Here is a 56,072-nt window from a genome sequence, read left to right as displayed (position 1 = left end):
GCTGCTACCGGCTGGGGGCAGACATGCGGACCGGGCGATGTCGTCCGGACCGCGCTACCGGGAGGGCGGAAGTCCTTTCGCAAGACCTTCAAGAGGACTGAAACATGACGTGCAAATTATCGCTGGCAACGCTCGCCGAGGCGGCAAAGACCGCGGCCATTCCGGCTTACGACCGGGCGTCGCTGAAAGCCGGCATCGTGCACTTCGGCGTCGGTAATTTCCATCGCGCCCATCAGGCGATCTATCTCGACGATCTCTTCAATGCCGGTAGCGACCATAACTGGGCCATCATCGGGGCCGGCGTTCTGCCTTCCGATGCTGCTATGCGCGACAAGCTCGCTGCTCAGGATTTCCTGACGACCGTCGTCGAGCAGGACAACAACAGGACGGCCGCACGCGTGACCGGGCCGATGATCGATATCCTGCCGGTCGGTGAACCCGCTGTTATCATCGCCAAGCTCGCCGATCCAACTATTCGCATCGTCTCGATGACGATCACCGAAGGCGGCTATTTCATCGATGCCTCGGGCAAGTTCAATCCGGCGCACCCGGCGATTGCCGCTGATGGCCAGAACCCGGCGACGCCGAAGACGGTCTTCGGTCTGATCGTTGCCGGCCTGAAGGTGCGCAAGGACAAGGGCATCGAGCCCTTCACCGTCATGTCCTGCGATAACATTCCCCACAACGGCGTCGTGACTGCCAACGCCGTCGTCGGCACGGCGAAGCTTTCCGATCCAGCCTTTGCCGACTGGATCAAGGCCAATGTCTCCTTCCCGAACGGTATGGTGGACCGTATCACGCCGGCGACCAGCCAACGCGAGATCGATTTTCTCAAGGACAATTTCGATATCGAGGATAACTGGCCGGTCTATTGCGAAGAGTTCAAGCAGTGGGTGCTGGAAGACAAGTTTCCGATGGGCCGCCCGGCGCTCGAAAAGGTGGGCGTCACCTTCGTGCCAGATGTCACGCCTTATGAGCACATGAAGATCCGCATCCTCAACGGCGGCCATGCGGCGATTGCCTATCCTGCCGCGCTGATGGACATTCATTTCGTGCATGAGGCGATGGAAAACGACCTGATCCGCGCCTTCCTTGCCAAGCTCGAGAATGACGAAATCATTCCGATCATACCGCCGGTACCGGATACGTCGCTGCAGGATTATTTCAAGCTGATCGAGCGTCGCTTCCTCAATCCCAAGATCGCCGATACGATCCCGCGGCTGGCGCAGGACGGCTCCAACCGTCAGCCGAAATTCATCCTGCCGTCGACCCTCGACAATCTGCGCCAGGGCAAGGATGTCGTAGGCCTCGCGCTCGTCTCGGCGCTCTGGTGCCGTTACTTCGCCGGCACGAGCGACAGCGGCAAGGAGATCGTCTTCAACGATGCCAGCGCCGAGCGCCTGCATGAGGCGGCGGTAAAGGCAAAGGATGATCCGGCAGCCTTCCTCGCCTTCGACGATATTTTCGGCGAAGCAGCGAAATCAGACGTTTTCCGCAAACGTTTCGCCCATGCGCTCAAAACCTTGTGGGAAAAGGGCACGAAGGAAACCCTCCAGCTCTATCTCGACGGCAAGCTCGCGGTGTAAGGAATCTCGATGGCGGCGTTTCTGCCGCCATCCCGGCCTTGCGGACAAGGCAGGACCGTTGCGTCCGAACTGAACTCAGGTTGGGTCTTCCATGGCTGATGCTGAACCACGGCTGATCATCTTCGATTGCGACGGCGTGCTCGTCGATAGCGAGCCGATTTCGATCAGCGTTCTCGTCAAGGCGATGGCCGATCTCGGGGTGACGATCACCGAGGATGAAGCCTATGAGCGCTTCCTCGGCCGCAGCCTCGCAACCCTCATCGACATATTGGAAACTGAGTTCAACGTGCATGCGGGCGAGGAATTCCTCGAAGGCATCCGCATCAATCTTTATGCCCGCTTCCGCACGGAACTGAAACCTATTCCCGGTATCGGTGATGCGATCGATGCGCTCGGCGTTCCCTGCTGCGTTGCCTCGTCCAGCCAGGTCGAGCGGATCAGACTTTCGCTTTCGGTTACCGGGCTCCTGCCCAAACTGCCGAATATCTTCAGCGCCAGCATGGTCAAACGCGGCAAGCCGGCTCCCGATCTCTTCCTTTACGCAGCCAGCAAGATGCAAGTCGAGCCGCGCGACTGCATCGTCATCGAGGATAGTCCGGCGGGCATTGCCGCAGCAAAAGCAGCGGGCATGACGGTCTTTGCCTTTACCGGCGGCTCGCATGCCAACTTCGCCGGATATCGGGAAGAACTCGACCGTCTTTCGCCCGAAGCGGTGTTTGACGCCATGCCGGAATTGATACACCTTGTCCGCAAACAAAAGCCGGACGGGACTCAGCATTGATGCGTGATCATTTGGTTGCGGTGGATATCGGCACGGGCAGCGCACGCGCCGGTGTCTTTGACACGCGTGGCCACCTGCTTGCCAAGGCCGAACATCCGATCATCATGAATCGACCGCGCGAGAACCATGCCGAGCATGATTCCGAGGATATCTGGGCGGCCATCTGCATTGCGGTGCGCGCAGCGATGGGTCGGTCCGGTATTGAGGCGGCTGCTGTTGGCGCGATCGGCTTTGATGCCACCTGTTCGCTTGTGGTGCGCGATACCGAAGGCAGACAGATCAGCGTTTCCACCGGCGGCGAGACACGTTTCGACACGATCGTCTGGCTCGATCACCGGGCGCTGAAGGAAGCTGATTTCTGTACGGCGACGAAGCATGAGGTGCTGGAACATTCCGGCAATGTCATGTCGCCGGAAATGGAAATGCCGAAGCTGATGTGGCTCAAGAATAAGCTGCCGGCGACCTGGGCGAAGGCCGGCTATTTCTTTGATCTCGCCGACTTCCTGACCTGGAAGGCGACCGGTTCGCTGGCCCGCTCCCGCTGCACGCTGACAGCCAAGTGGAACTATCTTGCCCATAAGGAAAAAGGCTGGCGGCAGGATTTTCTGCAGCGGATCGGTCTTGAGGATCTACTGGCGCGTGGCCATCTGCCGGATGAGACGGTGGCAGTCGGCGAGAGCATCGATAAGCTGACGCCCCAGGCTGCCGAAGCCTTGGGCCTGACCACCGATTGCCATGTCTCGGCCGGAATGATCGATGCCTATGCCGGTGCGCTCGGCACGCTCAGCGGCCATGCAGGCGATCCGGCGAAACTCGAACATCAGCTTGCGCTGATTGCCGGGACGTCGAGCTGCATCGTCGCTTTTTCCCCCGAGCGAAAGCCGAGCCAGGGAATGTGGGGACCTTACTACGAGGCGGTGTTTCCGCAATCATGGCTCGTCGAGGCCGGCCAATCGGCAGCCGGTGCGCTGCTCGATCATATCGTGCGCATGCATGCGGCCGGTGGTGAGCCGACCGCGGCGCTGCATCAACGGATTGTTGCCCGCATCGCTGAACTTAGAATCCAGGAAGGTGACGCCTTCGGCGCGCGCATTTTCGTCCTTCCTGATTTTCATGGCAACCGGTCGCCACTTGCCGATCCGCATGCTGTCGGCGTCGTCAGCGGGCTGACGCTCGATACGTCCTTCGACGGGCTCTGCGCGCTCTATTGGCGGACCGCGGTCGGGATTGCACTCGGCATCCGCCACATCCTCGAAAAGATGAAAGATCACGGCTACGTGCCGGATACGCTGCATGTGGCCGGCGGGCATGTGAAGAACCCCGTTCTGATGGAGCTCTATTCGGATGTGACGGGCTGCAAGGTCATCGTGCCTGACATGAACGAAGCGGTACTGCTCGGTACAGCGATCGCTGCATCAGTTGCCTGCGGCTTACACAGGGATTTGGCGGCGGCGGGCAAGGCGATGTATCCGGGCGGGACGGAGCGGCTTCCCGACAGGAACAAGCAGGCGGTTTACGACCGCGATTATCGCCGCTTCCTTGCCATGTATCGTCATCGGGCAGAGCTGGAAGCCTTGGGATAGTTCAGCGGTTTGCCGCTTCGCCAAGGATAGTCGCAAATTCCACCATCCGTCGGCGGCGCTGGCTCGCCTCCTCGCCGGCGCCCAAAATGACCGCCTCGGACAGACAGTCGAGCAAGGCGATCAGCGGCGGCAGGTTATCCATGTCAGGCGCGCGGGCAGGCGGCAACGCAAGAACGACGTTCGACTGTTCAGGAAGCCAGTCCGCATGCTGAGCGGAGATCAGGATCACTTTGTAGCCGTAGCGCCGGGCAGTCCGCGCAAGCAGCCGTGACCTGGCGAAGCGCCGGCAATCGATGATGATGAGCACCGCGTCGTCGACGAAGGAACGGGCGAAAAGCTCTGCGAAGCGGTTACCGGCGCCGTCGATCGCACGCACGCCGTCGCGGGCCTGGGTCAGCCGCTGGCAGAAATGATTGGAGAAGCCGGCAAGTCTGGCATGGGTGGCGACGTAGACCTCTCTGGCGGCACCGATCATCGCGACGGCTTCGCCCCAATGCGGCTGCGCGGTCAGATGGTAGATGTGATGCAGCGCCTGTATCTGTTCGGCCACGAGAACGGCGAGTGCCTTGCCCTCCGATGCATCCGTCTGCAACTCCGTCATCGAGCTCTGGAACTGGACAGGAGAGGTCGTTGCCGTTTCGCGGATCTCCACCTTGACGCTGTCCAGCCCCTGATAGCCGAGCGCGCGGAGGAAACGGCCGACCGTCATCGGCGAAAGATCAAGTCGGTCGGCAACCGACGCAGCCGTTTCGAACGGCAGGTCGTTCAGGTGTTCCGTGAAATATTTCGCGATGCGTCGTTCGGCGGGCGTGCCGGACTTCACGTATTGCCTAAGCTTCTCTACAAAGTCTTCCACGTCGCAGCCTCCCCCATATCCTCAGAGGCTTTCCGTGGATTCAGGAGCCGAATCCCTGTTCTTAATATTGTCCGGAAGCTCTTCTTAGGCCCACACGTATATCGAACATTGCGAACTATATATTAGCAGATAATTTTCGACAAGTTTTCTATTCATGCATGTAATTTTCAACTGACTTGCCGGCAGGACGCAGGTTTCCTACATGACGCTGCGTAACGGAGACGCCAGAGAATGATCCTTGACGCTGCTCGCCTTTCGCTTGCCAACCTGTTTGCGCCTGAGACCCGGTCAGTTTTCTGGAAAGTTCTGGGATTGACGGTGCTGGTGCTGACCGGCTTGTGGTTTGCGCTGCGCGGCCTGTTCATCACTTTTTTATTTCCGTGGGTGGCCGGGTTCTTTCCCGAGATGCCTGATTGGGCCGGCTGGCTCAGCTTTGTTTTCCTGATCGCTGCCGGTATCGGCCTTGCGCTCGGACTGGCGCTGCTGCTTTCGCCTGTTACGGCGCTGATTGCCGGCCTCTTTCTCGACGATGTCGCCGAGGTGATCGAGAAACGGGATTATCCCAAGGACGCGTCAGGCAAGGCCATGCCACTTGGCCCGGCGATGGCAAGCTCGCTCAAATTCCTCGGCGTCGTCATCATCGGAAATATCATCGCGCTTTTCCTGCTCTTCATTCCTGGCGTCAATCTCGTGGCTTTCTTCCTCGTGAACGGCTACCTGCTTGGGCGAGAGTTCTTCGAGTTTGCCGCCATGCGCTTCCGTTCACCGCCTGAGGCGCGGCTGTTTCGCACCAAACATGGTTCGACCGTTTTCCTCGGTGGTCTGGTAATCGCGCTTTTTCTGGCGATCCCGATCGTCAACCTGCTCACGCCGCTCTTTGCTGCGGGCATGATGGTGCATCTGCATAAGCTGGTTTCGGCGCGCGATCCTGATTTTCGCGCCTAGTTTCACGCAATTGCGGGTGCAAAACGCTGACCAGTCTTGCTGGAATTGCTTCAAGCGGAAAGTGCAGCTGCATCGTACATTGCCGCATATTCGGCGCTTGGCGGGATCGGCTTGATGATATCGATCAGCACGCCGTTGGGATCGGCGGTGATGAAATGCCGCTGACCGAAATCCTCGTCGCGGATCTCGCGCAGGATCGGTAGGCCTGCCTGCGTGCAGGCCGCATAGATCGTATCCACATCCTCGACTTCGAAATTCAGGAGGAGGCCGGAAATCTTGCCGCGGCTGGCGGCCGGAATGGTTTCGTGGCTGCCGTCGAGTACGGTGAGGGTCACATGTTCATCCTCCATCGATTGCAGGTGGACGTACCAATCGCTTTCGAAGAGCGGCTGGAAATGGAAATGGTGGCAATAGAAAGCCGCCGTGCCGGCAACGTCACCCGTCATGATGACGGGATAAAAGCTCGTCGATTTCATTTTTTTCTCCTCCAGATTTTACATACAGTTTGTATGTTTTTGTATTTAACATACAAGCAGATTGTATGTAAATAGGATGCATGAGCCGTAGCAATCGTGAGAGAACCGAGCAGACCAGGCAGACCCTGATGGACGCCGCGCGCCGACTTTTCATCGAGAAGGGATATGCGGAGACGGCGACGCCGGACATCGTCGCAGCGGCGGGTATGACGCGCGGTGCGCTCTACCATCACTTCGAAGACAAGAAGGCGCTCTTCCGGGCGGTGATCGAAAGGGAGGCGGCTGATGTCGCCGAAGAGATCGAAAGGCGGGCTAAGCCGGAAACGGAACCACGTGCGGCGCTGCTTGCAGGTGCGGCAGCCTATTTCGATGCGATGGCAGTGGCAGGCCGGACGCGGCTGCTTCTGTTCGAGGCGCCGGCGGTCATTGGCCTGCCGGCAGCCACGCAGATCGACGCCGAGAATGCAGAAGCCGCATTGCGGGACGGGCTCGAAACCCTGCTCCCGCAGGCCGGTGCTCTACTCGCACCATTGACGGCTCTGCTGTCAGCCGCCTTCGACCGGGCCGTGATCGCCATCGAAGCGGGCGGCAGGCGTGAAGATTATGAGAGGGCGATTGCTGCCCTACTCGACGGCCTCGCCGATCACCTGCGGCGGTAGCTCCACCAGCGGTGCCGGGATATCGCTGCTCTTCTCAGGCGACTTGCAGATATCGGCAATCACGCAGTGTTCGCATTCCGGGCGCCGGGCCTTGCAGGTGTAGCGGCCATGCAGGATGAGCCAGTGATGGGCATGATAGAGGTAGTGCTTCGGAACAACCTTCATCAGCCGCTCTTCCACCTCGTCGGGCGTCTTTCCGGGTGCGAGCCTGATGCGATTGGCGATGCGGAAGATGTGTGTGTCCACCGCCATCGTTGCCTGGCCGAAGGCCATCGATAGTACGACGTTGGCGGTCTTGCGGCCGACGCCCGGCAGGCGAACCAACTCTTCGCGTGTCTCCGGCACCTTGCCGCCGAACTCATCGACCAGCATCTGCGAGAGTGCAATGACGTTCCTCGCCTTGTTGCGATAAAGGCCGATCGTCTTGATGTACTCGCGGACTTTCTCCTCGCCGAGATCGAGCATTTTCTGCGGCGTATCCGCGATCTTGAAGAGTGCGCGGGTCGCCTTGTTGACGCCGGCATCTGTCGCCTGAGCGGAGAGGGCCACCGCCACAACGAGCGTGAAGGGATTGCTGTGTTCCAGTTCACCGCGCGGCTCCGGCCGCTGGACGGAGAAACGGCGGAAGATCTCGGCGCGCTCGGCCAGCGAATAGGCCGTCTTGACCGACACCGCCGGCTTGCGGCGGGCGATCACATTCGGGTTTTGCGACGGTTTGGTAATGGATTTGAGTTTCGGATTCGCCATGGAAAATCTATACTCGGCGGCCATGATGGAAAGCAACGCCGACAGCCGCAACGAGCAGCCTGTTTTCGCAGCCGAACTCTTTCCCTACCGTTCGCTCGGTCGGAAAGGTTTCAAGGTGCTGCTCGGCATTTCCGGTGCCATCTGCTTGATATACGGCATGTTCTTCATCGTCACCGGCGCCTGGCCGATCGGCTTCTTCTTCGGGCTGGATTTCCTGCTGCTATACGGTGCCTTCTGGCTGAACTACCGGTCCGGCAGGGTGCGGGAAGAGGTAACGGTTTCGCGCATGGATGTTGCGGTGCGCAAGTTCTCCCCCTCGGGCCGCATGATCGAGCACCACTTCAATCCGTTCTGGACGCGCTTTCTCGTGCGCCGACATCAGGAGATCGGCATTCTCTCCATGCATATTTTCGGGGAGGGCAAACGTACCGATATCGGCTCCTTCCTCAATCCCGACGATCGCGAAAGCTTCGCGAAGGCCTTTAAGGCCGCCCTGGCAACAGTAAAGCAGCGTATTTGAGATACCGCGCAAGAAACGGGTGGTTTGGCTGCCCGCCCTTGATTATCTCCTTTATAAAGGAGAAAAACGATGAACATGATCGCGAAGCTCGATACAGATATCACCCCCGATGGCCCTGATTACGATACCGTCCGTCAGGTCATCGAATTCATCAGCGAGGAATATCGCGACCAACCGTCGCTGGAAGCGATTGCCGCACGGCTGAATCAGTCGCCGACGCAACTCCAGAAGACCTTTACCCGTTGGGCCGGCCTCTCTCCCAAGGCCTTCCTGCAGGCTGTCACGCTAGACCATGCCAAGCGGTTGCTGCGCACGGAAGAGATGCCGCTGCTCGAAACTTCCATCGAGGTCGGCCTGTCCGGTCCCAGCCGCCTGCACGACCTGTTCGTGACCCATGAGGCAATGTCTCCGGGCGAATGGAAGGCGAAAGGCGGCGGGCTGATGATCCGTTACGGGTTCCATAATTGCCCCTTCGGCACGGCTCTCGTCATGGTGACGGACCGCGGCCTTGCGGGCCTCGCCTTCAGCGATTCCGGCGATGAGACGGCCTGTCTTGAAGATATGACCTGCCGCTGGCCGAATGCGGAATATGTGGAGGACCGTCAAGCGACGATGCCCTATGCCGAACGTATCTTCCAGCCGGGACGTTGGACGTCGGACCAGCCGTTGCGGGTTGTCCTGATCGGAACGGATTTCCAGGTCAGCGTCTGGCAAAGCCTTCTGAAAATCCCCTTCGGCAAAGCCGTGACCTACAGCGATATTGCCAAGGACATCGGCCGGCCGACTGCGATGCGCGCTGTTGGTGCGGCAGTCGGAGCCAACCCGATTTCCTTCGTCGTGCCCTGCCACCGCGCGCTCGGCAAGAACGGAGCATTAACCGGTTACCATTGGGGGCTGACCCGCAAACGGGCCATGCTTGGCTGGGAATCGGCGCACGCCTGAGCGGTTTGGATCAGTCGAAGCCGTCAGGCGGCTTCGGCGAGTTCCAGCAATGCCTTTGCCGCGCTCTCGTCGGTGATCAGCGTATTGCAGCCGATGCGCTTGATCGTTGCGCGGATCGCGACGGCACGATGCGCGCCGCCGGAGGACAATACGATGTGTTTCGCTTCCTTCAGCGTATCGAGATCCACCGACATCACCCGCTGATTGATCGAGTGATCGACGGAATTGCCGTCCTTGTCCAGAAAGTTGAACATGGTGTCGCAAACGCAGCCAGCGTCGATCAGCTGCTGCAGTTCGGCCTTCGATATCCACCCCTCGGACAGAGACGTCGAATGCGGGCCGATATCGCCGCAGCTGACGATCGCCAGATCGAGGTTTTCCGCCAGTCGATAGATCGTATCGAGACCGCATTTTTCGACGAGGTTGCGCTTGGTTTCCGTCGAATCGACGAGCAACGGGGCGAGGAACATGTAGCATTCGGCGCCGAGCTGGTTTGCCAGTCGCCAGGTGTAGTCGATCGGGTTTGTCTGGTGGACGGCGACGATGCCGCCGAGCAAGGAGACGATCTTGCAATTGTCGCGTCGTGGCGGCCGGAAGCTTGCGAGAGAAGCCGTCATGGTGCGGCCCCAGCCGACGCCGATCGTGTAATCGTCCGGAATGGCTTCCGACAGGAACTGGCCGAGCGCCAGACCGACATTCTTTGCCAGCGAGTTCACATCGCAATTGGCTGGCTCCGGCACGACGATCGCTTCGTCCAACCCATAGGCTCTCTCGAGCTTCACTGAAAGCTCGATGCAGTCGCCGATCGAATCGTTGATCCAGATCTGCACTTCGCTGCGCTTCATCGCCTCGTCGAGAAGGCGGATGACGGTGGTGCGGCTGATGCCGAGTTGTTCGGCAACGTCTTTCTGGGTCAGGCCCTCATTGTAATAAAGCCATGCGGCCCGCAGCCTGAGAGACGAGGCTTCGGAATAGGCAGTATGCGTGCCGCGTTTCAGCTTGACCACATCTCCTCCCACACCGATTTCGCCCTAGATCTTTGCCATCGATGGCATAAGATTGCGACATCGGCTTTGTTCCGGCGATAATGCCGGGTGTGACACTTATGTCAATTGAAATGCACAAATGTCCTTGACTTTTCGTTGCGAGAGCGGCGATAGTCATGGCCGATAACATCGTTCTTGTCCGTCCGAGGAGGACAATGTGCGGGCATGCGGAAAGTCACGATCGGCCTTTCAGCCGCAAGCGGCATCGCTTGTGATGCGCTTGTCGTTTTCCTGCGCTTGGAACATCGCCGCTGGGAACACCGCCAATGTCTCTCATGTTTATGACTCATCCGTGACGGACGAGCGTCTTTTCGCCTGCAAAATGCACCTGATCTTAGATCACCTCTTTGCCGGGCGGAACTCGCGCCGGTTCGCAGCCCAAGTTCAAAAAGGATTTTGACCATGACATCCAAGCTTGACCAACTCCGCGAGATCACAACCGTCGTCGCCGACACCGGCGATATCCAGGCTGTGGCCCGTCTGAAGCCGGTCGATTGCACGACCAATCCGTCCATCGTTCTCAAGGCGCTCGGCACCGACATGTTCGCCGACGACATGAAGGAAGCGATTGCCTGGGGCAAGAAGCTCGGCGGCGATCCCGATGCTGCGGCGGCAGCCGTTGCCGATCGCCTTGCCATCTCCGTAGGTGCTGCACTCGTCAAGCTCGTTCCCGGCCGTGTTTCGACCGAAGTCGACGCCGATCTGTCCTTCGATACCGAAGCTTCGCTGAAGAAGGCACGCAGCATCATCGCGGCCTACAAGGAGCGCGGCATCGAGAAGGATCGCATCCTCATCAAGCTCGCTTCCACCTGGGAAGGCATTCGCGCAGCGGAAGTCCTGCAGAAGGAAGGTATCGACTGCAATCTGACGCTGCTCTTCTCGAAGGCCCAGGCGATTGCTTGCGCCGATGCCGGCGTATTCCTGATCTCGCCATTCGTCGGCCGTATCCTCGACTGGTACAAGAAGTCGACCGGCAAGGATTTCACTGCCGAGGAAGATCCGGGCGTCCTGTCCGTTCGTGAAATCTACAACTATTACAAGGCAAACGGCATCAAGACGGTTGTCATGGGTGCATCCTTCCGCAACACGGGCGAAATCGAAGCGCTGGCCGGTTGCGATCGTCTGACAATTGCTCCGAACCTGCTCGATGAGCTGTCCAACGACCAGGGCAAGCTCGAGCGCAAGCTGTCGCCGGAACCGGTCAAGCCGGCTCCGAAGATCTCGGTCGATGAAAAGACCTTCCGCTGGATGATGAACGAAGATGCCATGGCGACTGAAAAGCTCGCTGAAGGTATCAGGGCATTCGCAAAGGATCTCGGCACGCTGCGCAGCCAGGTCCGCAAGGAACTGCAGCTCGCTGCCGCCTGAGGCCGCCCAAGCCATTGTTTGACGAAAGGCGCGGGTGCCGCTGGCATCCGCGCCTTTTTCATGTTGATATCAAGGGCATAGAGGCGGGAGGATCACGGTGGCTGACGAGGATGACGGAAATTCGCTGATCTCGCTTGGCTACAAGCATGCAAGCTTCATTCTTGCGGTGCTCGGCGGTTTCATCGTCTTTCTGCTGCTGACGTCGCGAGAGGTCAGCGCCAGCAATATCCTGTTCGGCTGGAACGCCTCAGCGATCATTTTCATCGGACTTAGCTGGCGAAAAATGCTGCGGGCCACCGTCGAGAGCATCCGCAAAAGATCCGCGGATCTCGATTTTTCCGACACGTTCCTGCTTTTCCTGTCGATTGCGGCTGCTCTTGCAAGCATTGCCGGGATTGGGATCGAGCTTCATTCGATCAAGGATGCGCCCGCCAATATCGCGCTCTGGCGCGCGGCTGCGGCAATCCTGACCATCATGATCTCCTGGTTTTTCCTGCACACGCTCTTCACGATTCATTATGCCCACTATTTTTATGGCGGACCGGACAAGGGTGACGGGCTAAAATTCCCTGACGGCATAGAGGAGCCCGCCTATTGGGACTTCCTCTATTTCTCCTTCACGATCGGCGTGGCGGCGCAGACGGCCGATGTTGCTGTAACCTCGACGTCAATGCGCAAGCTCACCCTGCTGCATGCGCTTCTGTCCTTCCTGTTCAACACCACCATTCTGGCACTTGCGATCAATGTCGGGGCAAGCCTGCTTTAAAGCCTTGCCGCAGAACGGAAGAAGCTCTCGAACTCGGCGAGATCGCCCGAAGCGACATCCGAGATCGCCCAGAACATCAGTCCGCCATCCGACCATTGCGCCATGTTGTAGCCGTCATGCTCGGTCGTCGTCCGGGCCCCGGAAGCCGCAGGCCAGATGAACAGGTTGATGATATGGCCGTGGCGCCTATAGACGAGGGCGGCGACAGTGCGGCCACCGACATAATCGACGCGCCCGCCGACCAGCGGGAAGCCGTCCTTGGCGAGATCGCTGACAGGCGGCGAAAAGTCGATCTTGCCGTTGAACCAAGGCTTTACCGTATGTTGATCCGAGGTCAGGACGTCGGTCAGATGATCAGCCATCATGGAGCGGACATGACTTGCCATGATCTCATCCTGCAGAAGCAGGGTCTGCGACGGTGCGTTGACGAACAGGAAGCCGCTCGCCGCCAACACCGCCAGAGATGGCACGAAGCTCCAATGCCGGATGAAGTCCAAGGTACGGCGCCAGAGAGGCGGCTGGTGTTGCGTCGGCAGGCCGGAAGTTGTCGCGGCCTGTTCGAAGGACAGCATGGACAGCACTTGCGAACGCAGGGCCTCAGGCGGTTTCCACCGCACGCCATCCTGATCAACGATCTTCCTCACTGCACCGACCCTTTCTATCTCCGCCCGGCAGTTTTCGCAGGTTCCGAGATGATCCTCGAACTGTGCTGCGTGGACGGAATCAAGTTCGCCATCGATAAAAGCGTGCAGCATGATGTGCCATTCGGGGCAACCTTTCGATTGGGTTTCGCTCATCCTGCCGTCTCGCTCTTGTTGCCTGCATCCCAGGTGTCGGCAAATTCGCGCCGGGCTCTCGCAAGGCGCGACATGGCGGTGCCGATCGGCGCGTCGATGATGTCAGCGATCTGCCGGTAGGAGAGATCTTCGAGCTCGCGCAGAACAAGAATCTCCCGCATCGTTTCCGGAAGCCTGCTGATGACGGCGCGCACACGCTGCTGCTCGCTGCGCCGGATCATCGCCGTCTCGGGAGAGTCCTCTTCAGATGCAATCTGATAGCCTTCATCCTCGTCAGGATCGGTGCTGCCGTTATCGTCCAGATGGCGCTCGAAATGTGCCTTGCGGCGATCCTGCTGGCGCCAGACGTGGCAGCAATTCCTGACGATAGCAAAAAGCCAGGAACGCGGATCGCCACCGCGATAGGTCTCGAAATTGCGATAGGCGCGCAGGAATGCTTCCTGGACGATATCCCTGGAGGCTTCGGCGTCACGGCTGAGGAAGCGGGCAAAATTATAGGCCGCATCCAGGTGCGGAACCATCACATGCTGAAAGCGCTGCATGAATTCATGCTGCGCGGCCTTGTCGGCCGTCGAAGCGACCCGTTCGCTGACGGATTTCTCCGAGACCATGAGGTGGAACAGCCGCGCGGCGCCGGCGAAAAGCGTCGCCAGCGCCGATGTTCGAATGCGTGCCCGCGGCACTTGCCTGACGAGCAGCATCCAGTCGTTCGATCCGACGGGATAGGTGATCTGAACGTTTGTCATCATCCTCCCTGCCTCAATAGCAGCCGATTGGGACGTGAGACCCGTGGTCACAATAGTCCCTTGCAGTCTAGACCGCTCGGCGCGCGATTTTATTCCAGATAATGCCGATTTATTTGCAAGCAGCCGGGGCGAAAGACGCATTTCGAGAAAATAATCACACATTTCCAATGGTTTGCCGAAAATCGTATTCGAGCTGGGAATAACAGCGCGCTGTCGGCGATCTAGTTCGTCAGCGAGGGCATTCGAGTAATCGCAGTCTTCGCCGTTCGAAAATGCCATCAACAAGAGGAGGCATATTCATGTTCACCATGTCACGTCGCGCCGTGCTGGGATCGGCTGCTGCTGCGGCTGCATTCGGCCTGTCATCGAAGCTCGAATTCGTAATGCCGGCATTTGCCGCGACACCGCTGGAGCCGACGGTTGGTTTCTACAAGTACAAGGTCGGCGATATCGAGGTGACGGCGATCTATGACGGCATCTGGAAGAAGCCGCATGATCCAACCTTCATCAAGAACGCCTCGATTGAGGACACCAAGGAAGCGCTTTCCAAGGCGGGGCTTACGACCGAATTCATGCCGATCCCGCTGACGGTGGTCGTCCTGAAGGTCGGCAATCGCCTGATCATGATGGATGCCGGTTCCGGTGTCGGTCAGTGGCAGGAGAATGCCACGCACCTGCCGGCGAATATGGCAGCGGCCGGTATCGACTACACGAAGATCGATACGGTCATGATCTCGCATTTCCATCCGGACCATGTCTGGGGGCTGATGGAAAAGGGAACGAACAATCCTGTCTTCCCGAATGCCGAACTCATCGTCAACGCCGTCGAATATAACTGGTGGACGGAGCCCGGCCGTGTCGAGAAGCTTGCAGAGGGGCGCAAGCCGGCCGGCAAGCGCATCGCCGCCGTCTTCCCGAAATGGAAGAATTGGAAGCTGGTGGATGACGGAGCCGAGGTTGCACCGGGCATAAGGTTGCTTTCATCACCAGGCCATACACCCGGCCATTCAACCTACCTCGTCACCTCGGGCAACAAGCAACTGCTCATCTCCGCCGATATCATGTACGTGCCGGCGCTGCTCGCCCCGCATCCCGAATGGCAGGGCAGCTATGACCAGGATGGGCCGACGGCCATCGACACGCGCCGCCGCCTCATCGATCGCGTGATCGCCGACAATATCGCGATCTGCGGCTCGCATTTCCCATTTCCCGGCTCGGGCACCTTCGTCAAGGACGGAAGCGCCTATGCATTCACTCCCACAATCCAGGCCTGAAAGGCTGACAGGAGCTTACAATGATGAAATATGCCATTCTCGGATTTATCTGGTTCTGCGCCATTTCCGCCGGTGTTTCCGCGGTCACCGCATTTCCAGCCTTCGCCGTCGACAACATGGAATCGATTGACGCACCCGACCTCACGTCGGTGCGCGCCAAGATCGACGCCAAGGACTATGCCGGTGCGCTCGCGGAGCTTCGCGATCTTGCCGAAGATAATCAGCAGGCAGATGTTTATAATCTGATGGGTTTCACCCTGCGCAAGACCGGCGATTACCGGATGTCGCTGACCTATTATACCAAGGCGCTGGAGCTTCAGCCCGATCATAAGGCGGCACGTGAATATCTCGGCGAACTCTATGTCGAGACCGGCGACGTGGCCAAGGCCGAGGAGCAGGTATCCGTGCTCAAGCAGCTTTGCCCTGCAGGCTGCGAGGAGCTTAAAGACCTGCAGACAGCGATTGCTGCGAAGGGCAGCAACTGACCGGTCAAGAACGGCAAGAGCAGGCGGCACTACCGCCTGCTTTCTTTCAAGAGGAGAGTATGATGGAAAACGCTGCAGGCTGGTCTCGGCTGGCCGATCTCATTCTTCTTCTGGGCAGGCTTCTGCTATCCCTGATTTTCCTGCATGAGGGATCGTCACTCGCGACAAATATGACCGCAACGCTCGCTACATTTGCTGAGCTCGGCCTGCCTCCAGTGGTGACATTTGGCGTCATCGCCCTGCAGATCGGCGCCGGCCTTTCCATTGCTGCCGGTTTGCTCACCCGGCTCGGCGCGGCGGCGCTGGGGCTGTTCTGCCTTGCGACGGCCTTTCTGTTTCACACCAACTTCGCCAGCCAGAACGAGCTGCTGCATTTCGAGAAGGATCTGGCAATCGCTGGCGGCATGTTCGTCCTGGCGGTCTCCGGCGCGGGATGGCTGTCGATCGACAATCTGGTGAAACGGCAGACGAAGGGGTTGCATCCCTGGCTTAGAGCGGTGCTCTAGCGAACTTGCGGCCGTCGGCACCGCCCTCGGGCCAGCCGCTAGAAGATCGCCTGTCCGGCCATCAAGGCCAGGATAAGGAAAATCAGGAAGACGACGAGGAATATGCCGAAGAGTACGCGGGCGATCGTCGCGGTCGCCGCGGAAATACCGGAGAAGCCGAAAAAGCCGGCGATGATCGAAATTACCAGAAATATCAGAGCCCATTTTAACATGGCTATCTTCCTCTGCGATTGCTGGAAGAAGACGCGCTAAAGCTGATTTTGTTCCAGATCGTTAAAATGGAACGCCGTTCCTTAAAGTCGTACTGCTTTGGCCGGTAACAGCTTTTCGAAGGCGTTTGACTGTTTCAAGGGACGTCATCGATATCGAGGCGGCACAGAACTGCTTGCGCTCTGTGGCCAGGCGTAAAACCGACCTAGATTTTCAGGCTTGAGAGCAGTGAGATGAGCTGGGACTGGCGTTGCGTGCCAGTTTTGGCGAGAACCTTTTTCACGTAGCCGCGCGTCGTCTCATAGGTCAGTCCGGATATTTCGGCGATCTGGCGCGGCGACGAACCTTCCATGAGCAGTCGGGCGACCGTCGTTTCCTGAGGGGTAAGTGCGAATAGCTGTCGCAGCAGATCTCGGCTTGGGCTGGCGCGCTCGGAAAGATCCGTGATGATGGCGACGGCGGCGGAATGCGAGAAGAGCTCGGCCGGCACTCCGTTCAGCCGTTGGGCGCGGATCACCAGCGGCGCCTTTCCCGAACGCGAAAACAGGACGGGTGTGGAAACCACCGGATTGGCGAAAGACTCTTTCGAAAGAACCGCCTGCAGGTGGCGGCGCAGGAGCCCGGTTTCTTCCTGGCTGATAGCAACGAGTTCCCGATCCAGAATACGGATGTTTCCGTCGATCAGTTTCTCCGCCTGCTGGTTCAGTCGGGTGATGCGCCCAGCCCGGTCGAAGAAGATGACCGCGGTGCCGGTCAGCTCGAAGGCCCCGCTCATGCTATCGATCTTGGCGACATCGAGAGCGCGGATGATTTCGGCTGCGGCGGTCAGTCTCGACTGCATTTTTATGAGCAATCGCTCGTCGTCTCGATCGAAAGGCTGGTCTTCAATCCGGCGCTGCAGATTGAGGCTCAGCATCGCATCGCCCGCGGTGAAGCCCACCATGGCGGAATAGCGAAAGCCGAAGCGGGCCAGGAATTCGGTATAGAAGCTGTGGTGCTTGAATTCTTCCTCGCTGGCGATGTCGTGTTCGATAATGACGCCCTTGGTCATCGCAACCGCAAGGCCACGCTCACGAAAATCGCGTTTGTACCATTCTTCGGAAAAATAGACCTGGAAAGCGTCCAGCAAATTCGGCGTGCTCAGGAAGCCGAAGGGGAATTTCCCTCGGACCGGCATGATATGCGTTCCTACCGAACCAGTGGCCTGACTGATCTGCTCCAGAGTGCGCTCCCAGCTCGCAGGCACCAGTGCGGATTCCAGCAATCCGTCCAGGGCTGCTTCGAGGTCGGAGATATCGATGCGCGTCGCCATGAATAAGTAATGCCCAACCGATTTCTTTGATTCGATGAAGAATCACACTTATCGCGGAGCGCCCTATGGAGTGAGCGCGCAATTCCGCGTTTAGAAACAGTATCTGCAGTTGTATTATGACAAAGTGACAAAAGTCACTGACGGCGACAGTGACTTTTGAAAGAGATCAAGACGCTTTTGTTCAACTATCCGTGATTGATCATCACATGGCGGACAGCCGTATAGTCTTCCAGGGCGTAGACAGACATGTCCTTGCCATAGCCTGATTGTTTCAGGCCGCCATGCGGCATTTCGTTGACCAACATGAAATGCGTGTTGATCCAGGTGCAGCCATACTGAAGGCGGGCAGCGGTCTTCATGCCGCGGCCGATATCTTTCGTCCAGACGGAAGAGGCGAGGCCGTAATCGCTATCGTTTGCCCAGGTCACTGCGTCTTCGACGTCGGTAAAGCGGGTGACCGAGACGACAGGGCCGAAGACTTCGCGGCGGACGATCTCATCTTCCTGTGTTGCGCCCGCGACGACCGTGGGCGTGAAGAAGAAGCCCTTGTCGCCCGAAACCTTGCCGCCGGTGGTGATTTCCATGTGCTTGTGTTCGGCAGCGCGGGTGACGAAGCTCTCGACGCGATCACGCTGGCGCTTGGAAATCAGCGGACCGATTTCGTTCTCTGTGTCGTCGGCCTGGTTGAAGCGGATGCTCGAGACGGCGGAGGTCAGATCGGCGACGAAATTGTCGTAGACCTTCGCGTCAGCATAGATGCGGCAGGCGGCCGTACAATCCTGGCCGGCGTTGTAGTAGCCAAAGGTGCGGATGCCGGCGACGACGGCGTCGATATCGGCATCGTCGAAGACGATGACCGGCGCCTTGCCGCCAAGCTCCAGATGGGTGCGCTTGACTGTCTTGGCGGCGGCCTGCAGCACCTTCTTGCCGGTCGCAACGTCCCCGGTGATCGATATCATGTTGATTTTCGGATGGTTGATCAGCGCGTTGCCGACGCTCTCACCGCGTCCAAGGATGACATTAACCACGCCTTGGGGAAGGATATCAGACATCAGCTTTGCCATCTTCAGTGCCGTCAGCGGTGTCTGTTCGGACGGCTTGAAGACGACCGTGTTGCCGCCGGCGATCGCCGGCGCCAGCTTCCAGGCCATCATCATCAGCGGGTAGTTCCACGGTGCGATTGAGCCGACGATGCCGATCGGGTCGCGGCGGATCATCGACGTATGGCCGGGAAGATATTCACCGGCGACCGGTCCATGCAGATTGCGCACCGCACCGGCAAAAAAGCGGTAACAATCGACAATGGCCGGGATTTCGTCATTCAGCACTGCATTGATTGGTTTGCCGCAGTTCAGCGCTTCGAGCGTGGCAAAGCCCTGGGCATCCTTTTCAATGGCATCGGCTATCTTCAGGAGATAAGCGGAGCGCTCGGAGGGTGTCGTCTGCGACCAGGCGACAAAGGCCTTTTCGGCGGCATCCACGGCGGCATCGATCTGGCCGAGCGAGGCTTCGGGAAGGTTCAGCACCGTCTCGCCCGTCTTCGGGTTCAGAACATGCTCTTCCGTTTCCGTGCCGGTCTCGAAGCGCGAACCGATCAGCATTTGCGTGTCCATGGGCGTTCTCCCTTGTGGTTGGTCGAGTGGAATTCGGAGGGGGCTCCGCGTCCACCGCAGGTCATTTGCCAGCGCCGGCGATCTGGTCGCCGTCGCGTGTGAGGTAATAGGCTGCCAGGATCGGCAGGAAGGTGACGAGCACGACGGCCATGGCGACCACATTGGTAACCGGACGCTGGCGCGGACGGATCAGCTCTTCGAGCATCCAGATCGGCAGAGTGGACTGTTGGCCGCCGGTGAAGGTGGTGACGATCACCTCATCGAAGGACAGGGCGAAAGCCAGCATGCCGCCGGCAAGAAGTGCGGTGCCGATATTCGGCAGGATCACATGGCGAAAGGTCTGGAAGCCGTCGGCCCCGAGATCCATCGAGGCTTCGATCAATGAGCCTGAGGTGCGGCGGAACCGGGCGACGGCGTTGTTGTAGACCACGACGACGCAGAAGGTGGCGTGGCCGAGAACGATCGTCCAGACGGAGAAGGGGACGTCGAACAGACTGAAGGCGGAGCGCAGGGCGATGCCGGTGATGATACCGGGAAGCGCAATCGGCAGGATGACGAGCAGCGAGATCGCCTCGCGGCCGAAGAATTTCGTCTGGCTGACGGCAGCCGCACAGAGCGTGCCGAGGATGAGTGCGATCACTGTCGCGACACTGGCCACTTGTACGGAAAGGCCGAGGGCCGACCAGACATCCGGCCGGTTCCAGGCGATGCCGAACCATTGCAGCGTCAGGCCGGGCGGTGGCCACTGATAGCTCTTCTCTTCCGTCGTGAACGCATAGACGAAGATCAGCAGGATCGGCAGATGCAGGAAGAGCAGGCCACCCGCAGCGGCGATCTTCAGGATGAGAGGCGATTTCTGTCCGCGGTCAGAGCGCATCGAAGGCTCCCATGCGTTTGGCGAGCCAGAGATAGATCGCCATGATGACGATCGGCACGACCGAGAAGGCTGCGGCGAGCGGCACGTTGCCGGCCGTTCCCTGCTGCGTATAGACCGCCTGACCGATGAAGAGGCGGGATGAGCCGATGATCTGCGGGATAATGTAGTCGCCCAATGTCAGCGAGAAGGTGAAGATCGAACCGGCGACGATGCCGGGCAGCGCCAGCGGAAAAAGCACGGCGCGGAAAGTCTGCCGCGGCGTGGCGCCGAGATCGGACGATGCCTCGATCAGATTGCCGGGCACGCGTTCGAGGGCTGCCTGCGTCGGCAGGATCATGTAGGGCAGCCAGATATAGACGAAGACGATGAAGGTGCCGAGGTAACTCACTGAGAGCGAATTGCCGCCGACGACAGGCAAAGCGAGGATGCTGTCGAGAAGCCAGGAGAGATAGAGCTTGTCGAAAAGCCAGGTGAGGATGCCTTCCTTGGCGAGGATCAGCTTCCAGGCGTAGATTTTGACGAGGTAGCTCGACCATAGCGGCAGCATGACGCCAAGGTAAAACAGGGCCTTCCATTTTCCCTGCGCATAACGCGCCGCATAGTAGGCAATTGGGAAGGCGATGGCCGCCGAGGCGACCGTCACCAGCGCCGCCATCAGGACGGTTCTGACGATGATATCGAAATTGCCGGGATTCAAGAGCTGGGCATAGGTATCGAGAGTGAACTCGTAATTGACCATGCCCGAGAAGTCGTCGATCGAGAAAAAGCTCTGCAGCAGCAGCGCGATCAGCGAGCCGATATAGATGATGCCGAGCCAGAGCAGCGGCGGTGTCAGCATAAGCAACAAGAGCAGTTTCGGGTGGCGCCAGAAGCTGTCCGAAAGGTGGCCGAAGAAACCGCCGCGCTGCGGCAGGATCGAGGTTTCCGGCCTGGTTATCGCCAGCGCCGTCATGCCGCATCGTCCATATAATGCACGTCGCCCTGCTGCCAGGCGAGGCGGATGGCGGTGCCGTTATCAGGGATATCGCTGCCGGCCGGCAGCATGACATGCAGGCGCGATCCGGTTATGTCGACGGTAAGACGGGTTGCAGCACCCAGGAAGCTGGCATTCTCGACTCTGGCTTCGATGCCGTCAGCCGCGAGGCGGATTGCTTCCGGCCGCAAGCTTGCCCAGCGCTTCTCGCCGCCGAGGGCCGTCATGACATCGGGAGAGATGACATTCGATGAACCGACGAAATCGGCGACGAAGCGGGTCTTCGGGCGGCGGTAGATGTCTTGCGGCGTGCCCTGCTGGACGATGCCGCCATTGTTGAAGACTGCGACCCGGTCGGCCATGGAGAGCGCTTCGCCCTGATCGTGAGTGACAAAGATGAAGGTGATGCCGAGTGCGCGCTGCAAGCTCTTCAGTTCCTCCTGCATCTGCTCGCGCAGCTTCAGGTCCAGCGCGCCGAGCGGCTCGTCCAGCAGCAGCACCCGCGGCTTGTTGACGAGAGCGCGGGCGAGCGCCACACGCTGCCGCTGGCCGCCGGAGAGTTGACCGGGACGGCGGCTGCCATAGCCCGGCAGCTTCACCAATTCCAGCGTCTTTTCGGCTTCTCGGATGCGTTCCGCCTTGCCGACGCCTTTGACCATCAGCCCGTAGGCGACGTTGTCGAGAATATTGAGATGCGGAAAGAGTGCGTAATCCTGAAAGACGGTATTGACGTTGCGGCGATAGGGCGGAACTCCCTCGGCGGTTTCGCCGAAGATCTCGATATGTCCCGATGTGGGCTGTTCAAAGCCTGCAATCAGCCGCAGGCAGGTTGTCTTGCCGGAGCCCGACGGGCCGAGCATGGCGAAGAATTCGCCGGGTGCGATCTCAAGATCGACCCCGTCGACGGCGCGCACCGCGCCGAAATGGCGAGACACCTTTTGGAAACGGACAGCTGACGTCATGGGGGCTCCGGTATTGCATGTTCACGAGAGGGCTGAGGTTTGAAAACCCCGCCCCAAACCCCTCCCCACGAGGGGGAGGGGCTTACCCTGCTACGCCCACACCTAAACCCTTCGGCGTTTCTGCAGGAATGCGGCGGTGCCCCTCTGGCCCATTCCCCTGATGAGAGGGATGGGGGAAGGGAAGGAATGGCTGGGGCCTTACCGCCCGCCAATCACGCCGATATAGTCCGACACCCAACGGTGATAGGGTACGCATTCGCTCTCGCTTGCGCATTTGGCGACCGGCGTCTTCCAGAACTTGATCTTGTCGAAGTGATCATAGCCGTTGGTGTTGCATCCGGCGTCGGTCAGCAGCTCGTTGCCCTTGCAGGCAGCCGGAACCGACGGCACGGCGCCGAACCAGGCGGCGGCATCACCCTGGACCTTGGCCTTCAGCGAATGCTCCATCCACATATAGGCGCAGTTCGGATGTTCGCTGTCGACGTGCAGCATGGTCGTATCGGCCCAGCCGGTCACACCTTCCTCAGGGAAGGTGGAGGCGATCTTCTGCTTGTCGGCCTGCAGCAGGTTGACCTGGAACGGCCAGGAGCCGGAGGCGACGACACCTTCATTCTTGAAGTCGTCGACCTGTATCATCGCGTCATGCCAATAGCGGGAAACGAGCTTGCGCTGGCCGCGGAGCAGGTCGAGTGCAGCCTTGTACTGATCTTCGTTGAGTTCGTAAGGGTCCTTGATGCCGAGATCGGGCTTGTGCGCCATCAGATACATGGCCGCATCGGCGATGTAGATCGGGCCGTCATAGGCCTGGACGCGGCCCTTGTTGGACTTGCCGTCCGGCAGGTTCTGTTCGTCGAAGACGATATTCCAGCTCGTCGGCGCCTTATCCTTGAAGGTGTCGGTATTGTACATCAGCACGTTCGGTCCCCAGAGGTAGGGCACGCCGTAATGGACGTTGTTTACCGTATTCCAGGGCGCGTTCTGAAGGCGCTCGTCGACTGTCTTGAAGCTCGGGATGAGATCGGTGTTGATGGGCTGGACGCGTTTTCCCGCGACGAGACGCAGTGATGCGTCGCCCGATGCCGTGACGAGGTCGAAACCGCCTTCGTTCATTAGCGCCACCATTTCATCCGAGGTGGCGGCGGTCTTTACGGAAACCTTGCAGCCTGTTTCCTTCTCGAAGTCGGTGACCCAGTCGTAATTCTTGTCGGTCTCGCCGCGCTCGATATAGCCGGCCCAGGCGACGATGCTGACCGCGCCTTCTCCCTTGCCCAATTCCTTCAGCGGTTCGGCAGCGACAACCTGTGTTGCAAAGCTCAGGCTCGCGAGCGCAGCAGTGCACGATTTCAGAAGATGCTTCATCGTCTGTCTCCCGGTTCGGTGCCGCTTTTGCGGCGTTCTGTTCCCGGAGGAAAAGGTGACGCGGAAAGACCGGTTTCGCAAATTCATTTATCAGAAAGCCGATATCGGAAATTCCGATATCTAACGAGATCTTCCCGACCGCATGTTCTCCGCGATGGCGACAAAATCGCGGGCCGCTTGCGGCAGGCTGGAGCCCTTGCGCCAGACCATGCCGACCTGAACGACGGGAAGGGAGCCGGAAACATCGCGGCTCTCGATGCGGTCTCCTTCCAGCGACCATGGGCGATAGACGAGATCGGGGAGCAGCGCCACCCCCGCACCCGTTGCGACCAGGCTGCGTACGGCTTCCACCGAGCGGGTCCGGAAGGCGACGTGGGGGCGGGCGCCGAGCGCTGTCAGCAGCTTGCCGGTATTCTCCTCGATTTCGTCCACCGTCAACATGATCAGCGGCTCGCGGGCGATGTCGGCAACGGAGATGATATCGGCCGAAACCAGCGGATGACCCATCGGCAGCCAGAGGCGATAGGGTGAGGTTTCCAGGATTTCGGCTTGGAGAGCCATGCGATCACGCAGATTTGAAATCACCATGACGGCGACATCCAGTTCGCCACCGACCAGCAGATGTTCAACGTAACTGCCATTGTCTTCGATGGCGCTGACCTCCACACCCGGGCAGGCGCGGCGATAGCGGGCCAGCAGGTCCGAGAGCACATAACCCGCGACGAGGGAGGTGACGCCGAGGTTGAGCGTGCCGGTGGGGACGTTCTGCTGGCCGGAAAAGCTGGTGCGGGCATCCGAGACGGTCGCCAGGATTTTCGTGGCATGCCGCAGGAACTGGTGGCCATTATGGGTGATCGAGAGCCCGCGCGGGTGACGCTCGAACAGTACGACGCCAAGATCGTTTTCCAGTTCCTTTAGCGCCTCGGTGATCGAGGATTGGGAGATGGAAAGGTTCTGCGCGGCGCGGGTGACCGAGCCCTGTTCGGCGACGGCGACGAAATATTGAATCTGGCGAAGCGTGAAGGCCATGTCATTTTAGAGCATGTGCTTGATCGATCTGGCAAGCTTGGGATTGGTTGGACCTTTTTTGGTATTTATTCAATTCGAGACAAAGTCGGACGGTCCACTTAAAGATTCGGAAACGTCATTTCCCTAGCTTCACAGTCACTTGTATTGCGTTGGAGTTTTCAGATGGCGGAGCAGTTGGCGTGAAGGCCTTACTGCGCATATTCCGGCCTTCCCGGAAATTGGCTTTGATCATCGGTGGCAGCGCCCTGTTAGCGGGCGTTTCCGGCGGTGCTGCGATCTATGTCGGTAAAGACAGGCTGCTCGGTGACGAGGAATCGGCCGATGGCGTAGCCTGCACCGACGTCAATCTAGTGACGATCAAGAAGCAGGATCACGTCTGGGTCCGCAAATATATCAAGACCGAACCTGTTGACGGCATGACGCGCATCAAGACGGCGTTGCGAGTCGCCCAGGCCGTCTATGAAGCCCAGAAGCCCGACCTCGTGCAGGTCGTCGTCCTCGACGAGAATGGTCCCACCCTGCGCTCGGATATTCGCGGCCGGGCGATCGGCGCCGACGTCGTCTATATCGCGCATCCAGACAAGATGGTCGATGGGCTTGATGACAAGCCCTATTCGGCCCGTTATTACGACGGCGAGGCAAGCGAGCAGGGCCTCTTCTATGGCGAGCGCATCGACCTGCCGGACGACCAGATCGCAGCACTGAACGCGAGTCTCAAGGATCCCGCCGATTGCATCGATCCGGTTGCGGTTGCCTCGACCAAGAAAGAGAGCAAGGCTGCAGCACAGGAGGCCAAGGAACCGTCCGCTGAAGAGCAGGCTGCCAAGGATGCTGCTACTCCCTCAGAAGCTGCTCCTGCAGAGGAAGCGCCTGCCAAAAGCGGGCACTAGGCCCGAAACGGTCAGGCCGCCGGCCTGATGCTTTCCCTTATCAAGGATACATCGCGTCCCGGCGGCTGGCCGAAGAAACGCGCATACTCCCGGGTGAATTGCGAAGCGCTTTCGTAGCCTACGGTATAGGCGACCGAGGAAGCATTTCCAGATTGAGCAATCAGAAGCTGGCGGGCCTGCAGCAGACGGATGCGCTTCTGGAATTGGATCGGGCTCATCGCCGTCACGGCCTTGAAATGGCGATGAAAGGCCGAGACGCTCATGGAGGCGAGGGTGGCGAGTTTTTCGACCTCGACCGCTTCGGCGTAATGTTCGCGAACCCAGCGGATGGCGAGCCTTATCCGCGACAGCGCGCTGTCAGGCGCCGCAATATCGCGCAGCATCCAGCCCTGCGGTCCCTGCAGCACACGGTAGAGGATCTCACGCTCATAGGCAGGGGCAAGCGCCGGGATATCCTGCGGGCGCTCCATGAGCTGCAGCATTCGCAGCCATGCATTCAGGAGTTCCGGCGTCATGCGGCAGACGGAATAGCCGCTCTGTCCGTCTAGATAGGATTGCGGTGAAAGATCCATGAGAAGGGCTGCGACCCGTGCCGGATCGAGCGACAAGCTGACGCCGATATAGGGCCGGTCGGGGGCCGTCTGCCGCACTACGCCGGTCGCCGGTATGTCGACCGAGATCACGAAATAGCTGGCTGGATCATAATAATAGTCGCGCCCGGCGATTGTCAGCGTCTTGCTGCCATCGAGGATCAGGTTGACCATCGGCTCATAGACGGCGCCGAGCTTGTGTTGGGGTATCTCTCCCTTGACCATCAGGATACCAGGTATGCCGGTTTCCGTCGGGCGGTTTTCGGCATGGGCCGTCAAGCGGCGCATCTCGTCGAGTATTGTGTGCATGACCAAATCCTGAACCAGGAAGTGAACGCGCACAAGGCAAAAGCAGGAATAGGCAAGAACGAGGCAGTTTCCGGCGGAGAGCCGATCGGCCGTTTACCATAGCTTTCGGCCGTCGAAGCAAAGGAGACAGAGATGAAAATCGCAATCATCACCGGTGGCAGCCGCGGCATTGGCCGGTCGGCGGCGCAGGAATGCGCAAGGCGCGGCATGGGCGTCATCCTCACCTACAACAGCCACAAGCCCGGTGCAGACGAGGTCGTTGCCGAGATCAGGGAGGCAGGCGGCCGAGCCGTGGCGCTTGCCCTCGATGTCGGCGATGCCGACAGCTTCCAGGTCTTCACGGAAGAGGTCAAAAGGCTGCTTTCCACTTATTGGGGTCGCAGCGATTTCGACTGCCTTGTCAACAATGCCGGGTTCGGCATGTTCAACCTGATGGAGACGGTGACGACGGAGCAGTTCGACGCTCTCATGAACGTCCATCTGAAGGGACCGTTCTTCCTGACACAGGCGCTCTTGCCGCTGATGGCGGATGGCGGCGTGATCCTGAACGTGACGAGTGCTTCCGTTCGCGTCGCAACGGCCGGTGTTGCGCCTTATGCAGCCCTCAAGTCCGGACTTGAGACGCTGACCCGCTACCAGGCGAAGGAATTCGGCGACCGCAGAATCCGCGCCAACGCCATCTCGCCCGGCCCTATCCGTACCAATCTCGCTGATGCTGCGCTGGACAAGAACCCGGAATTTGCCGCATTGCTCGCTTCACAGACGGCACTTGGCCGTATCGGGGAAGCCGACGACGTTGGCCGGGTCATAGCCGTGCTCGCCTCCGACGATGGCGCGTGGATCAATGCGCAGACGATTGAAGTCGCTGGCGGCTACATGATCTGAGGGAAAGATCTCAAAAGAAAACGGAGTGTCCTTTCGGGCGCTCCGTTTTTAATTGAAAGAATGCGTCTCTCAGTCGGCCTTGTTACGGCGAGCCGGGAAGAGAATGACGTCGCGGATCGATGGTGCGTTGGTCAGCAGCATGATCAGGCGGTCGACGCCGATGCCGAGACCGCCTGCGGGCGGCATGCCCTGGTCGATCGCATCGAGGAATTCCTCATCCAGCTGCTTTTCCTTCTCGCCGCGGGCATGGGCCTGCTCGAGCTGTTCGACCATGCGGCGGCGCTGCTCTTCCGGATCGTTGAGTTCGGAGAAGGCATTGCCGAGTTCCCAGGCGTTGCAATAGGTCTCGAAACGTTCGACGAGGCGCGGCTCGCCCGGCACTTCCTTGGCGAAGGGTGAGATGTCCTTCGGGAAATGCGTGACGTGCGAGGGCTGGATCAGCGTCTGCTCGACCTTCTCTTCGAAGATGAAGGCGAGGCACTCGCCCCAGGTCCAGTCCTTCTCGACTTCGAAGCCAGCAGCCTTGGCAGCCGTGCGGGCTTCCTCGTCGGTCTTCATTGCGAGGAAGTCGATACCGGTGACTTCCTTGACGGCGTCCGGCATCGGAACGCGCTTGAACGGACCCTTGAAGGACATGGTCTTGTCGCCGAAGGGGAATTCCGTCGTGCCGTGGATGGAGAGCGCCAGGCTCTCGAACAGCCGCTCGACGAGGTCCATGATGTCCTCGTAGTCGGCATAAGCCCAGTAGCACTCCATCATGGTGAATTCCGGATTGTGCCGGGTGGAGACGCCTTCGTTGCGGAAGTTGCGGTTGATCTCGAAGACCTTGTCGGTGAGGCCCGAAACCAGCGTGCGCTTCAGGAACAGTTCCGGCGCGATGCGCAGGTACATGTCGAGCTTCAGCGTGTTGTGATGCGTCTTGAACGGCTCGGCGGTGGCACCACCGTAGACCGAATGCAGCATCGGCGTCTCGACTTCCATGAAGCCGTCATCTTCCATGAAGCGACGGATGCCGGAGAGGATCTTCGAGCGCTGCTGGAAGCGCAGCTTCGATTCCTCGTTGGTCATGATATCGAGGTGGCGCTTGCGATAGCGTAGCTCGATGTCGGAGAGGCCGTGCCACTTTTCGGGCATCGGCAGCAGCGACTTGGTGAGCATCTCTATCTTCTGGGCGTTGATCGTCAGTTCACCGCGCTTGGTGCGACGTACGACGCCGGTGACCCCGATAATATCGCCGATATCGATCATCGGCAGGAGCGCACGGGCTTCTTCCGGGGTCGTGTCCTTGTGGCTGAAAATCTGGATCTTGCCGCCGGCGTCATGGATATCCATGAACATGCCGGAGTTGCGCGACGAGTAGACGCGGCCGGCGACGGTCACGACATCCTGTGTCTCGACATCAGGTTCCAGGCCTTCGTATTTCGCAGCCAGTTCGGCATTGGTCAGCGTGCGGTGGAAATGCGCCGGATAGACGTCGCCGATCTGCTCGCGCAGCAGCTTCAGCTTCTGGGCGCGTACCTCCGTTGCGTCGGAAGATAGGGTGTTTTCGGTCTTGTTGTCAGCCATTGTCGAAATCCTCTGACTGTTCTTACTTCGAGCCGACGAGGGCGGCGACTGCCTGCGAGGCGAGCTTCAGGCGCTGGCGCACGACCGAGCGGCCGAGGATCGCCATGGAATCGAAAAGCGGCAGCGAGCGCGACGAGCCGGAGACGGCGACGAAGAGCGGCGCGACGATGACCTTCAGCTTCTTGCCCATGCGGTCGGCGATGGCGCGCAGTTCGGCCTCGATCGTCTCGACGTTCCATTCCAGGATCTTTTCGAGATCCGGCTGGACGGTGTTGAGGATCTCAAGGATCTCTTCCGGCGGCGATTTGATCTTGGCGAAGTCGGAGGGCTGCAGGCCGAGATCGGACTTCAGCAGGAAGCCCGCGAGATCGGGCAGTTCGCCGAGCTTGGAAATGCGAGTCTGCGACAGGCGCAAGCCAGCCATCAGGCGATCGTTTTCCATCGCCCATGTCAGTACGCGATCGCGGAAGTCTTCTTCCGACAGCTTCTCGCGGATCCAGCGGCCGTTCAGCCAGTCGAGCTTCTGGATGTCGAAGATCGCACCGGCCTTGGACAGGTTTTCCGGGTCGAACTTTTCCGACAGCTCATCCATCGTCAGCAGCTCTTCGCCTTCGGAAATCTGGATGAAGAACAGGCCGAGGAAGTTCATCAGCGCTTCGGGGATATAGCCGAGCGCGGAGTAATAGGAGATCGAGGTCGGGTTCTTGCGCTTCGACAGCTTCGACTTGTCGGCATTGCGCATCAGCGACAGATGCATGAAGACCGGCTGGTCCCAGCCGAAATAGCGGTACAGCAGAATGTGCTTCGGCACGGAGGCGAGCCATTCCTCGCCGCGTGCGACATGGGTGATCTTCATCAGATGGTCGTCGATGACGTTGGCCATATGATAGGTCGGCATGCCATCGGCCTTGATGAGGACCTGCATGTCGACGGAATCCCAGGGTATCGACACATCGCCATAGACGCCGTCGGTAAAGTCGCACGAGCCTTCGGTCGGGATCTTCATGCGGATGACGGTGGTTTCGCCGTCGGCCATGCGCGAAGTGACTTCTTCGGCCTTCAACGTCAGGCAGAGGCCGTCATATTTCGGCGGCTTGCCGGCGGCACGCTGGCCTTCGCGCATCTGCTCCAGCCGCTCGGGCGTGCAGAAACAGCGGAAGGCATGGCCCTTGTCCAGCAGCTCCTGGGCATAGGGCTGATACATGTCCTTGCGGTCGGACTGGCGATAGGGGCCGTAGGGGCCGCCGATGTCAGGGCCTTCCTTCCATTCCAGCCCACACCATCTCAGCGCATCCAGCACTTTGGTCTCGAATTCCGGGGTCGAGCGCGTCGCATCGGTATCCTCGATGCGCAGAATGAACTCGCCGCCGTGCTTCTTGGCAAAGAGATAGTTGAAGAGAGCGATGTAAGCGGTGCCGACATGCGGCTCGCCGGTCGGCGAGGGAGCGATGCGGACGCGGACGCCGGAAGCTGTCATTTTTATGTGCCCGTCAATGAATGCCGAGCGGCTTTTCAATGAAAGCGACGTCCGGCCTGGAAAATGCAGATATCTTTCGGAAACCGGCTGGAGAAGGGCGTCTGCCCACACAATCCACCGATTATCCTGATGGTTGCGCTTAGGCCATATTCAAAAGGGCGCGTCAAGAAAAACCGCTTTTGGCGGGCGTGTTCCGGCCTCTCCGGGCGGCCGCTTCGGGCATCTGTTCTTTGAGGTGAAGCCCGGCGACGACATGAAGCAGGGTTTCATCAAACCTCCGGCTCTCGGAAGAACCCCGCCTTACCCGGTAAGGCGGGGATAATAGTTGGGTCTGAGATAGATAGCGGTCTTAGTGGCCGCCTTCGCGCTTTCGCCGGCGTGCGTTCCTTGCGAACATATTCAGCACCTCGACGAGGGCCGAGAAGGCCATGGCGGCGTAGACGTAGCCCTTCGGCACATGGAAGCCCATGCCATCGGCGATCAGCGTCGTGCCGATCATCAGCAGGAAGGCGAGTGCCAGCATGACGATCGTCGGGTTGCGCTCGATGAAATTGGCGAGCGGCGTTGCGGCAACCAGCATGACCGTTACGGCCGCGACGACGGCGACCACCATGATCGGCAGGTGCGGGGTCATGCCGACGGCGGTGATGATGCTGTCCACCGAGAAGACGAGGTCCAGAAGCAGGATCTGGCCAATCGCCGAGGCGAAGCTCGTGCCTGTCGCGCCTGCGATGAAATTCTCCTGCTGATCCTCCGGATCGACATTGTGGTGGATTTCCTTGGTGGCCTTCCAGACGAGGAAGAGACCGCCGGCGATGAGAATGAGATCTTTCCAAGAGAAGCCATGGCCGAAAAGCTCGAAGAGCGGCTCGGTGAGCTGGACGATCCAGGCAATGGTACCAAGCAGGGCAAGACGCATGATGAGCGCAAGAGCGATACCGGTCTTACGGGCCCTTTCCCGATGCTCAGGCGGCAGCTTGTTGGTGAGGATGGAGATGAAGATGAGGTTGTCGATCCCGAGAACCACTTCCATCACCACGAGCGTGACAAGCGCCACCCAGGCAGCCGGGTCCTGAATGAGCGTCATGATATCCTGCATCGGCGTATTTCCCCCTTGCGTCACATACGGACGCGGACAATGTATCGTCGCGGCCCTGCCGGGCAAGCGCCGCAAGGGGGTATACGAAAACGATCGGGCTTTTATTCCTTGATCGGCAGCCAGATTTCCGTCAGCCCCATTCCCGTATAGGGATCGAAGCGGTCATCGTAGCGTTCGAACATGTCGGGCGTGCTGCCATGTTCGAGGCCCGAAGTCGGCCACCAGTTGCCGAAGATCAGGTCCATCGTCGCGGGAATACCGGAGACGTGGCCGCGATGGGAGAAGACGGCGTAGCGCTGGAGCGGCAGCTTCAATGTCACAAAGCCCTCCGGCAGGTCGTCGGCGTTGGCTATTTCGGCGGCGGCCATGTAACGGAATTTCTCGGCCTCGCCGTCGATATGGGTGCAGACGCCGTAGGCGACATTTCCCTTCTGGTTCGGGATATGGCCGAAATGCTGGTTGAACTTCTGCCAGAGAGAGGGGATCGCGGCGTTGCCGCCATAGTCATAGGTTTCCTGCAGCCCGGCAAAAAGCATCGGCTGAAGGGTTTCGAAACGCGGCGGTTCGAGATCGTTAAGGCTTGCGGTTTTCATCCTGATAGGCTCCATCAAAGCAAGGTTGCGAATGTGCCCTTGTCGCCGCACCGCTTCCGGCGTCGTGCCGAATTGGTCGCGGAAGGCACGGGTGAAAGCCTCGTGCGAGCCGTAGCCCGCGCCGAGGGCAACCTCGAGAATGCTGGATGAGCCTGAGATGAGAGATAGCGCGGCCCCACTCAGGCGCCGTGCGCGGATATAGCCGCTGATCGAATGGCCGGTCACCAGCCCAAAGACGCGCGAGAGATGATAGCGCGACAGTCCGGCAGCTTCTGCGATCTCGTCGAGGCTTATATCGGTTTCGAAATGGCTCTCGATGAACCATATCGCCCGTCCGATGGCGCTCATCTCTTCTCCCCTGGTTGCCGTCTCATTCCTAGAGGAAATGCGGCGGCCGGATTTGATCGCTATTGCGCAAATCCGGCGGAAAACCAGTCGGGGCGGGAGATGTGGTCAGGTAGACTCGTGTTTGCGAACGCCATAGGCGGCCATAAAGACGTGGATCGCGCCGCGAATGACGCGTTCGATCTCGTTGCGCGGCGGCGGTCCGTCCATATTGCCGAACAGGCGCAGCTTGAAGAAGCTGCCGCTCGCAAGATCGAGGAACTGCCCGGCGGCGAGATCGATATCGTCGATCTTCAGGGTGCCGGCCTGCACGTGCCGCTCCAGGAAGTCGTGCATGATGGTGCGCAGGTTCTGCGGACCCTTGAAGAATCGCTGACAGAGAAGGGGCATCCGCTCACGCACGCCGAGCACGGTGCGCATGGCGTCGATGACCTTGTCTTCGGTCATATGCGTGACGAAGGTTATCCCGAATTCGTACAGGCCGGCCTCGACATCGTCATGCTCGGCAAGGACCATGCGCACGGCTGCCACGAAGGCGGCGCGCTCGGTCTCGACCATGGCGTGGAAGAGTTCTTCCTTGTTGGCGAAGTAGACATAGAGCGTTCCCTTGGAAACGCCGGCCTCGCGCGTCACATCGTTCATACTGGCCGCGTCGAAGCCCATCTTCATGAACACGCTCCGGGCACCGTCAAGGATCTGCTGGCGCTTGGCCGGATCTTCACCCGCAGCAAAGCGGCCTCCCGGATTGGGTGGGCTGAATACGGCGGTATCCTCGGGCTTCAGTGTCATGTCTCCTTAACCGTCTTGGCGAATTCGCGGTTTCATTCAAAGAAATCGAACCGATTGGTTCTATGCATCTTGATATGAAGTCAAAAACCCTTTAAGTCAACTGAACCGAACCGTTCAGTTCGATTATTTTACTCCAGATCGGTAGTCTGTTTATGTCGACCAACCAGAAGAGCAACGTCGCGCGCATCGTCAGCGAAAATGCCGGCGCCGAAGAGGTGAAAGCGGAAACCGTAGCCCCCGCCGAAGCCCCGAAGGCAGAGGCACCGCAGACGGCTCCTGCGCAGTCGGCGCCTGCTGTCGCACCGGCTGCTCCGAAGAAGCGCCGCAGCTTCGTGTTGCCTGTTGTGGTGCTCGCTGCTCTCGCCGGCGCTGGCTGGTACGGCTACGACTGGTGGACGAATGGCCGCTTTCTGGTGTCGACCGACGACGCCTATATCGAGGGTGATATCGCGACGATCTCGCCGAAGGTTACCGGTTACGTCGCGAAGGTGAATGTTTTCGCCAACCAGGAGGTCAAGGCAGGCGACGTTCTCGCCACCCTTGATAACGGCGACTACCAGAACGCCCTCGACCAGGCGAATGCCCAGATCGTAACCGAGCAGCTTTCACTCAGCCGCATCGATGCGCAGATCGAAGGCGCGAAGGCGAGCCTCGTTCAGGCCCAAGCCCAGAAGACCGCCCTCGAAGCCACCGTGCGCGGCGCGGAAATCAAGCAGAAGCGCCAGAGCGACCTGCAGGCGAAGTCGGTCGGCACCACGGCAGACCTTGACGACGCCAATACGGCGCTCGATCAGGCCAAGGCCAATCTTGCCGGCGGCGATGCCAACATCGTTTTCGCCCAGGCCAACATCACCATCCTCGAGGCACAGCGCAAGGAAGCCGAAGGCTCCGTGCGTACGATGGAAATCCAGCGCGACAAGGCTGCCCGCGATCTCTCCTTCACCGTGCTGAAGGCGCCCTATGACGGCGTCGTCGGCAATCGGTCGGTTCAGGAAGGCGATCTCGTTTCGCCTGGCCAGCGGCTGATGGCGCTCGTGCCGACACGCCAGCTCTACATCGACGCCAACTTCAAGGAAACGCAGATCCAGCATCTCGTTCCCGGCTCGAAGGTCAATGTCCATGTCGATGCCTATAGCGACTATCCAGTCGTCGGCACCGTCGAATCGATCTCGCCGGCCTCCGGCTCGGTCTTCTCGATGCTTCCCCCGGAAAATGCGACTGGCAATTTCACCAAGATCATCCAGCGCGTGCCGGTTCGCATCGCCTTGCCGCAGGATGCGCTTGATAGCGGCCGCCTGCGCGCAGGTCTCAGCGTCGTCGTCGATGTTGATACCCGTACGGCGCCGGTGAAGTAAGTTCTCGGGGCGGAGGTAATCCTATGGCCGGGAGCGCGACAGCAACCGCAGGTTCGATCCCGGCAATGCCTGCGCATGCCGCCGATCGCATGGATCCGAGAAGGCTCATCGCTTTCTTCGCGATGGTGCTCGGCATGTTCATGTCGATCCTCGACATCCAGATCGTCTCCGCTTCGCTCGCCGAAATCCAGGCAGGACTTTCGGCCGGTTCGGACGAAATCGGCTGGGTGCAGACGGCCTATCTGATCGCGGAAGTCATCATGATCCCGCTGTCGGGCACGCTCGCGCGCATCATCTCGACGCGGTATCTCTTCGCGATTTCGGCCGCCGGTTTCACCATGGCGAGCGCCCTGGCCGCAACCGCGACGAACATCGACCAGATGATCGTCTACCGTGTCATCCAGGGCTTCATCGGCGGCGGCATGATCCCCTCCGTCTTTGCGGCGGCGTTTACGATCTTCCCGCCGTCGAAGCGTGCGATCGTCTCGCCGATCATTGGCCTCATCGCCACGCTGGCGCCGACCATCGGCCCGACGGTCGGTGGTTATCTTAGCCATGCCTTCTCCTGGCACTGGCTGTTCCTGGTCAATATTGTGCCCGGTATCATCGTCACGATCGTCACCTGGAACTTCATCGATTTCGACAAGCCGGAACTGTCGCTCTTCAAGAAGTTCGACTGGTATGGCCTGCTGTCGATGGGTGTTTTCCTTGGCGCACTGGAATATGTGCTGGAAGAAGGCAATTCGAACGACTGGTTCAACGACAGCTACATCGTCATCGGCGCCGTTGCCTCCGCCGTCGCCTGTGTCGTCTTTTTCTACCGGGCCTTCACGGTGGAATTCCCGGTCGTCGATCTGACGGCCTTCTCCAACCGCAATTTCTCCTTTGGTTCGGTGTTCTCTTTCGTCATGGGCATCGGCCTTTACGGGCTCACCTATATCTATCCGGTCTATCTCGGCCGCATCCGCGGCTACGATTCGCAGATGATAGGCGAGACAATGTTCGTGTCGGGCCTTGCGATGTTCTTCACCGCGCCGATCGCCGGCCGGCTGTCGACGAAACTCGACCTGCGTTTCATGATGGCGATCGGCTTCGTGAGCTTTGCAGCCGGCACCTACATCATGACGCATCTGACGCAGGACTGGGACTTCTACGAGCTCTTCATCCCGCAGATCCTGCGCGGCTTCGGCCTGATGATGTGCATGGTGCCGATCAACAATATCGCGCTCGGCACCCTGCCGCCGGCGCGTATTCGCGGCGCATCCGGCCTCTTCAACCTGACGCGTAACCTCGGCGGCGCCGTCGGCCTTGCCGTCATCAACACCGTGCTGACCAGCCGCCAGGACGTGCACTACGAGCGTCTGCGCGAAAACGTGCACTGGGGCAATACGGCTGCGATCGACCAGATGAACAACATGACCCAAAACTTCAACAATTGGGGTCTTGATGGTGCCGATGTTGCAGTCAAGCAGATGGTCGGCTTGGCCACCAAACAGGCGATGATCCTTTCGTTCGGCGACATTTTCCTAATGCTGACGGTGCTTTTCCTGGCGATGGTCCTTGGCGTCTTCATGATCAAGAAACCCGCGCCGCAAGGCGGGGGAGGCGGTGGCGGCCACTGACCTCCGGCCGTCGTTGCAAGAAAGGCCCTCTTCGGAGGGCCTTTCTGTTTTTCTGCATGGGTAGTTTCGCTTCCCTTGAACGGGTGCTTTTCAACCCACGCATTTTTTGATTTACGTACATCAAAATTGGCGCTAATGGTCTCGTCCAGGAGGAGCGATGAGGCCAACCGTTCATGATATCGCCGCTGCGGCGGGTGTCAGTCTCGCGACTGTGGACCGGGTTCTGAACCGACGGCCGGGCGTACGCCATGTGACACGGGAGAAGGTGGAGACCGCCATCCGCGATCTCGGCTATGTGCGCGACCTGGCGGCGGCAAACCTTGCCAAGGGCCGCGTCTATCCGCTGACCTTCATCCTGCCCGCCAGCGACAATTCCTTCATGCACGGCTTGAATGCCGAAATCCGCGCAGCGATCGCGCGCTCGGCCGCTGAGCGTACGGACATTCGCATCGTCGAGGTGCCGGCCTTTGATCCACAGGCGCTGGTTCGTGAGCTGGAAACAGTCGCTGCCGAAAAGCCCTCAGGGGTCGCGCTCGTAGCCACCGACGCGCCCGATGTGCGCACGGCTGTGGACCGGCTGGTCCATGACAGCATTCCGGTCGTTACCCTCGTTTCCGATCTGACGGGATCTCTGCGTCACCATTATGCCGGCGTCGACAATATCGCAGCGGGGCGCACCGCTGCTCGCCTGCTCGGCCGTTTTCTCGGCGGTGCCAGAGGCGAGATCGCTGTTCTTGCAGGCTCTATGCTGGTGCGCGACCATCGTGAGCGCCTGGAGGGTTTCGCATCTGTCACGGCGCAGGAGTTTCCGGCGCTGCATCTGCTGCCGGTGCTGGAAGGCCGGGATGACCCTGAAACTGCCCATATGCTGATTGCGGATGCGCTTGGGAAGAACGACGGCATCGTCGGCATTTACAGTCTCGGCGCCGGTAATCGTGGTCTGATCCGGGCGCTCAAGGAAAAGGCTGTCGACAGGGCGCTGACAGTGATTGCCCATGAATTGACGGTGCATACGCGCGCTGCCCTTCTCGACGGCACTATCGACGCAATCCTCAATCAGGATGCCGGCCATGAAGTACGCAGCGCGATACGTGTTCTCAAGGCAAAGGCTGATGGCCTCGCGGTCATCGACGCGCAGGAGCGCATTCGCCTCGATATATTCCTGAAAGACAATCTGCCTTAACGGCAAAGGGAGAAATACCACATGTATCTGGGTCTCGATCTCGGAACTTCGGGCGTCAAGGCGATGCTGATCGACGGCGATCAGAAGATCATCGGTTCGGCCAATGGTTCGCTCGATGTCTCGCGTCCGCATTCCGGCTGGTCCGAACAGGAGCCGGCCCATTGGGTGCGCGCCACGGAAGAGGCCGTCGCCGGCCTCAAGGCCAAACATCCGAAGGAACTCGCCGCGGTAAAGGGCATCGGGCTTTCCGGCCAGATGCACGGTGCGACGCTGCTTGACGCCTCGGACAAGGTGCTGCGCCCTTGCATCCTCTGGAACGATACGCGTTCCTATATCGAGGCAGCCGCGCTCGATGCCGATCCACGTTTCCGCAAGCTGACCGGCAATATCGTTTTCCCCGGCTTCACCGCGCCGAAGCTTGCCTGGGTCGCCAAGAATGAGCCTGAGATCTTCGCCAAGGTCGCCAAGGTTCTGCTGCCGAAAGATTATCTGCGCCTCTGGCTGACGGGCGAACATATCTCGGAAATGTCCGACTCGGCCGGCACCTCCTGGCTCGACACCGGCAAGCGCGCCTGGTCGTCCGAACTGCTTGCGGCTACCCATCTCGACGAGAAGCAGATGCCGACGCTAGTCGAAGGCACGGAGCAGGGCGGCAAGCTGCGCGCCGAGTTCGTCTCGGCTTGGGGCATTTCCGGCGATGTCATCGTTGCCGGCGGTGCTGGCGACAATGCGGCTTCGGCCTGCGGCATGGGTACGGTCAGCGATGGCGCCGCCTTCGTTTCGCTCGGCACGTCTGGTGTTCTCTTTGCCGCCAATGCCGCTTACCTGCCCAAGCCGGAAAGCGCGGTTCATGCCTTCTGCCATGCATTGCCGAACACCTGGCATCAGATGGGCGTCATCCTGTCGGCTACCGATGCTCTCAACTGGCATTCCTCGGTTACAGGCAAGTCGGCGGCCGATCTCACCGGCGAACTCGGCGACAGCCTGAAGGCACCGACAGGTGTCACCTTCCTGCCTTACCTATCGGGCGAGCGTACGCCGCATAATGATGCGGTCATCCGGGGTGCCTTTATCGGCCTCGAGCATGAAAGCAGCCGTGTGGTGCTGACGCAGGCGGTACTCGAAGGCGTATCCTTCGCGATCCGCGACAATCTCGAAGCGCTGCGTTCGGCCGGCACGGATATTTCCCGCGTCACGGCGATCGGCGGTGGTTCGCGTTCTCGCTATTGGCTGGCTTCGATCGCGACCGCGCTCGGCGTTCCCGTCGACCTGCCGGCAGACGGCGATTTCGGCGCGGCCTTCGGCGCTGCCCGCCTTGGCCTGATTGCAGCGACAGGCGCCGATCCGGTCGCCGTCTGCACGCCGCCGGTCACGGCCGGCACGATCGAGCCGATTGCCGCACTCAGCGGCGCTTATGAAGATGCATACAAGCGCTATCGCGCGACCTATCCGGCGATCAAGTCGCTGGCGCATTGAGAACTGGAGCCGGTGGCCCCCTCATCCGCCTGCCGGCACCTTCTCCCCGCTGGGGAGAAGAGACTCGCGGCGGTGCCTCATGCCCTTCTCCCCTCGGGGAGAAGGTGGCCCGAAGGGTCGGATGAGGGGCTTCAGGCACGGACGACAAGACTGAGCTACAAACCCAAGGAGAACCCAAATGAGCACCGGATTTTTCGGCGATATCCAGAAAGTGAAGTACGAAGGCCCCGACAGCACCAATCCGTTGGCGTTCCGTCACTATCAGCCGGACGAAATCGTTCTCGGCAAGCGCATGGAAGACCATCTGCGCTTCGCAGTCGCGTACTGGCACACATTCACCTGGCCGGGCGGCGATCCCTTCGGCGGCCAGACCTTCCTGCGTCCGTGGTTCGAAGACACGATGAAGGCCGCCAAACTCAAGGCTGACGTCGCTTTCGAATTCTTCTCGCTGCTCGGCGCGCCCTACTATTGCTTCCACGACGCTGACGTGCGCCCGGAAGGCAAGAACTTTGCCGAAAACACGAAAAACCTGAACGAGATCGTCGATTACTTCGCCGAGAAGCAGGCCACCACCGGCACCAAGCTGCTCTGGGGCACGGCGAACCTCTTCTCCAACCGCCGCTACATGTCGGGTGCTGCTACCAACCCGGATCCGGATGTCTTTGCTTTCGCCGCCGCGACGGTGAAGACCTGCATCGACGCCACGCAGAAGCTCGGCGGCGAAAACTACGTTCTGTGGGGCGGACGCGAAGGCTATGAAACCCTGCTCAACACCGACATCGGTCGCGAGCTCGACCAGCTCGGCCGCTTCCTCAACCTCGTCGTCGAGTACAAGCACAAGATCGGTTACAAGGGCACGATCCTCATCGAGCCGAAGCCGCAGGAGCCGACCAAGCACCAGTACGACTACGACGTTGCGACCGTCTATGGCTTCCTCAAGAAGCACGGTCTCGAAAATGAAGTGAAGCTCAACATCGAGCAGGGCCATGCAATCCTCGCCGGCCACTCCTTCGAGCATGAACTGGCGCTCGCAAACGCGCTCGGCATCTTCGGCTCGATCGATATGAACCGCAACGACTACCAGTCCGGTTGGGATACCGACCAGTTCCCGAACAACGTTCCGGAAATGGCACTGGCCTATTACCACGTTCTGGCAGGCGGCGGCTTCAAGACAGGCGGTACCAACTTCGATTCGAAGCTGCGCCGTCAGTCGCTCGATCCGGCAGACCTGCTGATCGGCCATATCGGCGGCATGGATTGCTGCGCCCGTGGCCTGAAGGCTGCCGCCAAGATGGTCGAGGACAAGGCCCTCTCCCAGCCGCTCGCAGACCGCTATGCCGGCTGGGATTCGGCCGAAAGCCAGAAGCTCTTCCGCGGCGAATATTCGCTGGACGAGATTACCCATTGGGTCGAGAGCAAGGACGTCAACCCGCAGCCGAGGTCCGGCAAGCAGGAGCTGCTCGAAAACATCGTCAACCGCTACGTTTGATTGCTGGTTTGATTTCTTATGAGGGCCGGGGAGCGAAAGCTTCCCGGCTTTTTTGCACCTGGATCAGTATTGTCGGATGTCCCCAGCGTCCTAGTTTTCGGCCGACAGTTTACGAACGCGGATCGCTTTCATGACGGACGCCAATCTTCCCGATCTTTATCGGGGCTATATCGCTTGCCTGAACAGCCAGGACTGGCCGAACCTCGGCAATTTCGTGCACGCGGACGTCCGCTATAACGGCAAACATATTGGCCTCTCCGGCTATCGCGACATGCTCGAAGGCGATTTCCGGGCGATCCCCGACCTTTTCTTCGATATCCGGATGCTGGTGTGCGAGCCGCCGCGTGTCGCCAGCCGGTTGTTTTTCGATTGCACGCCGAAGGAGAAGCTGTTCGGCCTGCCGGTCAACGGCAGGAAGGTTCAGTTTGCCGAGAACGTCTTCTACGAGTTTCTGCAGGGGCGGATCGAGCAGGTCTGGTCGATCATCGACAAGGCCGCCATCGAAGCTCAGCTATAAACGAAGCGGACGTTATCGCTTCTGCCAGTTGCGCGGCGGCGCAGAGACCGAATTGCGCACCACCAGATCCGGCCGCAACAGGATTTCCGTTTCGGCCGGGCGACCATTCGACAGAAGTTCCAGCAACAGTGCCATGGCCTGTTTGCCGATTGCCGTGCGTGGCTGGCGGATCGTCGTTAGCGACGGGCTCATGAAAACGGCTTGCGGTACGTCGTCGAAACCGGTGACAGAGAAATCCTGCGGGATGTTGTATCCGCGGGCATCGAGGCCGATCATGACGCCGATCGCCGTCTGGTCATTGACGCACATGAAGGCACTGGGCAGCGTGTCGCGCATGAAAAGCTGTTCCACGGCATGGCGGCCGCTCTCGATCGTGCCGTCGCCCTCCAGTACGATACGCGTGTCTTTCGGCACGCCGGCGGCGTCGAGACCGGCATCATAGCCCTGCCGGCGGCGGCTATAGGCGAGGCGGGTGCGGGAATCGCCGATGAAGGCGATCTTGCGGTGTCCTTCGGCCAGAAGCAGGTCGACTGCCTTTCTGGCGCCCTCGATATCGTCAACGCCGACATAGGGAATGCCGCCATTGAAGACAGGTTCGAATACACCAACACTCGGCGGCAATTGAGCCGTCACGGTCTGATGACCGAAGGGCAGGATGCCCGTGAAAAGGATCAGCCCAGCCGCCTGGTTGGAGCTAAAAAATTTCAGATATTCCAGGCCGCGCTGCGCATCGTTCTGCGTATGGCCGATGAGAATGCCGTAGCCATGGGCGCGGGCCTCGTTTTCCAGGCCGATCAGGATATTGGAAAAATTGGGGTCGCCGATATCGGGCGCCACCACCAGGATCATATTGGAACGGCCGAGCCGCAGGCTGCGCGCCATGGCATTGGTCGTATAACCGGTGATGGCGATCGCCTGGTTGACCTTCAGGCGCGTGGAATTGGCCACCTTTTCGGGCATATGGATTGCCCGCGAAACCGTCGCGATGGAAACCTCGGCGATCCGGGCGACGTCTTCGATTGTAGCGGGCGTGGAATTCGACACGGGGTCTGCCTTGGGCTGTCTTCGCCGCACACTACACAGACTTGCCGGGAGGTCAAAGGCAGCCTTCAACAAGTCTGTGTGAATCCACGATGTAAACCTTTACATGCCCGATGTAAAGGTTTACATATGCCCAACATAAGCGGATGGGAGCCGCAGGAGGAAAATCATGAGCATGGATACCGCAGAGGCTGCGCCGGTGGTGTTGTCCGCCAGGCGCATTTGCAAGTCTTTCAGCGGCGTGCAGGTTCTTTTCAGCGTCAATTTCGATCTTCGCGCCGGTGAAATTCACGCGCTGATGGGCGAAAACGGTGCTGGAAAATCGACCCTGGTCAAGATCCTCTCCGGTTTCGAGCAGCCGACATCGGGCGAAATCCTGCTGGACGGCAAATCCGTGGTGCTCCCGCCGAACGGTGCGGCCGAGGCGCTCGGAATCGTCATTATCCATCAGGAATTCAATCTCGCCGAACATCTGACCGTGACCGAGAGCCTGTTTCTCGGGCGCGAGGTTACGCATTTCGGCGTGCTCGACCGCAAGCATATGCGAGCTGAGACGCGCCGGGTGCTCGACCTGCTCGGTTCGCATGTCGACGAGAATGCAATGATCAGTTCGCTTTCCATCGCCGACAAACAGATGGTCGAGATCGCCAAGGCCATCAGTCGCGATGCGCGCGTCGTCTTCATGGACGAGCCGACGGCAGTCCTGTCGCGCGAGGAAACCAACATGCTCTTCAAGCAGGTGCGTAAACTGCGCGATCAGGGCACCAGCTTTGTCTTCGTTTCCCACAAGCTGGACGAGGTGATGGAATTGACCGACATGGTCACGGTCCTGCGTGACGGCCAATGGGTGAAGACGGCGCCGACCTCTATGCTGGACGGTGAATCCATCGCTCAGCTCATGGTTGGCCGGGAGCTTTCCAGCCTCTATCCCGCCAAGGTCGAACCCAACGTCGACGAAGAAGTCGTGCTTCGCGTCAGTTCAGTTTCGACCGGCTATGTGCAGGACGCGAGCTTCGAGGTGCGCAAGGGCGAAGTGATTGGCTTTTCCGGACTGATCGGCTCGGGCCGCACGGAATTGATGGAGGCGATTGCCGGCCTTCGTTCACGGCTTTCGGGCGAGGTCGTCATCCATGGCGAGAGCGTGTCCTCGGGCGATGCGCGCGCCGTCAATCGCGCTGGCCTTGCCTACATGACCAAGGACCGCAAGTCGAAAGGCCTGCTGCTCAGTTCGGGCATGATTGCCAATCTGACGCTGCAGTCGCTCGAGCGTCATGTCAGCCACGGTTATCTCAGCCCCGGCAGCGAGGCGGCGGCTCTTGCCAAGGCCAAGCGCCGCTTCGACATCAGGGTACGCGACGGCAATATCATTGCTGGGCGCATGTCGGGCGGCAACCAGCAGAAGCTGCTTCTGGCCAAGGTCATGGAGACCGAGCCGCAGATCATCATCATCGACGAGCCGACACGAGGGATCGATGTCGGCACCAAGCAGCAGATCTATCATTTCATCTCGGCGCTCGCCCGTGACGGGCGGGCAATCATAGTCGTCTCCTCGGAAATGCCCGAGGTCATCGGCCTCTGCACGCGCGTGGCCGTCATGCGCGAGGGTCGGATTGTCGGCATCCTCGAGGGCGATGAAATTTCCGAGCAGGAAATCATGCGTTACGCGGCAGGCCTGAAGCGTCAGGTAGCCGCCTGACGCCGGCAGAGCGCGGTATGGGCGGCCCGCACGCGGGACAAACAAGATGCCCAGTAGTAATGGGACGGGAGGTTGGTTTTGGACATGAGTGTTAACGAGGAGACCAGGGAAATCCGGCGCAGATCCTGGCGTGATGTCGATCTGCGTGCGGTAGCGCCCTTTGCCGCACTGGCCTTGCTCCTCATCGTGGGCGCGCTGGTCAATCCCAATTTCATCGGCCTCACCAACCTTACGAATGTCGCGACGCGCTGCGCCTTCATTGCGATCATCGCCGTCGGCGCGACCTTCGTGATCTCGGCCGGCGACCTCGACCTTTCCGTCGGCTCCATGGTGGCCTTTGTCGCCAGCCTGATGATCCTACTGATCAATTCCGGCGTCATCGCCGATCCGACGCTGATGCTGGTTGCAGCTGTCGTCTTCGCCGTGGTCGCCGGAGCGCTCTGTGGTCTTGCAAACGGTCTCATCACGACGGTCGGCAAGATCGAACCCTTCATTGCCACCCTTGGTACGATGGGCATCTACCGCGGCTTGACGACATGGCTGTCGCAGGGCGGTGCGATCACGCTGCGCTCTGCGGATATCCAGACGCTTTATCGCCCTGCCTATTTCGGCAGTTTTCTCGGCGTGCCGGTGCCGATCGTCGTCATCCTGGCGGTCACCGCGGTCGCAGCCTTCATTCTCTATCGCACGCGTTACGGCCGGCATGTTGTGGCTGTCGGCTCGAACAGCGATGTGGCGCGCTATTCCGGTATTGCGGTAAACCGCGTGCGCACCATCGCCTTCGTCATTCAGGGTCTCTGCGTGGCGATTGCAGTGCTGCTCTACGTGCCACGCCTTGGCTCGACTTCGGCAACGACCGGCATCCTGTGGGAGCTGCAGGCGATCACGGCCGTCGTCGTTGGTGGCACGGCGCTGAAGGGCGGGGCCGGCCGGGTATGGGGCACGATCTGCGGTGCCTTCATTCTCGAACTCGTCGGCAACATCATGCTGCTTTCGAACTTCATCAGCGAGTACCTCATCGGTGCAATCCAGGGCGCGATCATCATCATCGCCATGCTGGTGCAGCGGTCGCTGGTGCGCAAATCGTAAGACAGCCTGTTTTTCGAATTGGCCGGGCTATCCAGGGCACCCGGTTCGGATTGGAGAAGTCCCTGATATTTTTGGGAGGAAATAGCATGCGCAAGCTCATGTTGGGTCTGGCTGTTGCGGGGGTGGCTTTTGCCGGCGCAGCCTACGCCCAGGACAAGAATTATACGATCGGCGTGTCCATTCCGGCCGCTGACCACGGCTGGACGTCGGGCGTGGTGTTCCACGCCGAGCGCGTTGCCAAGAAGCTGATGGCCGAACATCCGGGTCTGAACGTCATCGTCAAGACCTCGCCGGATGCCGCAACGCAGGCAAACGCCGTACAGGACCTCGATACGCAGGGCATCGATGCGCTTGTCATCCTGCCTTCCGATCCGGATCCGCTCGTCAACGCCATCAAGGAAGTCAAGGGCAAGGGCAAGTTCGTTGCGCTCGTCGACCGTGCGCCGTCGAGCAACGACAATTCCGTGCGTGACCTTTACGTTGCCGGCAACAACCCGGCGCTCGGCGAAGTCGCCGGCAAGTACATTGCTGGAAAGACGCCAGAAGCCGAAGTCGTTATCATCCGCGGTCTGCCGATCCCGATCGACCAGCAGCGCCAGGACGGCTTCGACAAGGGTATCGCCGGCTCCAAGGTCAAGGTTCTCGACCGTCAGTACGGCAACTGGAACCGCGACGATGCCTTCAAGGTCATGCAGGATTACCTGACGAAGTATCCGAAGATCGACGTCGTATGGTGCCAGGATGACGACATGGCTGTCGGCGTTCTGCAGGCCATCGAGCAGGCCAAGCGCACCGACATCCAGTATGTCGTTGCCGGCGCCGGCTCCAAGGACATGATCAAGAAGGTCATGGATGGCGATAAGCTGATCCCGGTCGACGTTCTCTATCCGCCGGCAATGGTCGGTACGGCAATGGAACTGACGGCTGCTGCGCTTTACGATCAGGTTCCGGTTCACGGCAACTACATCCTCGACGCGACGCTCGTCACCAAGGAGAATGCCAAGAACTTCTACTTCCCGGACTCTCCGTTCTGATAACCGCTTTCGATGAATGCGCCCGTTCGCAAGGATGGGCGCATTTTCGTGCCTTCAGACAAGTTGCAGCCAAAATGCGGCACGTACCTCTTGCCCATCTGCGGCGAGCGTGATTAGGTCCAGTCCGCGTTGATTTTCGGCTAACCCGCCAAATCCTTCGCATTGGCGGGGAGGCGCCTTTTCTTTACCGAACGGCGCACTAGGATTTATCGAAAACGTTTACGATCGATATTCAGGGAGGAATCTGACATGAAGACGATCAAGGGCCCCGGCCTGTTCCTTGGGCAATTCGCGGGCGATACCGCGCCTTTCAATTCCTGGGACGCGATCACCAAATGGGCGGCCGACACCGGCTACAAGGGCGTGCAGGTTCCGACCTGGGCAAGCCAGCTCGTCGACCTCAAGAAGGCGGCGACCTCCAAGGACTACTGCGATGAATTCGCAGGCAAGGCGCGCGAAAATGGCGTCGAGGTCACCGAACTTTCCACCCACCTGCAGGGCCAGCTCGTTGCCGTTCATCCGGCCTATGACGAAGCCTTCGATGGTTTTGCCGCACCTGAAGTGCGCGGCAATCCGAAGGCGCGCCAGGAATGGGCCGTGCAGCAGGTCAAGTATGCCCTGACGGCTTCCAAGCATCTCGGCCTCAAGGCGCATGCGACCTTCTCCGGGGCGCTTGCCTGGCCCTTCATCTATCCCTGGCCGCAGCGCCCGGCCGGTCTCGTCGAGACCGCCTTCGACGAGCTTGCCCGCCGCTGGAAGCCGATCCTCGACCATGCCGACGAAAACGGCATCGACGTCTGCTACGAAATCCATCCGGGCGAAGACCTGCACGACGGCATCACCTACGAGATGTTCCTGGAACGCGTCGGCAACCATCCGCGCGCCAACATGCTTTACGATCCGTCGCACTACGTTCTGCAGTGCCTCGACTATCTCGACAATATCGACATCTACAAAGACCGCATCAAGATGTTCCACGTCAAGGATGCTGAGTTCAATCCGACCGGACGTCAGGGCGTTTATGGCGGCTATCAGGGTTGGGTCGAGCGTGCGGGCCGCTTCCGTTCGCTGGGCGATGGCCAGGTCGATTTCGGCGCCGTCTTCTCCAAGATGACCGCCAACAATTTTGACGGCTGGGCCGTGGTCGAGTGGGAATGCGCGCTGAAGCATCCGGAAGACGGTGCACGCGAAGGCGCTGAATTCGTCGCGGCGCATATCATCCGCGTTACTGAAAAGGCCTTCGACGACTTCGCTGCCGGCGGCACCGACCAGGCAGCCAACCGGCGCATGCTCGGTCTGTCGTAACCGGGTCAGGATTTCGAGGAGAATATTATGGCAATCGAAGCATCATCCGAACAGACCCGCGAGCCACGCATCCGGCTCGGTATGGTCGGCGGCGGGGCTGGCGCCTTCATCGGCGCCGTTCACCGTATCGCAGCACGTATCGACGATCAGTATGATCTGATCGCCGGCGCGCTGTCGTCGACGCCGGAAAAGGCTGCACAGTCGGGTCGCGATCTCGGTCTCGATCCGTCGCGCACCTATTCCAGCTACCGGGAAATGGCGATCCGCGAAGCCAAGCTGAAGAACGGCATCGAAGCCGTTTCCATCGTCACGCCGAACCATGTGCATTATGACGCGGCCAAGGAGTTCCTGCGCCGCGGCATCCACGTCATCTGCGACAAGCCGCTGACCTCAAACCTTGCCGATGCCAAGAAGCTGAAGAAGGTTGCCGACGAGAGCGGCGCGCTCTTCATCCTGACGCATAACTACACCGGCTATCCGATGGTTCGTCAGGCGCGCGAAATGGTCGCCAATGGCGAACTCGGCGATATCCGCATCGTTCAGGCCGAATATCCGCAGGACTGGCTGACGGAAGCCATCGAACAATCCGGCCAGAAGCAGGCTGCATGGCGCACCGACCCGGCACAATCCGGCGTCGGCGGTTCAACCGGCGATATCGGCACGCATGCCTACAATCTGGCTTCGTTCATCACCGGCCTGGAACTCGACAGCCTTGCTGCCGATCTCGACAGCTTCGTGCCGGGCCGTCGTCTCGACGACAACGCCCACGTGATGCTGCGCTTCAAGGCCAAGGGGTCGGAAAAGCCGGCCAAGGGCATGCTCTGGTGCAGCCAGGTGGCGCCGGGCCACGAGAACGGTCTCAAGGTGCGCGTCTACGGCACCAAGGGTGGTTTCGAATGGGTTCAGGCCGATCCGAACTACCTCTGGTACACGCCGTTTGGCGAGTCAAAGCGGTTGATCACCCGCAACGGCGCCGGTTCCGGTGCTGCTGCTGCCCGGGTTTCACGCGTTCCCTCCGGTCATCCGGAAGGTTATCTCGAAGCCTTTGCGACGATCTATACGGAAGCCGCACACGCCATCAACGCCCACAAGAAGGGCAAGGCTGTCGATAAGGCCGTGGTCTACCCGACAGTCGATGACGGCGTGAAGGGTGTCGCCTTCGTCGAGGCCTGCGTCGCGTCGTCCAAGCGCAACGGTGCCTGGGTCAAGGTCTGAATTTCCGAGCCAATCAGGCGCATGTCATTAAAAAACGCCGGGGCGGTTGGATATCGCCCCGGCGTTTTTTCTGCGGTGATCAGGCGGCAACCGCAGTGCGATTGCGCTTCAGCAGGTTGTCGATGCTGAAAGGTCCGGCGCCGGCGGCGACCAGATAAAGGAAGACGAAGCAGAACAGGATTGCCGCGACGCCGCCATTCTGCGCCGGGAAGAAACTCTTCGATGCGTGGCCGATGAAATAGGCTGACGCCATGAGGCCGGAAAGCACGAAGGCTGCGATGCGGGTCTGGAAACCGATGAGCACCAGGAAGCCGAGCGTGAGTTCGATGAGACCGGCAACCCAGGACAGCGAGCCGATGGGCGGCACGCTTGCCGCAGCCGGGAAAAGCAGGATCTTCTGCGTTCCGTAGCTGAAAAGCACGAGGGACGAGACGATGCGCAGCAGGCTCAGGAGATGCGGCTGCAGCAGATGGATCGAAGAGAGCATTCGTTTCCTTTCATATTGTGATGCTCTTTCCGGTGTAAGGATCAAGTTCGCGACAGCAAATCACGACTGCTAACATTGGCGTTATGAGATCTGGAAGAAGGGTTTATGGCAGCCTTGCCGCAACGTTGTCTTTCGTCCTGTAACGTTGCAGTTTTTCACTTTCCGGCCTGTACTTTGGACGTGGGCTTGGCTACACCCCGCGCAAACGGTCAGTCCACAACTGAGAGATGGGATTCACAGATGATCGATCCGAAAACCTTTGCAGACCGATTCCCCGGCGATTTCACCTTCGGTGTTGCCACCGCTGCCTTCCAGATCGAAGGCGCCAGCAAGGCCGATGGCCGCAAGCCATCCATCTGGGACGCCTTCTGCAACATGCCGGGCCGCGTCTATAACCGTGATAACGGCGATGTCGCCTGCGACCACTATAACCGGCTGGAACAGGACCTCGATCTCATCAAGAGCATGGGCGTCGATGCCTATCGTTTCTCGATCGCCTGGCCGCGCATCATTCCCGATGGCACCGGTCCGGTGAACGAGGCCGGCCTCGATTTCTACGATCGTCTCGTCGACGGCTGCAAGGCGCGCGGCATCAAGACCTTCGCGACGCTCTATCACTGGGACTTGCCGCTGCTGCTCGCAGGCGATGGCGGCTGGACGGCGCGTTCGACGGCTTACGCCTATCAGCGTTATGCCAAGACTGTCATGAGCCGCCTTGGCGACCGCCTCGACAGCGTCGCGACCTTCAACGAGCCTTGGTGCATCGTCTGGCTCAGCCATCTCTATGGCATTCATGCGCCGGGCGAGCGCAACATGCAGGCCGCGCTTCATGCCATGCACTACATGAACCTTGCGCATGGTCTCGGTGTCGAGGCGATCCGTTCGGAAGCACCGAACGTGCCTGTCGGTTTGGTGCTCAATGCCTCCTCGATCATTCCCGGTTCGGACAATGCGGCCGATCTTGCTGCCGGCGAGCGCGCCCATCAGTTTCATAACGGCGCTTTCTTCGACCCTGTCTTCAAGGGTGAATATCCCAGGGAATTCGTCGAGGCTCTCGGCGATCGCATGCCTGTTATCGAAGACGGCGATCTCAAGATCATCAATCAGAAGCTCGATTGGTGGGGCCTGAACTACTACAAGCCGGAGCGCGTCGCCGACGATGCCAGCCGCAAGGGCGACTTCCCCTGGACAGTGGAAGCGCCTCCGGCAAGCGACGTGAAGACGGATATCGGCTGGGAAGTCTATTCGCCGGGCCTCAAGCTGCTCGTCGAGGATCTCTACCGCCGCTACGAGTTGCCGGAATGCTACATCACCGAGAACGGCGCCTGCGACAATACCGATGTCGTCGATGGCGAGGTCAATGACGTGATGCGCCTCGACTATGTCAGCGATCACCTCGATGTCGTTGCTGGTCTCATCAAGGACGGCTATCCGATGCGCGGTTACTTTGCCTGGAGCCTGATGGACAATTTCGAATGGGCGGAAGGCTATCGCATGCGCTTCGGCCTCGTCCATGTCGACTACGAAACGCAGGTTCGCACGCTCAAGAAGAGCGGCAAGTGGTATCGCGAACTCGCCAGCCAGTTCCCGAAGGGTAATCACAAGGCCGTCTGAGGCCAGGTATTTCTAGCAGACATTTTCGGCGGGGCATCAATGCCCTGCCGTTTCAGATCGCATTCAGCGTCTTTGCTGCTGCGAGACGTTTTCCTCTCGTCATTTTCCGTCCGTCGCGGAAATTCCGGGCGAGCAGCGCAAGCTGGACGGAGCCGGCCAGCACTTCCAGCGTTTGCATTCCGTAGAAGAGAATATCGAACAGGCCTGCCGTCGCGCGAAGGTAAAGCAGGACTGCCAGGGGCAGGAGGATCAGCAGCCCGTTTGCTGCAATGATCTTCATGCGTCTGCGCTTCCTTTCGATAGCCGGCGAAAGACGGTCGCGGGCAAGTGAAAAGCCGCTGCCGCCTGACATTGCGAGCGCCGGGATCAGCAGACAGAGGCCGGCAAGGATCGCTTTCTTGACGGTAAGAATAGCGGTCGCATCCAGAAGAAGTTCGGAGATCAGTGTTGCGGTCAGAAAACCCGCAATCAGGATCATGGCGACTGTGCCCGCGCCGGCATGAATGATCGTTTTCATTTCCGCTCCTCGCTTTTTGTGGCGTCCAGCGCCAGCCGTTGGTCGAACCTGTTCAGAAGATCGAGCGCCGCCCGCAGCTCCGTTGCATTTAGCCCGCCGGCAAGCGCATTGACCCAGCCGGTAAGAAGCGCTGATATCCGCGCATAACTCTCAGCGCCTTGCGGCGTCAGCACATAGAAGGGCGAGCGCTGATGGCGCGGGTTGGGCCGCTTTTCGATGAAGCCGTCTTCCTTCAGCTTGTTCACCTGCTTTTGGGCGCCCTGGCGGGTCATGCCCATCATCTCGGCAATGGCGGGCACCGTGACATGACCGGGAGACAGCGAGATCGCTCCGAGTACCTGCCAGCGGGCGCTGGTGAGGTTCAGCGGTGCGCCCAGCCGGTCGCCGCCGTCCAGCAGTCGTCCGTTGATGCGGAAGACCATCAGCATGATGTCCGTCAGCAAATCCGCTGCGATCGTGCGTTTCAAGATCTGCGGTTCTCCATCGTCGATTATGGAAACTAGTTACCATAATTGGAAACCGGTTGTCAATCTGTCGAAAACCATACGGTATCCCGGTAATCCTAAGCCGGATTCTCGATAGTTCTCATGATTTTAAGCGTTTCTTGACCCTTGACTGCGAAGATTTCCCGAACGGGGAGTTGCATGAATTGCCGGCAGTCTTGAGGTCTAAAAGCAACGGATCGGGTTTAGGCCGCCACATCACGGTTACTGGCGTGCTTTTCTCCTTTGCGGTCATTGTCGCTGTTGTCACCATCATGGTTCTGACGGCGCTTGAGCGCGTCTCCGAAAATGCCAACGTGCTCGATGATGAGCGCTCGCGCGAAACCACTATCGGCGCACTCAAGACCTTCGAAGATCAGCTTGCCGCCACGCTTGACGACTACGCCGCCTGGGACGACGCGGCTGCCAATGTCTACGAGCCCGAAGGCATGGCATGGACGATCAGCAATTACGGCGAGATGTCCGTCAATAGTCCTCTCTTCGACATGGCGATTGTCATCGACGATGAGAAGAAGACCGTCATCGCCTATCAGGACGGTCTGCCCATGCAAAAGCCGGTCGGCGATTTCTTTGCCCCGTCCCTCTGGCTGCTTTTGGACAAGGTTCGCGCACCTGACGCCAGCGGTAATCCGGAAGCCACCGGCTTTATCAAGACCGAAAAAGGCATTGCGGCTGTCGGCATCGCGCTCGTGCGCGAGAAGTCCGGTGCGCTGGACGTGCCGGCTGGTCAGCATCGTTATCTGATTTTCGCCCGGCATCTCGATGATGCGAAGGTATCTGCTCTCGGCACCACTTATGTGCTGAATGGATTGCGGCTAGTGCCAGCGGATTTTGCCTCGTCCTATTCGGTGGAAATCGCAGACCCTGCCCGCGCGGTTCTTGGCAAGCTTGTCTGGGTGTCGCGTTCGCCCGGCGATATCGGTTATGCTCAGGTTCGGCCCATGGTCATTCAGGCGCTTGGTCTTGTCGGCCTGTTCTTCGTCGTCCTGCTCATCATCGGCTGGCTGGCCGGGCGACGCCTGAAGGCGGAGGAAAACAGTGCGCGTGCAGAAGCGCTTCGCGATCGTCTGAGCGGTCTTTCCAACCGCGATGGCTTGAGCCTCGCGATGGACAGTTTCGTCGCGGAAGCACGACAAACGAAGCGGAACGTCCTGCTGCTCTATCTCGACCTCGACGGCTTCAAGGAAGTCAACGACAGCTATGGTCACGGCACTGGCGACCAGCTGATCCGCGCTGTTGCGGCTGGGCTGGACGTGCTGATCCCTGATGATGCCGTGCTCGCGCGCATCGGCGGTGATGAATTCGCAATCGCTTTCCTTTCTGATGCGGAAAATGCTGCCGCACTGCAGCTTGCGGAGCAGATTCTCGATTTTCTTGCCGAGCCGCTCGAAGTCGGCCGGCGGATCGTCGTGGTCGGCGCCAGCATCGGCATCGCCATGTCGTCGCTCGGCTCGATCGACCGTGAAGAACTGGTACGCCGCGCCGATCTTGCCATGTACAAGGCAAAGGAAGCCGGACGCGCCCGCATGACGCTCTACGATCCGGCCATGGATACCGATCGCGCGCAGCGCAACGCGCTGGAGCTCGACCTGCGCATGGCGATCGAAAGCGGCGATCTCACGCTTGCCTATCAGCCGCTCGTCGACGCCGCGACGCATGAGATGACTGGCGTCGAAGCGCTGGTACGCTGGAACCGGCCCGGCCACGGCCCGGTTTCGCCTGAAGTCTTCATCCCCATTGCCGAAACCAGCGGGCTCATCGAATCCCTTGGCCTTTTCGTGCTGCGCAAGGCCTGTGAAACGGCTAAGCAGTGGCCGGAGCTGAAGATCTCGGTCAACGTTTCCCCGGGTCAGTTCCGCAATCCGGCCTTCACCGATTATGTTCGCTACGTGCTGAAGCAGACGGAGATCGAGGCAAGCCGCGTTACGCTTGAAATCACTGAAGGCTACATGATCCAAAACCCGCAGCGCACGCGCCATTCGATCGATCGCCTCAAGTCGCTCGGCGTCAAGGTGGCGCTCGACGATTTCGGCTCCGGCTTCTCTTCGATCGGCTACCTGCGGCAGTTCGGCTTCGACCGCATCAAGATCGACCGCTCGCTGGTCATCGATGTTACCACTGACAGCCGGCAGCGGGAAATGCTGCAGGCGACGGTGGCACTAGCCCGCGCACTGGATATCCCCGTCACCGCCGAAGGCATCGAGACGGAGGAGCAGGCAATTGCGCTGCGTCTCTTCGGCTGCGACAGCCTGCAGGGCTATTTCTTCGGCAAGCCGATGGTCGCCGATCAGATCAATGGCTTGCTCCAGGAGCGACGCAAGACCCGGTCGCAGCGCCGGATCGCAGGGTAGAGCTTCGCTCTATCTCTCAGCTCTCAAGCAATTCCGGACGCAAAACTGCTGCGCACTTTTGCTGGAATTGCTCTAGGTGCCGATATGTTTTTGGCCGCGCTTCTTGGCGAGCGCGATCTGGTGCTGGCGCTGACGATAGCGCAGACGGTCTTCTTCGCTGCGTGTAAGATAGCAGTTGCTGCAGGAAACGCCTTCCTCGTAATGAGGCGAGGTGACCTCTTCTACCGTGATCGGGTTGCGGCAGGCATGGCAGAGCTTGTGCTCGCCTTCCTTCAGGCCGTGTTCGACGGAAACGCGCTCGTCGAAGACGAAGCAGGCCCCTTCCCAAAGGCTTTCTTCCTGCGGCACTTCCTCAAGATATTTCAGGATGCCGCCCTTGAGGTGATAGACCTCTTCGAAGCCCTGTTCCTTCATGAAGGCGGTCGCCTTCTCGCAGCGAATGCCGCCGGTGCAATACATGGCAATCTTCGGCTTGTTGTGCAGGCCAGGATTGTTGTGCACCCAGTCTGGAAACTCACGGAAGGTCTTGGTCTGGGGGTCAAGCGCGCCGCGGAAGATGCCGATCGCCGTCTCGTAGTCGTTGCGGGTATCGATGACGATCGTGTCGGGATCCGAGATCAGTGCATTCCAGTCACTGGGATCGACATAGGTCCCGACCACCTTGTTGGGGTCGATATTCTCGACGCCCATGGTGACGATTTCTTTCTTCAGCTTTGCCTTCATGCGCAGGAACGGCATTTTGGACGCGCGGCTTTCCTTATGCTCCAAGGCAGCAAATTCCGGCTGAGCACGCAGGAAGGAGAGGACGGCATGGATGCCGGCATCTGGTCCGGCAATCGTGCCATTGATGCCCTCATGAGCGAGCAGAAGCGTGCCCTTCACGCCATTCTCCTCGCACAGCGCCTGCAACGGCGCCTGCAGGCTCTTGAAGCGCGGCAGGGATACGAAATGATAGAGCGCTGCCACCAGGAAGGGGCTTGTTTGGGTCGCATTGTCGATCATGCGCGTGGAAATACAGAATATGCCGTCCCTGCGCAATGACATTACGCAAGGACGGCATTGTCGGATTGTGCCTATCCGCGCGCCTTCCATTCGGCGTAGGRCCGCATGCCAAACGCRGCATCCGGCTCCTCGTCGAGCACGCTCAGGAATTCGATCGAATGTCCGTCAGGGTCGTGGAAGTAGAGCGACAGCGCCGGCATCCAGCCGATGACGATCGGTTCGCCGTGAAAGCCGTGCAGTTTCAGGCCCTTGTCGATCAGCAGCGCCGGCGCCCGCATCATTTCTTCCCGCGACAGGCGGAAGGCCATGTGCAGGCGCATCTTCAAGGGGCTGGTGCCGGTTTCCCAGAGGCCGAGCATGGCGTTCTTCTTGCCGTTCACCCAGAAGAAGGCGATGCGGCGTTCGGGAAATTCGGCGGCGAATTCGAGGCCCAGAATATCGCGGTAGAAGGGAATGGAGGTCTTCAGATCGGCAACGGTGAGATGGGTTTCATAGATGCCCTGGATTTGCGGCATCGCGGCATTTTCGGCAGACATATTTTCCTCGGCAAGGTTCATTGACCGGCCGAGGCTACGACCTCAACTAATATTGAGGTCAATGGGCAAATGCATCAATTTCGGAGCGAGCCCCAGAGCAACTCCAGACGCTGCGCTTCATCATCGGGATCGTCGCCGTAAAGTGTTTCGGCGCTGAGCAGCGCCTCGCGGCGATCCTCCTGCTGGCGAAAGATGACGGCGTCCAGCAGATGGGCGAGATCGTCATTGCGGGTGAAGAGCTGCGGCTCCGCCTCCACGAGATCCGAGAGCACAGCGAGGTCGTTGATATGACCAAGGCGCTCGACAAGCTCCTTGGCGAAGTCGCGTTTGGCCTTCATCGCGCTCGGCCAGAGATCGCGCAGAAGCGCGTGGTAGAGGCGGTAGTCATAGGTGCGCTTGCGCAGTTCGTGGAAGTCTTGAGCCGCCGCATCCTCGTGGCAGGCATCCAGTGCCTCCCTCGCACGCGATGCCGTCCGGCGCCAGCTTCTTGCCAGCATGCGAGCATTTTTGCGATGGCTCTTGTCGAAGACGACATCGTCCAACGCGGCGATTGCTTCCCGCAAGGCGTGGGCAGCGTCGTGCAGCCGCTGTTCGAGGCCGCTTTCGGCTTCCGACATCCAGTCGCGCCGCGCCTCCAGGATAGAGACAATGCGGCCGAGTGCCTCGGCTTCTTCCGGGTTGCGGGCATTGTCCTGCAAGTAGCGAGCGGTATCGACAATTGCTGCGGCATCGCGGATCGCGGAGAGCGACCTTGCGGTATCCCTCAGCCGGGCGTTTTCCTGCTTCTGGAATTCCGGCACTTCGCGGGACACCAGACGATAGAGCGAGCGCAGCCGCTTGATGCTCTTGCGGAAGGCGTGAATTGCCTCATGGGCGCCTTCCGGCCGCTCTTCCAGAACGGTGATGGCGCGCGTGAGCTGCTCCTCGGCCGCGCTTCGGAACTCGTCGGTAAAGTCGGCCTCAGGCCGTATGCGATAGCCCATGCCTGTCGTGCTCGAATTCTGTGGCAAGCGCCTGATTGGAATAGCGGAAGTCGCCCGTCACCTCGCGGCCGAGCCAGGCGGGCAGGGAGGGACTGT

Annotated in this window: 55 protein-coding genes (1 of these 55 only partly in view); 27 read left to right on the top strand and 28 right to left on the bottom strand. The window is 59.8% G+C overall.

The window, feature by feature from the left end; genetic code table 11:
* Positions 1-104 precede the first annotated feature (104 nt).
* The 3 genes from AC1DUP_RS11605 to AC1DUP_RS11595 all read left to right on the top strand — a co-directional run bounded on the left by AC1DUP_RS11605 (position 105) and on the right by AC1DUP_RS11595 (position 3,950).
* On the top strand, positions 105-1,586 hold the full coding sequence (locus tag AC1DUP_RS11605) for a mannitol dehydrogenase family protein (RefSeq protein WP_113508515.1): 1,482 nt from the start codon (positions 105-107) through the stop codon (positions 1,584-1,586).
* A 91-nt stretch (positions 1,587-1,677) separates the two neighbouring features.
* Entirely contained in the window at positions 1,678-2,367 is a 690-nt protein-coding gene (locus AC1DUP_RS11600; protein WP_113295948.1) for an HAD family hydrolase, read from the top strand.
* Positions 2,367-3,950, top strand: a complete 1,584-nt coding sequence (locus AC1DUP_RS11595) for an FGGY-family carbohydrate kinase (protein ID WP_477832716.1) — start codon at positions 2,367-2,369, stop codon at positions 3,948-3,950. The genes AC1DUP_RS11600 and AC1DUP_RS11595 overlap by 1 nt, the downstream gene beginning before the upstream one ends.
* 1 nt (position 3,951) lies before the next feature.
* Here the strand turns inward: AC1DUP_RS11595 and AC1DUP_RS11590 are convergent, their stop codons facing one another.
* Positions 3,952-4,806 carry a MurR/RpiR family transcriptional regulator gene (locus AC1DUP_RS11590; RefSeq protein WP_113295950.1) on the bottom strand — a complete coding sequence of 285 codons (855 nt, stop codon included), beginning with the start codon at positions 4,804-4,806 and terminating at the stop codon, positions 3,952-3,954.
* Between the two features lie 231 nt (positions 4,807-5,037).
* Between AC1DUP_RS11590 and AC1DUP_RS11585 the strand changes: the two genes are divergently transcribed.
* Positions 5,038-5,751 (top strand): sulfate transporter family protein, encoded by a 714-nt coding sequence (locus AC1DUP_RS11585; RefSeq protein ID WP_113310389.1) that lies wholly within the window; start codon positions 5,038-5,040, stop codon positions 5,749-5,751.
* 50 nt (positions 5,752-5,801) lie between these two features.
* Here AC1DUP_RS11585 and AC1DUP_RS11580 read toward each other — a convergent pair whose 3' ends face one another.
* Entirely contained in the window at positions 5,802-6,227 is a 426-nt protein-coding gene (locus tag AC1DUP_RS11580; RefSeq protein WP_477832715.1) for a VOC family protein, read from the bottom strand.
* Positions 6,228-6,307: 80 nt separating this feature from the next.
* Between AC1DUP_RS11580 and AC1DUP_RS11575 the strand changes: the two genes are divergently transcribed.
* Positions 6,308-6,886: a TetR/AcrR family transcriptional regulator gene (locus tag AC1DUP_RS11575; RefSeq protein WP_113310387.1), complete on the top strand. Its 579-nt coding sequence runs from the start codon at positions 6,308-6,310 to the stop codon at positions 6,884-6,886.
* Here AC1DUP_RS11575 and nth read toward each other — a convergent pair.
* Positions 6,851-7,633: an endonuclease III gene (gene nth, locus AC1DUP_RS11570; RefSeq protein ID WP_113295954.1), complete on the bottom strand. Its 783-nt coding sequence runs from the start codon at positions 7,631-7,633 to the stop codon at positions 6,851-6,853. The two genes, AC1DUP_RS11575 and nth, sit on opposite strands and share 36 nt — an antisense overlap.
* Positions 7,634-7,655: 22 nt before the next feature.
* Between nth and AC1DUP_RS11565 the strand changes: the two genes are divergently transcribed.
* Positions 7,656-8,153, top strand: a complete 498-nt coding sequence (locus tag AC1DUP_RS11565) for a DUF2244 domain-containing protein (RefSeq protein ID WP_113295955.1) — start codon at positions 7,656-7,658, stop codon at positions 8,151-8,153.
* A 69-nt stretch (positions 8,154-8,222) separates the two neighbouring features.
* The gene (locus AC1DUP_RS11560) at positions 8,223-9,095 is read left to right on the top strand and encodes a methylated-DNA--[protein]-cysteine S-methyltransferase (protein ID WP_477832714.1); all 873 of its coding nucleotides are present in this window, start codon (positions 8,223-8,225) and stop codon (positions 9,093-9,095) included.
* Positions 9,096-9,118: 23 nt separating this feature from the next.
* Here AC1DUP_RS11560 and AC1DUP_RS11555 read toward each other — a convergent pair whose 3' ends face one another.
* Positions 9,119-10,102, bottom strand: a complete 984-nt coding sequence (locus AC1DUP_RS11555; RefSeq protein WP_113295957.1) for a sugar-binding transcriptional regulator — start codon at positions 10,100-10,102, stop codon at positions 9,119-9,121.
* Between the two features lie 441 nt (positions 10,103-10,543).
* Here AC1DUP_RS11555 and tal point away from each other — a divergent pair, with 441 nt between their 5' ends.
* On the top strand, positions 10,544-11,509 hold the full coding sequence (tal, locus tag AC1DUP_RS11550) for a transaldolase (protein ID WP_477832713.1): 966 nt from the start codon (positions 10,544-10,546) through the stop codon (positions 11,507-11,509).
* 97 nt (positions 11,510-11,606) lie between these two features.
* Positions 11,607-12,275, top strand: coding sequence for a DUF1345 domain-containing protein (locus AC1DUP_RS11545; protein ID WP_113295959.1), 669 nt, complete (start codon positions 11,607-11,609; stop codon positions 12,273-12,275).
* Here the strand turns inward: AC1DUP_RS11545 and AC1DUP_RS11540 are convergent.
* Positions 12,272-13,072 carry an anti-sigma factor family protein gene (locus AC1DUP_RS11540; RefSeq protein WP_477832712.1) on the bottom strand — a complete coding sequence of 267 codons (801 nt, stop codon included), beginning with the start codon at positions 13,070-13,072 and terminating at the stop codon, positions 12,272-12,274. The two genes, AC1DUP_RS11545 and AC1DUP_RS11540, sit on opposite strands and share 4 nt — an antisense overlap.
* A complete protein-coding gene (locus tag AC1DUP_RS11535) occupies positions 13,069-13,821 on the bottom strand; it encodes a sigma-70 family RNA polymerase sigma factor (RefSeq protein ID WP_477832711.1) in 753 nt (250 codons plus the stop codon). The genes AC1DUP_RS11540 and AC1DUP_RS11535 overlap by 4 nt, the downstream gene beginning before the upstream one ends.
* 296 nt (positions 13,822-14,117) lie before the next feature.
* Here AC1DUP_RS11535 and AC1DUP_RS11530 point away from each other — a divergent pair, with 296 nt between their 5' ends.
* Genes AC1DUP_RS11530 through AC1DUP_RS11520 form a run of 3 tightly spaced genes read left to right on the top strand, consistent with a single transcriptional unit; the run spans position 14,118 to position 16,083 of the window.
* Complete coding sequence (locus AC1DUP_RS11530) at positions 14,118-15,092, top strand: MBL fold metallo-hydrolase (RefSeq protein ID WP_477832710.1); 975 nt, start codon at positions 14,118-14,120, stop codon at positions 15,090-15,092.
* Positions 15,093-15,112: 20 nt separating this feature from the next.
* Positions 15,113-15,577 carry a tetratricopeptide repeat protein gene (locus AC1DUP_RS11525; protein WP_477832709.1) on the top strand — a complete coding sequence of 155 codons (465 nt, stop codon included), beginning with the start codon at positions 15,113-15,115 and terminating at the stop codon, positions 15,575-15,577.
* A 59-nt stretch (positions 15,578-15,636) separates the two neighbouring features.
* Positions 15,637-16,083, top strand: coding sequence for a DoxX family protein (locus tag AC1DUP_RS11520; protein ID WP_477832708.1), 447 nt, complete (start codon positions 15,637-15,639; stop codon positions 16,081-16,083).
* Positions 16,084-16,121: 38 nt separating this feature from the next.
* Here the strand turns inward: AC1DUP_RS11520 and AC1DUP_RS11515 are convergent, their stop codons facing one another.
* From AC1DUP_RS11515 to AC1DUP_RS11480, 8 genes are all read right to left on the bottom strand, one after another.
* A complete protein-coding gene (locus AC1DUP_RS11515; RefSeq protein ID WP_113295964.1) occupies positions 16,122-16,295 on the bottom strand; it encodes a DUF1328 domain-containing protein in 174 nt (57 codons plus the stop codon).
* A 203-nt stretch (positions 16,296-16,498) separates the two neighbouring features.
* On the bottom strand, positions 16,499-17,605 hold the full coding sequence (locus AC1DUP_RS11510) for a helix-turn-helix transcriptional regulator (protein ID WP_477832707.1): 1,107 nt from the start codon (positions 17,603-17,605) through the stop codon (positions 16,499-16,501).
* Positions 17,606-17,790: 185 nt separating this feature from the next.
* Positions 17,791-19,218: a gamma-aminobutyraldehyde dehydrogenase gene (locus tag AC1DUP_RS11505; RefSeq protein ID WP_115036263.1), complete on the bottom strand. Its 1,428-nt coding sequence runs from the start codon at positions 19,216-19,218 to the stop codon at positions 17,791-17,793.
* 61 nt (positions 19,219-19,279) lie between these two features.
* Positions 19,280-20,095, bottom strand: coding sequence for an ABC transporter permease (locus tag AC1DUP_RS11500; RefSeq protein WP_113295967.1), 816 nt, complete (start codon positions 20,093-20,095; stop codon positions 19,280-19,282).
* Positions 20,085-21,047: an ABC transporter permease gene (locus AC1DUP_RS11495; RefSeq protein WP_113295968.1), complete on the bottom strand. Its 963-nt coding sequence runs from the start codon at positions 21,045-21,047 to the stop codon at positions 20,085-20,087. Before AC1DUP_RS11495 ends, AC1DUP_RS11500 begins: the two co-directional genes overlap by 11 nt.
* On the bottom strand, positions 21,044-22,030 hold the full coding sequence (locus AC1DUP_RS11490) for an ABC transporter ATP-binding protein (RefSeq protein WP_477832706.1): 987 nt from the start codon (positions 22,028-22,030) through the stop codon (positions 21,044-21,046). The genes AC1DUP_RS11495 and AC1DUP_RS11490 overlap by 4 nt, the downstream gene beginning before the upstream one ends.
* A gap of 198 nt (positions 22,031-22,228) precedes the next feature.
* The gene (locus tag AC1DUP_RS11485) at positions 22,229-23,389 is read right to left on the bottom strand and encodes an ABC transporter substrate-binding protein (RefSeq protein ID WP_477832705.1); all 1,161 of its coding nucleotides are present in this window, start codon (positions 23,387-23,389) and stop codon (positions 22,229-22,231) included.
* Between the two features lie 120 nt (positions 23,390-23,509).
* Entirely contained in the window at positions 23,510-24,418 is a 909-nt protein-coding gene (locus AC1DUP_RS11480) for a LysR family transcriptional regulator (RefSeq protein ID WP_113295971.1), read from the bottom strand.
* A 179-nt stretch (positions 24,419-24,597) separates the two neighbouring features.
* Here AC1DUP_RS11480 and AC1DUP_RS11475 point away from each other — a divergent pair, with 179 nt between their 5' ends.
* Positions 24,598-25,308: a hypothetical protein gene (locus AC1DUP_RS11475; RefSeq protein ID WP_113310373.1), complete on the top strand. Its 711-nt coding sequence runs from the start codon at positions 24,598-24,600 to the stop codon at positions 25,306-25,308.
* 11 nt (positions 25,309-25,319) lie between these two features.
* Here the strand turns inward: AC1DUP_RS11475 and AC1DUP_RS11470 are convergent, their stop codons facing one another.
* Positions 25,320-26,207 (bottom strand): AraC family transcriptional regulator, encoded by an 888-nt coding sequence (locus AC1DUP_RS11470; protein WP_113310411.1) that lies wholly within the window; start codon positions 26,205-26,207, stop codon positions 25,320-25,322.
* A 132-nt stretch (positions 26,208-26,339) separates the two neighbouring features.
* On the opposite strand from AC1DUP_RS11470, the gene AC1DUP_RS11465 reads away from it, so the two are divergent.
* Entirely contained in the window at positions 26,340-27,092 is a 753-nt protein-coding gene (locus tag AC1DUP_RS11465) for an SDR family NAD(P)-dependent oxidoreductase (protein WP_477832704.1), read from the top strand.
* A gap of 69 nt (positions 27,093-27,161) precedes the next feature.
* Here the strand turns inward: AC1DUP_RS11465 and lysS are convergent, their stop codons facing one another.
* The 5 genes from lysS to AC1DUP_RS11440 all read right to left on the bottom strand — a co-directional run bounded on the left by lysS (position 27,162) and on the right by AC1DUP_RS11440 (position 32,961).
* The gene (lysS, locus tag AC1DUP_RS11460; protein ID WP_113310371.1) at positions 27,162-28,658 is read right to left on the bottom strand and encodes a lysine--tRNA ligase; all 1,497 of its coding nucleotides are present in this window, start codon (positions 28,656-28,658) and stop codon (positions 27,162-27,164) included.
* Positions 28,659-28,680: 22 nt separating this feature from the next.
* Entirely contained in the window at positions 28,681-30,135 is a 1,455-nt protein-coding gene (gene gltX / locus AC1DUP_RS11455; protein ID WP_477832703.1) for a glutamate--tRNA ligase, read from the bottom strand.
* A gap of 349 nt (positions 30,136-30,484) precedes the next feature.
* Positions 30,485-31,234: a TerC family protein gene (locus AC1DUP_RS11450; RefSeq protein ID WP_113310370.1), complete on the bottom strand. Its 750-nt coding sequence runs from the start codon at positions 31,232-31,234 to the stop codon at positions 30,485-30,487.
* Between the two features lie 101 nt (positions 31,235-31,335).
* Positions 31,336-32,175: a GyrI-like domain-containing protein gene (locus AC1DUP_RS11445; RefSeq protein ID WP_477832702.1), complete on the bottom strand. Its 840-nt coding sequence runs from the start codon at positions 32,173-32,175 to the stop codon at positions 31,336-31,338.
* 105 nt (positions 32,176-32,280) lie between these two features.
* The gene (locus tag AC1DUP_RS11440) at positions 32,281-32,961 is read right to left on the bottom strand and encodes a TetR/AcrR family transcriptional regulator (RefSeq protein ID WP_113295977.1); all 681 of its coding nucleotides are present in this window, start codon (positions 32,959-32,961) and stop codon (positions 32,281-32,283) included.
* 152 nt (positions 32,962-33,113) lie between these two features.
* Between AC1DUP_RS11440 and AC1DUP_RS11435 the strand changes: the two genes are divergently transcribed.
* The 6 genes from AC1DUP_RS11435 (at position 33,114) to AC1DUP_RS11410 (ending at position 40,603) form a co-directional block, all read left to right on the top strand.
* Positions 33,114-34,316, top strand: coding sequence for an HlyD family secretion protein (locus AC1DUP_RS11435; RefSeq protein ID WP_477832701.1), 1,203 nt, complete (start codon positions 33,114-33,116; stop codon positions 34,314-34,316).
* Between the two features lie 23 nt (positions 34,317-34,339).
* Complete coding sequence (locus AC1DUP_RS11430) at positions 34,340-35,938, top strand: DHA2 family efflux MFS transporter permease subunit (RefSeq protein ID WP_113295979.1); 1,599 nt, start codon at positions 34,340-34,342, stop codon at positions 35,936-35,938.
* A 157-nt stretch (positions 35,939-36,095) separates the two neighbouring features.
* On the top strand, positions 36,096-37,121 hold the full coding sequence (locus AC1DUP_RS11425) for a LacI family DNA-binding transcriptional regulator (RefSeq protein ID WP_477832700.1): 1,026 nt from the start codon (positions 36,096-36,098) through the stop codon (positions 37,119-37,121).
* A 21-nt stretch (positions 37,122-37,142) separates the two neighbouring features.
* Positions 37,143-38,597, top strand: coding sequence for a xylulokinase (xylB, locus tag AC1DUP_RS11420; protein ID WP_477832699.1), 1,455 nt, complete (start codon positions 37,143-37,145; stop codon positions 38,595-38,597).
* A gap of 178 nt (positions 38,598-38,775) precedes the next feature.
* Entirely contained in the window at positions 38,776-40,086 is a 1,311-nt protein-coding gene (gene xylA / locus AC1DUP_RS11415) for a xylose isomerase (RefSeq protein ID WP_113310366.1), read from the top strand.
* Between the two features lie 130 nt (positions 40,087-40,216).
* Positions 40,217-40,603 carry an ester cyclase gene (locus tag AC1DUP_RS11410; RefSeq protein ID WP_113508492.1) on the top strand — a complete coding sequence of 129 codons (387 nt, stop codon included), beginning with the start codon at positions 40,217-40,219 and terminating at the stop codon, positions 40,601-40,603.
* A 12-nt stretch (positions 40,604-40,615) separates the two neighbouring features.
* On the opposite strand, the gene AC1DUP_RS11405 is transcribed toward AC1DUP_RS11410, so the two are convergent.
* Positions 40,616-41,647, bottom strand: a complete 1,032-nt coding sequence (locus AC1DUP_RS11405; RefSeq protein ID WP_113295984.1) for a LacI family DNA-binding transcriptional regulator — start codon at positions 41,645-41,647, stop codon at positions 40,616-40,618.
* Between the two features lie 166 nt (positions 41,648-41,813).
* Here AC1DUP_RS11405 and AC1DUP_RS11400 point away from each other — a divergent pair, with 166 nt between their 5' ends.
* The 5 genes from AC1DUP_RS11400 (at position 41,814) to AC1DUP_RS11380 (ending at position 47,983) form a co-directional block, all read left to right on the top strand.
* A complete protein-coding gene (locus AC1DUP_RS11400; RefSeq protein WP_113295985.1) occupies positions 41,814-43,340 on the top strand; it encodes a sugar ABC transporter ATP-binding protein in 1,527 nt (508 codons plus the stop codon).
* Between the two features lie 84 nt (positions 43,341-43,424).
* On the top strand, positions 43,425-44,429 hold the full coding sequence (locus AC1DUP_RS11395; RefSeq protein ID WP_113295986.1) for an ABC transporter permease: 1,005 nt from the start codon (positions 43,425-43,427) through the stop codon (positions 44,427-44,429).
* A gap of 86 nt (positions 44,430-44,515) precedes the next feature.
* On the top strand, positions 44,516-45,463 hold the full coding sequence (locus AC1DUP_RS11390) for a substrate-binding domain-containing protein (protein WP_113295987.1): 948 nt from the start codon (positions 44,516-44,518) through the stop codon (positions 45,461-45,463).
* 249 nt (positions 45,464-45,712) lie between these two features.
* On the top strand, positions 45,713-46,768 hold the full coding sequence (locus AC1DUP_RS11385; RefSeq protein ID WP_477832698.1) for a sugar phosphate isomerase/epimerase family protein: 1,056 nt from the start codon (positions 45,713-45,715) through the stop codon (positions 46,766-46,768).
* A gap of 27 nt (positions 46,769-46,795) precedes the next feature.
* Positions 46,796-47,983, top strand: a complete 1,188-nt coding sequence (locus tag AC1DUP_RS11380; protein ID WP_113310364.1) for a Gfo/Idh/MocA family protein — start codon at positions 46,796-46,798, stop codon at positions 47,981-47,983.
* Positions 47,984-48,062: 79 nt separating this feature from the next.
* Here the strand turns inward: AC1DUP_RS11380 and AC1DUP_RS11375 are convergent, their stop codons facing one another.
* A complete protein-coding gene (locus AC1DUP_RS11375) occupies positions 48,063-48,470 on the bottom strand; it encodes a DoxX family protein (protein ID WP_477832697.1) in 408 nt (135 codons plus the stop codon).
* 240 nt (positions 48,471-48,710) lie between these two features.
* On the opposite strand from AC1DUP_RS11375, the gene AC1DUP_RS11370 reads away from it, so the two are divergent.
* Positions 48,711-50,084, top strand: a complete 1,374-nt coding sequence (locus AC1DUP_RS11370; protein ID WP_477832696.1) for a GH1 family beta-glucosidase — start codon at positions 48,711-48,713, stop codon at positions 50,082-50,084.
* 52 nt (positions 50,085-50,136) lie between these two features.
* Here the strand turns inward: AC1DUP_RS11370 and AC1DUP_RS11365 are convergent, their stop codons facing one another.
* Both AC1DUP_RS11365 and AC1DUP_RS11360 read right to left on the bottom strand, forming a co-directional pair.
* Positions 50,137-50,601, bottom strand: coding sequence for a hypothetical protein (locus tag AC1DUP_RS11365; protein ID WP_477832695.1), 465 nt, complete (start codon positions 50,599-50,601; stop codon positions 50,137-50,139).
* Positions 50,598-51,068, bottom strand: coding sequence for a MarR family winged helix-turn-helix transcriptional regulator (locus AC1DUP_RS11360; protein ID WP_477832694.1), 471 nt, complete (start codon positions 51,066-51,068; stop codon positions 50,598-50,600). The genes AC1DUP_RS11365 and AC1DUP_RS11360 overlap by 4 nt, the downstream gene beginning before the upstream one ends.
* A gap of 182 nt (positions 51,069-51,250) precedes the next feature.
* On the opposite strand from AC1DUP_RS11360, the gene AC1DUP_RS11355 reads away from it, so the two are divergent.
* On the top strand, positions 51,251-53,455 hold the full coding sequence (locus AC1DUP_RS11355; protein ID WP_477832693.1) for a bifunctional diguanylate cyclase/phosphodiesterase: 2,205 nt from the start codon (positions 51,251-51,253) through the stop codon (positions 53,453-53,455).
* Between the two features lie 72 nt (positions 53,456-53,527).
* Here the strand turns inward: AC1DUP_RS11355 and trhO are convergent, their stop codons facing one another.
* The 4 genes from trhO to AC1DUP_RS11335 all read right to left on the bottom strand — a co-directional run.
* Positions 53,528-54,457, bottom strand: a complete 930-nt coding sequence (trhO, locus tag AC1DUP_RS11350; protein ID WP_477832726.1) for an oxygen-dependent tRNA uridine(34) hydroxylase TrhO — start codon at positions 54,455-54,457, stop codon at positions 53,528-53,530.
* 71 nt (positions 54,458-54,528) lie between these two features.
* The gene (locus AC1DUP_RS11345) at positions 54,529-54,993 is read right to left on the bottom strand and encodes a VOC family protein (RefSeq protein WP_477832692.1); all 465 of its coding nucleotides are present in this window, start codon (positions 54,991-54,993) and stop codon (positions 54,529-54,531) included.
* A 74-nt stretch (positions 54,994-55,067) separates the two neighbouring features.
* Positions 55,068-55,976 carry a CHAD domain-containing protein gene (locus tag AC1DUP_RS11340; protein ID WP_477832691.1) on the bottom strand — a complete coding sequence of 303 codons (909 nt, stop codon included), beginning with the start codon at positions 55,974-55,976 and terminating at the stop codon, positions 55,068-55,070.
* Positions 55,954-56,072: the end of a CYTH domain-containing protein gene (locus AC1DUP_RS11335; RefSeq protein ID WP_477832690.1), read on the bottom strand. 370 nt of this gene lie beyond the right edge of the window; 119 of the gene's 489 nt are visible here — the last part of the coding sequence; the start codon falls outside the window, past its right edge; its stop codon occupies positions 55,954-55,956. The genes AC1DUP_RS11340 and AC1DUP_RS11335 overlap by 23 nt, the downstream gene beginning before the upstream one ends.

This window comes from Rhizobium sp. 01L419 (genome assembly GCF_056400025.1).
This window is presented reverse-complemented; position numbering and strand designations above follow the sequence as displayed.

Coding starts and splice junctions, on each gene's coding strand:
- AC1DUP_RS11605 (WP_113508515.1), top strand. CDS start 105: ATGACGTGCAAATTATCGCTGGCAACGCTCGCCGAGGCGGCAAAGACC.
- AC1DUP_RS11600 (WP_113295948.1), top strand. CDS start 1,678: ATGGCTGATGCTGAACCACGGCTGATCATCTTCGATTGCGACGGCGTG.
- AC1DUP_RS11595 (WP_477832716.1), top strand. CDS start 2,367: ATGCGTGATCATTTGGTTGCGGTGGATATCGGCACGGGCAGCGCACGC.
- AC1DUP_RS11585 (WP_113310389.1), top strand. CDS start 5,038: ATGATCCTTGACGCTGCTCGCCTTTCGCTTGCCAACCTGTTTGCGCCT.
- AC1DUP_RS11580 (WP_477832715.1), bottom strand. CDS start 6,227: ATGAAATCGACGAGCTTTTATCCCGTCATCATGACGGGTGACGTTGCC.
- AC1DUP_RS11575 (WP_113310387.1), top strand. CDS start 6,308: ATGAGCCGTAGCAATCGTGAGAGAACCGAGCAGACCAGGCAGACCCTG.
- nth (WP_113295954.1), bottom strand. CDS start 7,633: ATGGCGAATCCGAAACTCAAATCCATTACCAAACCGTCGCAAAACCCG.
- AC1DUP_RS11565 (WP_113295955.1), top strand. CDS start 7,656: ATGATGGAAAGCAACGCCGACAGCCGCAACGAGCAGCCTGTTTTCGCA.
- AC1DUP_RS11560 (WP_477832714.1), top strand. CDS start 8,223: ATGAACATGATCGCGAAGCTCGATACAGATATCACCCCCGATGGCCCT.
- tal (WP_477832713.1), top strand. CDS start 10,544: ATGACATCCAAGCTTGACCAACTCCGCGAGATCACAACCGTCGTCGCC.
- AC1DUP_RS11540 (WP_477832712.1), bottom strand. CDS start 13,072: ATGAGCGAAACCCAATCGAAAGGTTGCCCCGAATGGCACATCATGCTG.
- AC1DUP_RS11535 (WP_477832711.1), bottom strand. CDS start 13,821: ATGATGACAAACGTTCAGATCACCTATCCCGTCGGATCGAACGACTGG.
- AC1DUP_RS11530 (WP_477832710.1), top strand. CDS start 14,118: ATGTTCACCATGTCACGTCGCGCCGTGCTGGGATCGGCTGCTGCTGCG.
- AC1DUP_RS11525 (WP_477832709.1), top strand. CDS start 15,113: ATGATGAAATATGCCATTCTCGGATTTATCTGGTTCTGCGCCATTTCC.
- AC1DUP_RS11520 (WP_477832708.1), top strand. CDS start 15,637: ATGATGGAAAACGCTGCAGGCTGGTCTCGGCTGGCCGATCTCATTCTT.
- AC1DUP_RS11515 (WP_113295964.1), bottom strand. CDS start 16,295: ATGTTAAAATGGGCTCTGATATTTCTGGTAATTTCGATCATCGCCGGC.
- AC1DUP_RS11510 (WP_477832707.1), bottom strand. CDS start 17,605: ATGGCGACGCGCATCGATATCTCCGACCTCGAAGCAGCCCTGGACGGA.
- AC1DUP_RS11505 (WP_115036263.1), bottom strand. CDS start 19,218: ATGGACACGCAAATGCTGATCGGTTCGCGCTTCGAGACCGGCACGGAA.
- AC1DUP_RS11500 (WP_113295967.1), bottom strand. CDS start 20,095: ATGCGCTCTGACCGCGGACAGAAATCGCCTCTCATCCTGAAGATCGCC.
- AC1DUP_RS11495 (WP_113295968.1), bottom strand. CDS start 21,047: ATGACGGCGCTGGCGATAACCAGGCCGGAAACCTCGATCCTGCCGCAG.
- AC1DUP_RS11490 (WP_477832706.1), bottom strand. CDS start 22,030: ATGACGTCAGCTGTCCGTTTCCAAAAGGTGTCTCGCCATTTCGGCGCG.
- AC1DUP_RS11485 (WP_477832705.1), bottom strand. CDS start 23,389: ATGAAGCATCTTCTGAAATCGTGCACTGCTGCGCTCGCGAGCCTGAGC.
- AC1DUP_RS11480 (WP_113295971.1), bottom strand. CDS start 24,418: ATGGCCTTCACGCTTCGCCAGATTCAATATTTCGTCGCCGTCGCCGAA.
- AC1DUP_RS11470 (WP_113310411.1), bottom strand. CDS start 26,207: ATGCACACAATACTCGACGAGATGCGCCGCTTGACGGCCCATGCCGAA.
- AC1DUP_RS11465 (WP_477832704.1), top strand. CDS start 26,340: ATGAAAATCGCAATCATCACCGGTGGCAGCCGCGGCATTGGCCGGTCG.
- lysS (WP_113310371.1), bottom strand. CDS start 28,658: ATGGCTGACAACAAGACCGAAAACACCCTATCTTCCGACGCAACGGAG.
- gltX (WP_477832703.1), bottom strand. CDS start 30,135: ATGACAGCTTCCGGCGTCCGCGTCCGCATCGCTCCCTCGCCGACCGGC.
- AC1DUP_RS11450 (WP_113310370.1), bottom strand. CDS start 31,234: ATGCAGGATATCATGACGCTCATTCAGGACCCGGCTGCCTGGGTGGCG.
- AC1DUP_RS11445 (WP_477832702.1), bottom strand. CDS start 32,175: ATGAGCGCCATCGGACGGGCGATATGGTTCATCGAGAGCCATTTCGAA.
- AC1DUP_RS11440 (WP_113295977.1), bottom strand. CDS start 32,961: ATGACACTGAAGCCCGAGGATACCGCCGTATTCAGCCCACCCAATCCG.
- AC1DUP_RS11435 (WP_477832701.1), top strand. CDS start 33,114: ATGTCGACCAACCAGAAGAGCAACGTCGCGCGCATCGTCAGCGAAAAT.
- AC1DUP_RS11430 (WP_113295979.1), top strand. CDS start 34,340: ATGGCCGGGAGCGCGACAGCAACCGCAGGTTCGATCCCGGCAATGCCT.
- AC1DUP_RS11425 (WP_477832700.1), top strand. CDS start 36,096: ATGAGGCCAACCGTTCATGATATCGCCGCTGCGGCGGGTGTCAGTCTC.
- xylB (WP_477832699.1), top strand. CDS start 37,143: ATGTATCTGGGTCTCGATCTCGGAACTTCGGGCGTCAAGGCGATGCTG.
- xylA (WP_113310366.1), top strand. CDS start 38,776: ATGAGCACCGGATTTTTCGGCGATATCCAGAAAGTGAAGTACGAAGGC.
- AC1DUP_RS11410 (WP_113508492.1), top strand. CDS start 40,217: ATGACGGACGCCAATCTTCCCGATCTTTATCGGGGCTATATCGCTTGC.
- AC1DUP_RS11400 (WP_113295985.1), top strand. CDS start 41,814: ATGAGCATGGATACCGCAGAGGCTGCGCCGGTGGTGTTGTCCGCCAGG.
- AC1DUP_RS11395 (WP_113295986.1), top strand. CDS start 43,425: ATGAGTGTTAACGAGGAGACCAGGGAAATCCGGCGCAGATCCTGGCGT.
- AC1DUP_RS11390 (WP_113295987.1), top strand. CDS start 44,516: ATGCGCAAGCTCATGTTGGGTCTGGCTGTTGCGGGGGTGGCTTTTGCC.
- AC1DUP_RS11385 (WP_477832698.1), top strand. CDS start 45,713: ATGAAGACGATCAAGGGCCCCGGCCTGTTCCTTGGGCAATTCGCGGGC.
- AC1DUP_RS11380 (WP_113310364.1), top strand. CDS start 46,796: ATGGCAATCGAAGCATCATCCGAACAGACCCGCGAGCCACGCATCCGG.
- AC1DUP_RS11375 (WP_477832697.1), bottom strand. CDS start 48,470: ATGCTCTCTTCGATCCATCTGCTGCAGCCGCATCTCCTGAGCCTGCTG.
- AC1DUP_RS11370 (WP_477832696.1), top strand. CDS start 48,711: ATGATCGATCCGAAAACCTTTGCAGACCGATTCCCCGGCGATTTCACC.
- AC1DUP_RS11365 (WP_477832695.1), bottom strand. CDS start 50,601: ATGAAAACGATCATTCATGCCGGCGCGGGCACAGTCGCCATGATCCTG.
- trhO (WP_477832726.1), bottom strand. CDS start 54,457: ATGATCGACAATGCGACCCAAACAAGCCCCTTCCTGGTGGCAGCGCTC.
- AC1DUP_RS11340 (WP_477832691.1), bottom strand. CDS start 55,976: ATGGGCTATCGCATACGGCCTGAGGCCGACTTTACCGACGAGTTCCGA.